The organism is Sulfidibacter corallicola (assembly GCF_017498545.1).
GTDB classification, from domain to species: Bacteria; Acidobacteriota; Holophagae; order Acanthopleuribacterales; family Acanthopleuribacteraceae; genus Sulfidibacter; species Sulfidibacter corallicola.
Window position 1 is genome coordinate 5,554,456 of the sequence record NZ_CP071793.1, and the last position, 57,671, is coordinate 5,612,126.

Here is a 57,671-nt window from a genome sequence, read left to right on the forward strand (position 1 = left end):
CCCATTTCGTCCATATCGGCGGCAACGGCAACGCACCCGGCGCCGTTTCCACCCGTGACCTCGTGGATTTCTGTCGCGATCGCCAAGGCAACCTGTTGCTGGTCTACAAGAACCAGATTCTCGATGCACAACGTCAGGTGAAATACGCCAGCTTGAGCGGAAACGGCACCACCCTGCGCGACATTCGCGGCGTGGCCGTGGATGCCTACGGCCGCCTGCTCGTGGTCGACGACGACGTCAAGGACGTTTGGGCCTTCAGTCGCGACGGGCAGTACCTGAAGTCCTTCGGGCTCAACCGGCCGCGCAAGGTACGCGTCTTCGAGGACGATATCTGGGTCCTCAACGGCGACGACGACACCTTCAGCCGCTTCGACGCGAACTTCGCCCGCCGAGCCCTGCCGGGTCTCGGCCAGATGCGGGACATCGAAGATTTCGATTTCGATCCGTTCGGCAACCTCTACATTCTTTCCGACAAGGGAAACCAACTGAATATCTTGACGCGGAACGGCCGTGCCGTCTCCACCGTCAATCTGAAGAACGGAACCTACCCGCTGAAACAGGCCGAGGCGATCGCCGTCGACGCATCCGGTGCCGTGTATCTGGCCGACCGCCGTGGCGGCGCCGTATATCGTTTTCAATAGATCCGACCCAAACGACCCGAAATGGGATGACCGGTTCAATCTCACGCCTTTGCCATCTCCCGTTCAGCTTCCCGCCATGAGGTGATTCGTGCCTATCTTGATGTTGTTTTTCATGCTGGCTTTTCAAGAAGAAATCACGTCCGAGACGCTCGAGACCAACACCGTACAGGACCGTTTTCAACAGGCCGTCAAGATCTACAATTCGGTCCAGCGCGACCAATCGCGCGAGCTGTTCGAGGGATTGGCCAACGAGTTGGAGTCGCGGGAAGAGCTCAGCGAAGACGAGCGGGTGATCCTGACCGAGAGCTTCAAGTTCCTCGGGGTGCTCTCCTTCCCGGACGGGACGCGCGACTATTTCGAACGCCTGATTCGCTTCGATTCGGCCTACGAGGTCAGCCCCAACGATCTGCCGCCGAAAATCGTCACGGTGTTCGACGCCCTGAAGAAGAGCATGGTGGCCACGCTCGAAATCAAGGCCACCGATGCGGCGACCTTCGCGCCGCTGACCGACGTCACCCTGTGGGTCGACGGCAATTACGTGGGCAAGCTGTCGGGCGAGGGCGTGTTCGACATCCTGGCGGGCACCCATCAGGTGGAACTGCGCAAGATCAACTACAGCACCTATGAATCTCCGGTCGAGGTCTCGCCAGGCGACAAGATTCAACTGGAGGGCTCGCTGGCGCGAACCGCGGCCGAGCTGGTGTTCACGACGTCGCCGCCCGAAGTGGATGTCTTCATCAACGATCAGCCGGTGGGCTCCACCAACCAACCGCTGCGTTTCGACTACCGGGCCGAGATCCGCAAGCTCGGCGTCGCCGAGGAAGATGCGGGCTCGACCCAAATCCACGGTCTCGAACTGGGTACCTACACCGTGCGCTTCGAGAAACCCTGCTACAAGTCCGCGGTGTTTTCGATTCCGGTGGAGGAACTCAAGGAAACCCTGATCAAGCCCATTCGACTGGAACCCTCGGAGGCCTACCTCAACGTGACCACGCCCAAGCAGGCGACCGGCATCGTGTTCCTCGATCAAACCCGCATCGGGATTTTGCCCGTGAGTTCCTACAAGGTCTGCCCCGGCGACTACACGCTGCGCGTCAAGTTCAGCGACGGCGAGTTCGTCAAGCGCCTCACCATCGGCGACGGCGAGACCCGCGACATCTCGGCCGAGCCGCTGCCCTCGATCGCCTGGTTCGGCCTGATGAGTCGCGACGAGGGCGATCCGCCCCAAGATCCCGACGAAATGATCAAGAGCCTCAAGTCGTGGAACGTCATCGACGTGGACCCCTACGACGCCAACCGGGTTCCCGTCAATCCGTTCGCCATTTTGTTCAATGCCGAGAACGACACCATCAGCGACGAGGGCCGGGCCGCCTTGACGCGACACCTGCGCATGGATCTCTACGCGGCGGCCCGCGTCGTGCGCAAGAAGGTGGTGATTCGCCACCTCGAGGTCGCGTTCTGGACGCCGCTGAGCGACAAGATCCGGGTCGTCTCGTTCGATTTTCGGGCCTTTGACCGCATTCGCCAGTTGCTGGCGAACATGGACGGCATGCCTCCCCTGACCCAACCCTGGCTCGGCATTCAAGCAGGCAAGATGGAGGGCGTGCCCGGTTGCCGGGTGCTGGCGGTCAGCCCGGCCAGTCCCTTTGCCGACAAGGTCGGCCGCGGCGACATCATCACCCGAATCAACGGCGTGCCCCTGCGCAATCCCGGTGAGCTGGAGCGCCCCTCCAGTCCCGACCGCGTGACCCTGGAAGTCAACGGAACCACCCTCAGTGCCGCCGCCATCGGCACCATCGCCGAGGTGCCGTTCGATCCGGAGACCTACTGCCCGCAGGCCCTGCTGGCCATGTTCGAAAAATTGAGCAAATACAACCCGGACCCCTTGGTGCGACAGAGCGCGCTCTTCAACCAGGCTCGCTACCAACTGTTCCTGGGCGACTACAAGGAAGCGTTCGATATTTTTTCGACCATGACGCTCAGCATGAACTACGGCGTCAATCAAGGCACCCTGTTCTACTACCAAGGGCTTTGTTTTCAGCGGCTCAAGTTGGCGACGGAGGCTACCTCGGCGTTTACCCAGGTCTTGTCGTTCAAAAACGCCACCCTCTTCAACGCCTATGGACCGCAGGCGGCGTTCTGGGCCGAAAACGAATTGAAGAACACCAATTTTTGATCTTGTCCACGCGCGCGGCCCGGTCTTTTCGGGTTCCGCGCGAATCCTGAAAATACCGCTGGCGGACTCGTCGAGGCGGTACTAGAATCACGAAACCGATCTCGAGTCGGTCGAACGGCCGCATTGTATAATGACTTCCATCGTTCCCTACGCGCGGTTCGCGTCGATCGCGGACATTTATCTTCGAGGTGTGCATGATTTCCGAAGCGTTTATCAAGGATCTCCCGAAAACCGACCTACATATCCATCTCGACGGCTCTTTGCGGATTCCCAGCCTGATTGAAATGGCCCGCGAGCGCAAGGTGGAGCTTCCCTCCTACGACGAGGAAGGGTTGCGGGAGCTGGTGTTCAAGGACGGCTACAACGATCTCAACGAATACCTGCACGGCTTCAAATACACCTGTGGCATTCTGCACGATCCCGAATCGCTGGAACGATGCGCCTACGAGTTGGCCTGGGACAACATCCAGGAAGGGGTGCGCTACATGGAGGTTCGCTTTGCGCCCATGTTGCACGTCAACGCCAACCTCACCCTGGAAGAAGTCCTGGTGGCCGTCGACAAGGGCATGCGGCGCGCCAAACGCGAGTTCAACGACAAGTTGCTGCACAACAACAGTTCCGAACCGCCCTTCGAGTACGGTCTGATCACTTGCGCCATGCGCTTTTTCACCGGTGGCTTCAGTCCTTATTACCAAAAGATTTCCGAAGCCCACCAGTACATGCCGCAGCGGGCCCTGTACGGACTGGCCAGCCTCGAGTTGGCACGCGCGGTGGTGTCCATTCGCGACAAGACCGATCTGCCCATCGTCGGCTTCGACCTGGCCGGTGCCGAGTACGGTTATCCGGCCGAAGATCACGAGGAAGCCTTCGATTTCGTGCACAAGCATTTCATGAAGAAGACGGTTCACGCCGGCGAGGCCTATGGACCGGAATCCATTTTCCAGGCGATCACCAAATTGCACGCCGATCGCATCGGCCACGGATACCACCTTCTCAACGAAGAGTACATCAAGGATCCGAGCATCGAGGACCGCGCCGCCTACATCCGCAGCCTGTGCCAGTACATCGCCGAGTCGCGTTTGACCATTGAAGTGTGCCTCTCCTCCAACATGGATACCGACCCCAACCTGACCTCCGTGGCCGATCATCCCTTCCGTCAGATGAAGGAACTGAAATTGTCCACGACCATCTGCACGGACAACCGTCTCATCTCCCACACCACGGTCACCCGTGAACTCAAACTGGCCGTCGACCACTTCGGTCTGTCCAACCGCGACCTGAAAAGCATCATCATCTACGGATTCAAGCGCAGTTTCTTCCCGCGCGACTATCGTCAGAAGCGCATTTATGTCCGGCGTATCATCGATTATTACAAAGAGATAGAGAAGAAACACGAAGTCGACGTAGCGCCCGTCAACGACTATTGACGGTCGCGGGTATCCCCCCTGTCCCGGGATCCCACACCGGATGCCCCATCGGATAACCGCCCATTCGGGTGGCCCGGTTCGGACATCCAAAACCATCTTTTTTGCCTGATCCTCGCTCGTAACTGAAGTCACGCCTCTTCACATTAACCCGAACTTGAGGGCCGTTTTGAAGTATGTTTAACTCCTTCAAGACGTCCCCCATCGGCAGGGCCACACGGAAGGGAACATGCAGCCAATTTGCAGCGATCAGATCCAGGCACGTTTGCAGGTCCTCACCGACCACGAGCACGAGGAACGGCCGGCCCTCGAGGGTCAACGCAGTTCGGCGGTGTTGATCCCCATTTTGCGCCGCGAGGGCAACCCCATTCTCTATACGCTGCGCAGCCGGCACCTCAAGCACCACGCCAATCAGTTCAGTTTTCCCGGCGGCGTGGTGGAGGACGGCGAATCTCCTTGGCAGGCCGCCTTGCGCGAGGCGGAAGAGGAGATCGGTCTGGAGCCTGGACGCGTGACCCGTATGGGGCGCATTTCGGACGTGTATTCACCTCGCGGGTTCCACATTCAGTGTTTCGTGGGCTTGGTGGATCCCTTCGAACCGCGCCTGAACGAGCAGGAAGTCGAGCGCGTGATCGAAGTACATATGAGCCAATTGTTTGAATCCCAACGCCACTCCCTGCGGCCGTTCATGAACCGCTACAAGGTCCATTATTTCGATTTTTCCGAAGGCCTGGTTTGGGGTGTGACCGGTCAGATTACCTACAATTTACGTGAAGCACTCCTTTAGCTCGGTGGCGTCGGGGCCGGGAATTCAGTACAATTTCAATGCTGTGTAACAGCGGACGGGACGCGGGCGTCACCCCTTCGGCGGGTTCGCGTTCGGCAGGGTTTCGACCAGGGAGATGGCCATGGATTTGATCAACTTCGAGCGCATCATCAGCAATCGCGCGGCCAGTGATCGCACCGGCGAACCGTTCACCAGATGCAGCACCTGTGAGGGTCATCTGGGGCCCAGCGATCTCTTCATCATCGCCAAGGCCTACCACAAGGGGAAATGTGCCATCGAAACGGTGCAATGCGTGACCTGCCAGATGGAGTCGCGCGGGTACGCCTCCGAGCAGTCGACCGAGAACATCATGTTGTACAGTGGTCGTCGCTTCAATCAGTTCATGAACGACCCCATTCAGCGCAAGATGTACCACATCGAGGATCCCAGTTGTTTGATTTCCGGTGAGGAACTGGCCTTGAGCGATACCTTCGAGATGTACTGTTTCAACGTGCCGGGATCCAACCTGGACGACACCAACTTTTTATTCGTGGGGCCCACCGCGATCGAGCAGATGAGCGAATTGTTGTCGGAAGAGACACGGCGGAGCTGGGGACGGCGCGTCGAGGAAATGTCGCCGGACGCACCGGAAATCATCATTTCCCCGGTATTCATGTAGGTCCCCGGCCAAGCGGTCACCGGGACAGGGTCACGCTGGTCCATTTTTCGTGGATCGGGAAATCGAAACCCCGCGGTGCCACGCCCAATTGGAACTCCAACTGGGGGTAGTCGGCGCGCTGGACCCAGAAGGTGCCCGACTCGTCGGCCCTCGGGTACGCGTATTCCTGTGGGTCGGTACGCGCGTTCTGCCTGACGCGACAGTGGATGTCGTAGTCGCCGTCGTGATCGGTGGTGACGTCGATGCCCACCCAGTCGCCGTCCTCGCGGATCGAACCGTAGAGGCGGGGCAGATTGGCCAATTCCGGAACGAGCCCCTCGGCTTCCTCTTGCAGGGCGCGATACCAGGCGTTGATGGTTTCGTCGAAGTTGTAGCCCGCGTGTTGGAAGGTGTCGCGCCACAAGGTGATGCCCTGCAAATCGCTCGGTGCGTCCGCGCGACCCATTGCGGCCAGGATGCGGCCCGGCGCCTCGTCGCCGTGTTGTTCGATCAGAGCCTTGATGAACATGAAGCCGAGGGGGTATACCAAATTGCCGTCGAAGTCGGCGACCAAGGCCCCGTTGTTCATCAGGGTGTCGAAATCGGGTTCCTTGCGGTCGTGGGCCACCGCTGCGATCAACCGGTAGTTGGGTTCGTCAGCCCAGTCGCTGAAAAAGCGTTGCTCCACGTACTCGGCCAGTCCTTCGTTGAAGAACCGCGTGGACTCGAACTCTTCGGACAGCACGTGGTCACTCAACTTGTTCGCGTAGACGTGGGTGGTCTCGTGGGCCAGGGTCGCGATGGCGCGTTGGCGATCCAACAGGGTGCCCGTGCTGATGCGGATGCTCTTCCAGAACGCGAGCCCGGCGATGTGCTGTCCGGCGGGGCTGGAACCGTCGACCGGAATCACGCCCATCGGTTCCGCGGCCAGGAAGGAGACCACCCGATCGTGTGCGGCATCCGCGTCGACCAGGTTGGGTTTGATGGTGTTGGCCAGGTTCTCGGGAAAGCTGAACGTGAAGCGCTCGGTTCGAAATCGGGCCACTTCCCAACTCGCGAACACGGCCGATTGGTCCGAAATCCCGTTTTCCTCGTCACCGTCGGCGATCGTGATCATCAGCAACAGGACCCAGGCCACCACCGAAAGCACGCCGCTGCAGCCCAGCAGGAACCGACCGCCGCTGCGATCGCGCAGGTGTTGTACCGCATTGGCGAGCACCAGGCCGCCGCCGCAGAAGAGCCACCAGGCGAGACCCAGCAGAATCGTGGCCACGGGCAATTGGAGCGCCAACATCCGCCAGGGGATGGGCCAGTGGTGGCCTTCCAACAGCGGTTGGGTCAGGTTGCAGGGGTTCCAGACCGTGATGGCCGGATAGACGCGGTGGATCGCCACGTAGGCCGCGAAGACGAGGGCGGCCAGGATCCATCCGAAGCGCCGCAGGAAGGAAAAGAGAAGACCTGCCGAGAGGAAAATGTAGAGCTGGCAACCTACCAACAGCAGCGAGGTGCCGGCGAGGTTCCAGTGAAATCCGGGATCGATGCTGGTTCGCGAAAAGAACTGCTGGACCAGGCAACGCGCGGTTTCCACGAGCGGTCCCGCGAACAGGACCGCGAAACCGGCCCAGAACTTGGCCCAAAACACCTGTGAGCGACTCGTCGGCAGCCCGTCCAGGAAGTGAATGGTGCGCAGGTCCACCTCGCGAACCAACAAACTGCTGGCCAGCGAAAACGACAGGAAGAAGGCGAACAGGTTGGCCGTATCCCAGCTACCCTCCTGGATGAAGGTCAGGTGGTTCAACAGGGGAGACTGGTCGGGGAAATCGGTCAGCAATTCGAAGATCGCCTCCGTGCAGTAGACCAGTAGAACGAGCACCAGAAACGGTTGTAGCGCCTTGATTTCTTTGAGCAGGAGTTTCCCCATCAGGGCACCTCCATGCGTCGCCACCCGGAAATGATCGGGCAACCCAGGGCTTCGACGTAGAGGGAGACGGTCCAGGCGAAGCGGGTGCGGACCGAGTAGGTCTCGGGAAGGTCGACCCACTCCAGTGCCGTGGGTGCGGGGAGTTCCTCCACCCTGACGTCGCGGGGCGGGATCAGCCATTCGTAGCGAGGCAATCGCAAGTAGCGCAACTGCACCCGTGTTTCGGGCGACAGATCGTCGGGGGATCGCAGCCGAATGGCCAGGCGCCGGGTTTTTTCGGAAAGGGTGCGTGCATTCAGCTCGGCCTCGAGACGGGGGATGGTGGCAAGCGCCTCGGCCCGTTCCGTTCGAGAACGCGCCAGTCGCTCCGACCAACGGGCGACGAGATCCCCGTAGTCGACGTCGGTGTGTTCGAAGATCACCTCGCCGATCGGATTGGCCAACTCGTGGAAAAACGCGCGAAAGTCGCGCTCCGGAGGGCGGCCCAGCTTTTCGCGGAACACGGCCTGCAGGGCGCCCGGATCGCTGTGGTCCAGAAGTTCCTGGACGCCTACCCAGGCCACCGCCCGGGCCATGTCGGTCCCGAGTTGCTCGCGAAAGGAAATCCAGCGAGCCAGGGTCTCCTCACCCCGGAAGGCATGCGACGCATAGGCAGCCCGCAGGTGAACCCGCGCCAGGTGATCCGGTTCCGTTTCATCGCGAAGCAGCCACCATTGCGTGAAACCGTCGATCAACCAGAAATTTCGTTCCAGGTAGACCCGCGTCTGGGAATAGGTGTCCAAAAGCTCGGGAATCAACCATGCGAAAAAGGGCTCGGAATCCCAGGTCTCGGGTTGGTAGCGCATGCGAACCACAAACCCCTCGGCATGGCTCAAATAGCCGAGCTCGAACTTGTCCGGGTCCAGATCCTGGCGCAGGGTGATGAAAATGTCCGGGAGCGGTCCCAGCGAAAGGTAGTCGCGCAACGCGACCAGTTCGGCGTGGGTTTCGTCAGCCAGGGCCTGGCGCGCCGATTCCGTCAAATGGGGATCCTGGCCCACCCGAATCGTGACGCCGTCGCCCTGGACCACCATCGATTCGGACATTTCGTAGGGCGCCTTGGGCCGCTTGTTGTCGTAAAGCGCGATCAGGAGAATGGTGGACAGAAGAATGCCGGACATGAAAATCTTTTCGCGATGGGACATCTTGATGGCGAGCATCGTCGCCACGGAGCCTTCGCGAGCCAGGGACATGACCAGCGCCAGGACCTGGAACAGCAGGCCCAAACCCAAGGCCAGCTTCAAATCGTCGACGGGATAGACCTCCGCTTCGAAGGCGAACCGCGAATCCATGGCCAACGCGATCGGGCCTTTTTCGGACAGGTCCAGATCCAAGGTACTGCTGATGAACAGCGTGCTCAGGGCGATCATGAAAAAGCCGGGAATGCGGTAGCGGCCCATGAAGGCGAAGGCGTAGAGCAGGCTGTAGGCGAAGTATAGAAACACCAGGCTGCGCACCGCGATGATCGAAAGGAGGCCTTCCTGCATCGCCTCGCCGTAGATCCAGGTGGCCCACAGGTACATCAGGAAGGTGGGTGCCACGGTCGCCAGCAGGGCGGTGAAGCCCAGCAGCCACTTCACCCAGAAAATGGAGAGACGGTGAACCGGCAGCGACTCCAGGAACAGTTGGGTCTTGGCGGTGAACTCGCTGTTGACGAGGCGGTGGCCCAACAGCAGGGTGACCGTCAAGGGCGTCACCACGAGGAACACCTGAAATGGCTGCCAGTGGGATCCGCGAGCTCGGTTGGATATGGACATCCACAGCAGCAGGCCGGCCAGGATTTGGACGAGAACCAGCACCAGCAGCATCGTCGTTCCGTGTTGGCGAAACTCCTTTCGAATCAATCCCTGCAGTGCGTTCCCAGTCATACGATCAGGTCCCGTTCCACCGTCAGGCCCAGAAAGATGTCTTCCAGGCTGAGGCGGGATTCCACGGTCTGGTGGTCGCGTTGCCAGGAGTGCCAGGATCTCGGTTCCGCACGCATGACCAGCGAACCGTGTTTGACGTCCTTCTGCAATACCTCGAAGCCGCGAAGCCTCGCCTCGCGTTGCAGGGCTTCCAACCGATTCGGGGCCTGGGGTGCGAAGGGTTCCGGTAACTGGATCTGGCGCACCAGGTCGCCCAGTCGCGTGAGCGATCCCTGGTAACACAGGCGCCCTTCCCGCAGGATGCCGACCCGATCCGAGATGCGCTCCACCTCCTCCACGATATGGGACGAGAACAGGGTGGTTCGCCCCTCGTGGTCGGCCTGGTAACTGACGATGTCCAGGAACTCGCGGCGCGCGGCCGGGTCCAGGCCGGCGGTGGGTTCGTCCAGAATCAGGATTTTCGGGCGGTGGGCCAGGGCCAAGGCCAGGGCCAGCTTGACCCGCATGCCCTGTGACAGGTTCACCACCTTGCGCTTGGCCGGAAGCGAAAAGGTACCCAGCAATTGGCTGTAGTACGTCATGTCCCAACTGGGATAGAACCGGCTGACGAAGCGTCCCAGGTAACGACAGGTCATCCAGGGGTAGAAGAACTGCTCCTGGGAAACGTAGCCGATTTGCTGTTTCTCGACGACGCCGGGTCGCTGGCGAAACTCACCGAACCAGGACAGGCGCCCGCGATCGGCCTTTTGGATGCCCATCAATATCTGAATCGAAGTCGTCTTTCCGGCGCCGTTCCGACCTAGAAAGCCGTAGACTTGACCCTCGCGAACCGATAGGTTCAGGCCTTTGAGAACCTGAAAGCTGCCAAAAGACTTGGTCAGGTCACTCGTTCGCAGTAAAACACGACCCGGCCGTTTGGGGGCTTTGGACGAAGCGGGCGCTTCCTGCATCAATGAGGGCCTCCGCGGGGAACGTATGTGAATCTAGAAGGTTAACGCGAAAAAAAGCGAAGGTGTTCCAGCTTAACAGCTTTGTCGGCAGGCGTCCACGCATGTTTTCCACGGGGCGGGCGTCCCGCGGCATGCCGGGCGGTCTCCGCGACCGGGAAGTCGATACCGGACCGCTTTTCATCCGCGATGGACCATGGTTCCGATAACTTGCAGAAATTCGGCCATGCGAGGTGTCTTCTCCTACACGGGGGAGAGGTGCCCGCGTTTGGGCGCGGCATCCTCGGTGATGACTGGGCGACGGGTCTTTCATTATCTCAAACAAGCCCGCATCCAGAAACAGCGGTTTTGCGGCAGGGGTCGATTGGATTCCATTCGACACGCCTTCTTTTTTGGCACACTCCGGTCACCGATCCCGCTCTTTAGGAACAGCGGCGTCCACGAACGGTGTCGCGTTCGATCGGGCGTGCCCGCGAGCCGAATATGCGTTTCACGGATGTGGCGCCGCATCGTCATGATGGAGAAATCACTGGAAAGATCGAACGCCGCAGATCGTCGCCATCTCAGGGTTTTGACGTGGAACTCAAAGTGCCCTCATCTTTTTTGTGTTAGATTGAAGGACAATACAATGCAGTGACCGGAGCTGAACGGGCGGAATCAGGATCCCTTCGGAATCGTAACCATATAAAGCGTGTGAGCTTTCGATCCCCATCCCCCAGCACCAGGGAAACTCCCGGCGTCGGATTATTCGGATCGGCACAGCTCAGGAAGGAGCCTAGATTGGGAAAGAAAACTATCGATACGCGTCTCAAGAGCTTGTTGAATGCAGACTTCGAACGAGAAGGCGGGGACATTGGCCAGCCGTATCTCGAAAATCGCATCTTTACCAACCGCACCATCAAGATGAGTCGCATCAAGGCCGTGGGCTTCGATATGGATTACACCCTGGCCGAATACAAGCAGGACGCGCTCGATCAATTGACCATGAAGCTGGCGCTCAATCTCCTGGTCGACCGAAATGGGTATTCCGAAGAAATTCTGAAAATTCCCTACAAGCCCGGATTCACCATTCGCGGTCTCGTGATCGATACCTTGACTGGTAATGTTCTGAAAATGGACAAGTTCCGCTATGTCAGCCTGGCCTATCACGGCCTGCGGCCCCTGGATTCCGACAGGCGGGCCGCCATGTACAACGCCACCCGTATCGATTTCCACTCGGGGCGCTATCGCTCCGTCGACACCCTGTTCGAATTGTTGGAAACCTATCTGTTTGCCGCCATCATCGATCACGTGGATCAGGCGGAAGGGCCGCGGGACGACTACACCGAGCTGTACCGCGATATCCGCAACGCCATCGATACCTGCCACAGCGACGGCTCCCTGAAAAAACAGATCATGAGCGATCCCGACCACTACATCAAAAGCGATCCCATGTTGATTCCGGCACTTCACAAGTTTCGCGAGGCCGGCAAGCGCCTGTTCGTGGTCACCAACTCCGAGCCCGACTATACCGATTTCATGCTGACCTACCTGTTCCGCAACGCCAGTCCCTTTTTCAAGGGTTGGCGGCACTGCTTCGACCTGGTGGGCTCTGCGGCACGCAAGCCGACTTTTTTCAACGAAGGCCAGCCGCTCGAAATCATCGAGGACGGCGACAACCTGTTCTTCTCCGGCGGGAACCTGGACTTTCTGGAAGAGCGGCTGCGAATCAAGGGCGATCAGGTGCTGTACGTGGGCGACCACATTTACGGCGACATTCTCAAAAGCAAACACAGCACGCACTGGCGCACCTGCATCATCGTGCCCGAGCTCGAGTTCCAGGTTCGGGCCGAGGAAGAAGCCAAACCGTTTTTGATGGAACTCCTAGCCAACGAAACGCGGCGCAAACAGCTCACCATGGAACTCACTTGGCGGCGCGGCCAGGTCTACGACCTGCACCAGTTCAAGGAATCCGAGGCGGACGAACTGGAGCGCAACCACCTGGAACGCATCGACGAGCGCATCGAAGAACTGGACCGACAGTTGGAGCACCACAACCGCGAGCTTTCGGACCTGCTCTTTCAATCGCGGGACCTGCGTCGCCGCATCAGCAATACCTTCAATTCCTATTGGGGGCGTTTGTTCAAGACCGGCGGCCAACTGAGCAACTTTGCCGAGCAGATTCGCGATTACGCCTGCATCTACACCTCGGCGGTCAGCAACTTCAATTTCTACAACGGGCAGGTGTACCTCGAGAGCATGGTGTCTCCGATGCCTCACGAGAAAAACCTCTACCCCGTCGGCGATGTGAACTTCGATGCGAGTTTGGACGGGGGACGCCATCCGAACGAGCTTCCGTTGGCGGAGGCGGTCGACCTCGACCCCTCGTCGGAAGAAGGGATCGAGGAGGTTGAGGATCGACAGGAGGACCTTTCCACCGAGGAGTCGATTACCTCGCCAGCACCCGGTTGATTCGAAGTTCAGCCCTTGAAAACCAGTCGTCGCGTGTTCAGGTGACCGAGACGACTTCGCCCCCGGTCATCGACTGAAGGTCCTGGGGCGACAGGCCGAACACGGCGAAGGGCGTGCCCGCGGCGGCCCAGAGTTCGGTGTGGACCATCAGGTCCTGGTCGATATAGGCTTTGATGTCGCGCGCAAAGCCGACCGGCGGGATGCCGCCGATGGCGAAGCCGGTCACGGTGCGCGTGAATTCGGCGTCGGCTTTGCGAATCTTCTCGCCGATCAGGCGGCCCAGGCGCTTTTCGTGCACGCGATTGGCGCCGCTGACGGCTACGTAATAGGGCTCGCCGCTTTCTTTTCCCTGAAAAATCAAGGACTTGACGATCTGGGCCACGTCACAGCCGATGGCCGCGGCGGCTTCCTCGGCGGTACGAGTGCTGTCCGGCAGCTCCACGACCTGGGCTTCGATGCCCCGTTCGGCGAGCGCGGTCTGGACTTTCAGGGCCGATGAGGCGAGGGCTTTTTGCGTAGTGGTATCTTCCACGGGTTTCTCCTCGGTCGATGGAAGTGATCGAAAGGAAAGGTCAATTGCCGCCCGCCGGACCGGATGCCGGGTTGCGGGGATCCAGGCGCCAGCGGTGAATTTGGGGGTTGGCCGGGCGTTCTTCCTCGTCCAACTCCTCTTCGTAACTGCCCAAGGCCAGCTCCTGGCCGCAAACCGGGCAGAAGGGATAGGGCGTGTGCACTTCGTAATGGCCCAGCCGGCAATGCCGCATCTGGCTGCCGCTGATGAAATGGAGCCGGGCCGTATGGTACAGGGCCAGGTATTTCGACTCATCGCCGCCGATCGTGCGATCCGCCTGAAAGACGATGTTCTTGATCGTCACCACCTGGCGTTCGCCGGTATCGAACCAGAGTTCGAACTTGCGGCCGTCTTTCTGGCGCTGGATGCGAAGAATGCGGTAGAGGCTGACGAACGAGGAGCCGCCTTGCCCCTGAACCTCGAATTCGTATGGGTTGAGGCCACGTAACCGGACGTTCACCATGTCCAGCTTTTCACCGTTCGGCAGGTAAACCTGGGCGTTGATGGGGCGAATGCCCGAATCTTCGCCGGTTGCCGAGCCGTCCTGCCATAAAAACAGGCACAAGATCAACCACATCGCGCTTCTCCTACTTGCGATTCCCCGGCCACGACTTCGGTTGCGGGCCAAGTCCCCGAAAATACGTGACGGGTGCTGCCGGTGATCGCCAGGCCATCGCCTTCCAACCACGCTTCCACCGTACCGCGCCCCTCCGGGAAGAATGTCACCCGACGCGTGCCCCGCTCGCCGAAGAGCACCAGGGCCGCCGCGTACATACCCGTGCCGCAGGCCTTGGTGAACGTCTCCACGCCGCGCTCGAAAGTTTGCACGTGCCACCCGGCCTCGGCCCGTCGTAGGAAGGTGACGTTGGTGCCCTGGGGAAAGGCTGCCAAATCGGCGCGAATGCGCGGCGCCAATTCCCGGAAACGGTTGGGGTCCATGCCTTCCAGGATGACGAACTGGGGATTGCCCACTTCCACCCGGTAACCGGAAACCAGATGATCGCCACCGCGCCAGTTGAGCGGTCGGTAGTCGCGGACGGGCAAGAAGAGAATCGGGTCGGGGTCCAGCCGATAGGCGAATTCCTGGCCTTCGGTGCGGACCCGACCGGCGGGCGCGATACGGCCGCGCCGGGCCAGCAGGGCCAGGGCGGCGCGGGTGCCGTTCAGGCAGAAGCTGTGGCTGCCGTCCGGGTCCAGGTGACCCAGGTCGGTCAACTCCGGCCGCACCGACCGTAACACCATGATGCCGTCGGCACCGATGCCGTGGTGTCGGTCGCACAGTTCCGCGACGCTTTTCGGATCGGGCTCGTGGGCCAACAGAACGAAATCGTTGCCGCACGCTTCGATTTTGTCGAATGCATCGTCGCGTTCGATACGGTCGGAAGGGGAGGATGTCATGGGGATGCCGGTCACCAGCCTATAAGTCTTGCCGCATTATAGCGCCGATGACCGGGGCAACGGGTGATGTCGGTTAATGAGGGAACGTTTGTACCACCTGAACCCCTCCCATTTCGGGGTCGTGTTGGATGGCCGCGACCGATTCCAGGAACGAGGATTTCTGGGCGTCCAACCTTTGGACGAGCGCCAGATACTCACCGCGAACCTTCATGATCTCTTCCTTGTTGCGGGCCAGCAGCTTCTTCTTTTCCGCTTTGCTCAAACGTTTGCCCGTTTTTTTCTTTTCCAGGGACTTGCGGGCCTTGCGCAGGTCGTTCCATTCCGAACCGATTCGCCAGAGGTCCTGATAGTTCTTGGTGTATCGCTCGGCCTGTTCGTTGAACAGCGCCACCAGTTCCATGTCGACCGAATCCTGCCACCATCGCGAGATGCGGCCCTGGACGACGCCGCCGTGAACCAGGGTGATCTTGTCCGTTTCCGGATCGTACCGGTAGATGCCGTCGCGGTGCACCGTGTACACCAGCAATCCGTTTTCGCGTGCGAACTGAATGTCGCTGCCGCGCCGCGTGTTGCCCTGTTCGCCGCTGGGTCGCGGAATGGCATTGGTGGGATGGACGTGCATGTTGGCCCAGGTTCCGTGAGGAATGGCGCCGCGCCACGTCTCCTGAAAAGCTTTGTGGGAATGGGGCCAACGGTGGAAGAAGTGACGGCCGTGATCCGCGATGATCCAGGAGCTCAATTCTTCCTTCCAGGTGCCTTTCCCGGTCGCGCACCAAAGGTAGTAGGCCCATGCCAGAAAGGCAGGGTCCTGCTCGAAGGCGTACCGCGATTGCGTACCGTCGTCCGCATGGGCCCGATGGATTTCGAGCGCCATTTTTTCGAGATCGGCCGCCCGATTCGGCTTCTCGAATTCGTGACATACGACGGCTAACCAAATGCCGACAAGACATAGTGACATAAGAATCCTTTCAGGGGTCTGGACATGACCAGACGAATCCGCGCACACGACGACCAGGGCAGTCACGTGGCTGCGAGAAGAAACACAACAGCGAAAGTTTTGATTGGGCGGCTTGTTACATGAAAACGTGGTGCATCATCTGATGGGTGAGTGGGTTACGGGAGCCGTAAACGACACTAGCTTTGCTGTTTCGTATGTTCGGATTACGTTTATCTTTACTCGTCGGTTTCAGGAATGCTTTCACTTTAATATGATATTTCGCTTTCTTTTATTCCCTGCCCAACGGATTGGCTTGCTTTGGGCTTGTGTTATTGGGAATTGCCCCGATACGAGGACCGAAATTCCGGCGTTCATTCGAAAGGCGAAGCACCCACCACTGCCTGACACGGCGACAGCCGGCCTTCTCGGGGGCCACTCGGGCAACCGTTTGTGAAAGACGCCGGCTCGATCCCGATGGGCGATTCTTTTTTTGCCGTCGACAAGCGTCGCGAAAAAAGCCCCGACGCTTTGGTGAAACGCCGGGGCTCGGTAATTCAAATCGTGGTGATCAAACGTGGGGGAAGGGTCGCGAACCCTGTCGGTCGCGATACCTCGATTGGCTCAATAACGGGCGATGGAGGGATCCACCGTTTGGGACCATGCGTCGATACCGCCTTCGACGTTGTACACCTTCTGGAAGCCGTTATCGGCGAAAAACTGGCAAGCCTGGGCGGATCTACCGCCGAAATGGCACATGAACACCATCGGGGTCTCTTTGTTCCAGCTATCGAGGATTTCTTGAGCGAGTTCCTGGTCGAGCATGGCGAAACCATCGACAACCGCGATCTCGCGTTCCTGTTGGGTACGGACGTCCAAGAGTTTGACGCCTTCCTGGTTCACCATGGCGCTGGCCTGTTCGGGGGTGATGTTCTGCGGTTTGGCGGGAGGCGAGGGAGCCGCGATGTCGCGACCGGGGAAGGCCTCGCGCAACCAATCGGTGAGTTCGCCCGATTCCCAAGATTCGCGCACGATGTCACAGCCGCCTACGAATTCGCCTTGGATGTAGAGTTGGGGAATGGTGGGCCAGTCCGAAAATTCCTTGATACCTTGGCGTATATCCATATCTTCCAATACATTGCAGTGATCGAACGGGATGTCGTAGGCTTTCAGGATTTGGACCACCTGATTGGAAAAACCGCATTGTGGGAAAGTAGGGTTACCCTTCATGAATAGGAATACGGGTGCACTTTCTACCATTTTCTGAATGCTTTCGCGTAGGTTTGTATCCACGAGAAACCTCCATGTCGTTGACTCGCGGCAGCGGTGAGTCGTGGAACGGTGCCGCCTTTTTGGTGACTGCCAATATAACCCGAATGTGAACGGGCCGTCCACCGATGTCCAGTGCGCCGGATCCGGGCTTTCCCGCCCCGAATGAGGAGGCCGAAACGGGTTGCGGCGTGCCGTCGTGCGGCCCGATTCGGGGGGACGCGGCGGTGGCGTCTTGGTGGTGCGGCCTTATTGCTCGAGCGTTTTTCGAGCCAGCAGGTTGCAGGTGCGGCCGAGTCCCATTTCGGCCAGACGCCGGTACAGGTTCACCAACAGCTCCCGGTTTCCGGCCAACAGGTGTCGCTCGAGCTGCATGCGGTAGCCGTGCGCCTGACCGCCCACGTTGTCGTTGCCGATGTAGTCCAGACCCATCAACACGAACAGCTCCATCGGGAAACTGGCCAGGCGGTCGCATTCCTCGGCGCCCAGTTGGGTGAGGAGTCGGCTCAGGCTGTCGAAATCGAAGTAGTTGAGATGGTGCTTGGGAACCACCCACCAGCGCGGCTTGTCCAGTTGCGTGGTGATGATTTGCTGGAGCTGGTTGAAGTCGTTGGGCACCTCCACCCAGATCGCGCCGCCGGGGCGCAGCATGGACAACGCTTTGGCCAGAAAGGCGCGCGGATCGCGGACGTGTTCCAGGACGAGCGAGAGGTGGATCGCGTCGAAGCGGGCCGTTTCGGGGTCGAAATCCTCCAGGTAGCCCTCGAACAGCGAGAGCTGGAAGCGCTCGGCCGCGAAGGCACAGGACTGCCGCGAGGGCTCGATGCCCTCGACCTGCCAACCTCGATCACGGGCATGGGCGAGCAGAAAGCCGCCACTGGCGCCGATGTCCAGAAAACGACCGGGACTTCCGGTCAAGCCGGCCATCAAATCCAGCCGAATCGACCAGATGGCGTGCCAGTACGCGAGCTCCGAATCGGTCTTTTCCAGGTAACGCGGCTTATCCACCGCGTAAAACTCGTGGCGATACAGGTCCCGCAGCGTCTCCAACGAGGGCGTCGGCGTCACGCGCCAGAAGTGGGCCTCGGGATCGCGGGTCAGGTGGAAACCTTCGCCGAGTATGTCGTCTGGTCGCAATTAGATTTCGCCCTCTTCGTCGAGCAGTTGATCGTGCTTGCAAAGGTGTTCCATGGGTTGGAAATCCTCGCGCATCTTGATCGCGATCTTGAAGCGATCCTTGATCAACTGCTTGGGATCCAAACCGGGATTGACGTATTGCAGGCGGCGCATTTCTTCGGGAACCACCACTTCCAGGGTCTTGAGAATCCACTCGACCGCCACCAGGTCGGCGATCGCCCAGAACCGCTTGATGAAGTTGCTGTCCCACTCGCGCTGCTTCACGAACGCGTCCAGCACGGCCAGCTTGTCCTTGATATCCAACGTCTGTTCGGTGTTGTAGAAGAAATCGGCCAGGAGCTTGGCCGGGTCGTCCCATCCGGATTCCTCGAAATCGAGGAAATACAAGGTGTTGTCGCCATTCTTGAGCGTGTTGTGAAAACCGAAGTCGGAGGGGCTGAAGATCAGGTCCTTTTCCGCGAGTTCCGCTTCCTTGTCCCATTTCTCGCGCTTGATCCACAGGTAGAAATGGTTGAGATTGTCCTGGCGCAACTGTTCGAGATCGGTCAGCATGAACAGCATGATGTCCTTGGGGCCGTCCGGGCGTTGGCAGGCCGATAGGACCGCGTTCCACCTGCCGTTCAGTTCGTCGGCGAACTGGCTGAGCCGGGTGCGGGCGCCTGCCGCGGTCTTCACTTTCTGTTCGCCCAGCTCTTCGTGTTTGCGGTCCAATTGGGTCAACATGTCGATGAATTGGGCCAGCTCGTTTTCCCCCACCTGGGTGACCGAACTTCCTTCCAGGTAGCTGAAGAGCGCCCAACATCCGCGGTGCCAATAGGGTTTCGGCACGTTGTGGATGCCCACCGCGTGGAGGCTGTTCAAATGATTGATCTCGGTCTCCAGACGCTCGGGGGCGTTCTCGGTGGACTCGAGGAAATGTTTGAGGATGTAGGAACGGTCGTTCTCGGTATCGACCTTATAAATAAAGTTATCACCGTGTTCCTTGAGGGGCGTCACCGCCAGAATGCGGGCGCCGCTCTGGCTGCTGACGCCTTCTTCCCAATAGAAGTAGTTGGTGAGCTCGCTCCATTCCGAGAAACCGGGGAAGGAAGCGCCCTCTTGGCGCGGTCCGAAAACCAAGGGTTGGGTTTCCTTGGGGAAGCTGGCGTGGGCGAAGGTGGCGGACTGATCGTCGATGAAATGGGTCAGACCCAGTTCGGCGATCTTGGCGACCTTTTCGTCCTCGCTGGCCACGAAGATCAAGTTGCCCTTTTCGAATCCCAATCCCCCGGAACCGGTATCTTTGAAAAATCCCTTGTTTTCCAGGTGGGCCTCGACCTCGGCGGCTTGATCCACCTCGTGGGCCACGATGAAGAGCGGCTGTTTCTGCTCCCGCTGTTCCATCACGAACGCCTTGAACCCAAACAAAATTTCCGATCCTTCGATGCCTTCGGCGACGTTCAGGATCGTGTGGTCCAAGTCGATACCGATTTTTCTCGTGCGGGTCTGAACCTGTTGGTTTGCAGCTTGATTCGCCATAGCCGTCCCATCCCTCAATGCGACATTTGGTTTTGTCGGGTGATTCTCTATCAACTTTCCCTATCGAATTCTTGACGGAAATCTTTACTTAAAAACCTGAAAGACAACGAGCAAGAGCCTTGGCCCCTTCACATCACGGATCGAGTGTTCGGTAATTCGGCGTTCGCTTTCGGGGGCGCCCCATCGGATCCATGTCCCCAGGGGCCGAGGCGTGCATCGCCGTCACGCCTCGGCGGGTATCTGCTCGCCGAGGTCCGGCCTATCGCCGAATCGATCTGGGCCTCGGCTTTGGGACGGTTTACCGTCGGTCGACGATCACCCCTATTCCTTGGGCGCCTCTTCGGCTGTCGCCGCATCCTGCTCGGCGGAACCCTTGCGGGTGATCGCACCGCAGTGCAACATTTCCGCGCCGTAGTAGGGGTTGTAGAGTGTGCTTCCCTTCTGGAGCCAATAGGCGCCGGTATTTTTGAACGCCATCGGGCAATAGGCGGTCACGAAACCGGCGGGTAACTTCTGGTCCTTGACGCTCTCGGAAAGGGGCCGGAATTCGGTGCGCAGGGCGGCGATATCTGCCGCTTTGCTCATGGGTGCCGCGAGTGTCTTGAGTTCGCCTTCGCAGCTCTCCACCAACGCCAGGGCCGCCTTTTGAGCCTCGGCGAAATTGTCGGCGGCCAGCTTTTCCTGGAGGGCGACATAGTGATTCAACTGGGCTTCGTCCAATTGCAGCTTCTTGGGTTTGGGCGCCTGGGTGTCCGAAGGCTCGTCGGTATTGGGTTGGGATTGTTTCTGCTGTTGGTCCGCCTGCTGCACCTCGGGCTTGGCGGCCTGATTGCCGCAACCGATGAGGCTCAGCACCAGCATCGTGCCCACGACGATCCGAGTCGCCATCTGGCTGGAAAAGACCTGGTTTTTGGATTGGATTTCGTTCATGGTGACCTCTCGTTCAATAATCCCGGGGGAGCCGGGCGGGCTTCGACGATTCGCGTTCGACGGTTCGCGTTTGGCGTTTCCGTGAAATCATAGCCCATTACCCTGGATCGTGGTGGTTTTGTGGTGTGTTTCCAGGGGAATCGGGCTCGACGGTGCTGCACGGGAGAGAGAATCGGCTTGGGTCGCTGCCCGTTCGAAATCAGCTTCCGTTTTTCGCCTGGTATTCCCGAATCGCCACCAGCATGGGTTCGCCGAATTTTTCCAACTTGGCTTGGCCCACACCGAATACGCGAAGGAACTCCTCGCGGCTGGTGGGTTTGACCCGGGCCATGTCCTGAAGGCTGCGGTCGCCGAACACGATAAAGGCCGGCACACCGAGCCGTGTCGCGATCTCCATTCGTTTCTCGCGCAGGACGTCGAAGAGGGCGTGGTCGAAGGAGGTATCCGTGATCGCGGGCCGCTTGGCCTTGGCCTGGCGACGCGTTTCGATCAGAAAGACCGGGACGTCCTTCTCGGATTTTTCGTATTTCTCGGGACGCAACAGCCAGAAGCCGGGCCCGGCGACCTTGATGACCGGATATTCCCCGGTGCTGCGGGCCAGGTAGCCCTGACTTTCCAATTGGTTGATCCAGTCGTGGACCTGGTGTTGGCTGAAGTCCTTGAGCAGGCCGTGGACCGACAGTTGGTCGTGGCCGTTGCGCATGACCTTCTGGTCCTTGGAGCCGGTGAGCACCTGGGAAATGTAGGCGCCGCCGAATGTCTGCCGTAACTTGAGGACCGCGGAAAGGATCATGCGGCTGTAGGTGCGGGCTTCACCGATGCTTTCGACCTCGCCCAGGCAAATGTCGCAGGATCCGCAGTTGGCCTTTTCGAAGGCTTGGCCGAAGTACTCGATCAGGACGCGATGGCGGCATTTGAGCTGGGTGGCGTAGTTGATGATGTCCTGGAGTTGGGCCGTTCGCGGACCCACCAGCACGCCTTCTTCCTCGATCATGCGTTTCCAGAATTGAATGTCCTTGGCCGAGAAAACGAGAATGCAGTGGGCCGGCAATCCGTCACGACCGGCGCGTCCCGCCTCCTGCTGGTAATGGGACAGGGTGCGCGGCATGCCGTTGTGGATGACGAACCGCACGTTGGATTGATCGATACCCATGCCGAAGGCGACGGTCGCCACGATGATCTGGACCTGTTCCTGGGAGAAGAGATCCTGATTGCGCTTGCGCTGTTCCTGGCTGAGCCCGGCGTGGTAGGGCAGGGCCTTGTAGCCTTGCTCGCGCAGCACCGCGGCGATGCTCTCCGTTTCGCGACGGGTCAGGCAATACACGATGCCCATGTCGCCGCGGTGGAACTGTTTCAGGATGTCCAGCAGTTGCTTGTTGAATTTATTGCGGCGCACGGCTCGGTAGAACAGGTTGGGGCGGTGGTAGCTGCCGACGAACAGTTGCGCGTCCCTCAGCGCCAGTTGCCCCATGATTTCGCGCTGGACCTCGGGCGGCGCGGTCGCGGTGAAACCGTGAATGCCCACGTCGGGGAAGGTCTCCCGCAAGGTGCGCAATTTGGTGTACTCGGGCCGGAAGTCGTGCCCCCACTGGCTGATGCAGTGGGCTTCGTCCACCGCGAAAAAGCTGATGTGGACCTGTTTCAGTTCTTCGAGAAAGTGGTCCAACAGGAGGCGTTCGGGAGAAACGTAGAGCAGTTTCAGCCGGCTGTTGAAAAAATCGGACTTGATGCGGCGAACCTGGTCGCCGTTCAGCGAACTGTTGAGAAACGCCGCGGGCACGCCCAGCAGTTGCAGGCTCTTGACCTGGTCTTCCATTAGCGAGATGAGCGGCGAGATGATGATGGCGGTACCCTGCATGACCGCGGCCGGAATTTGATAACACAGCGATTTACCGCCGCCCGTGGGAAGCACGGTCAGGGTATCGGTGCCGGCTTGAATGGCCTCGATGGTCTCCTGCTGAAGGGGGCGGAACTCGGAATAACCCCAAACCTGGTGCAGGGCTTCGACGGCGAGATTATGTTGGGTGTTCGTAGTCATTCAGGACATACCCCGAAGCTCGGGTTCACGCGTGTGTCCACCCGATGGCTCTCATCATGAATCCGCATCTTAGCAAAGATTGCCGGGATGGCCAGGGGAGATCCGCGCCCACGAAGGGACGAGCGACCCGGCGCCGCGAACGGAACCGGGTGGGTCTCTTCGACATGGGCCCGATCGCGGTCAATTCTGGACGGATTCGAAGAAGTCCATCACGTAGCGGGGATAGATGGCGGGGTCGGGCGCGAAATTGGGAAGAAGCCGGCGAACTTCGCCCATTTCGGTTCGGGCCAGATCCAACAACGCCTCGTCGGGATCGGCCGAATGGCGGTGTTTCCCCAAAAGGTATAGGCTCTTGAGCCAATGGTAGCTGCCCGATTCGGTCGTACCCTCCAGACGAATCGCTTGCAATTCGCGCAGGGCCTTCTCGGGATCGCCGCGCCGGTAGGGTTTCAGGGTGTTCAACAGCGCCTTGCGCAAATCGGCCCGCTGCTTGGCGACTTCCTGTTCGCGGACCCGGTTGGGGTCGCGATCCCGGTCGGCCGCATTGGTTTGATTGGAGGCCGTGGTCTGCCCCGTGTTGCCGGCGGTCTGGTTGGCCGCTTCGCGCTGTTTGCGCTCCCGTTCGATTCTGGCCAGCTCCGCTTCCGCCGCTTCTCTTCGCTTGCGTTCCAACTCGGCCTGGGCCGCTGCCGCCGCGGTCTCTATGGCTTTCCGTCCCGCCGAGAGTCGCTGTTTGAGATCGGGAATCTCGGCGAACGAGGCGTCGGCGGCCTCGATTTGGGAAATGATGCCGGCGGCCTGGTCGAACTTGCGGTCGACGATCGCCGTCTTGGCGTCGAGGGCCAGCGAGCGGAGATAGGTCTGGCGGGCGTTGTCCACCTTGCCCAGCCCCACCTGGCCGTCGGGACGGTTGGGATCCAGTTGCACCAACGCTTCGTAGGCCTGGCGGGCCTGGTCGAACTTGCGCTGGCTCAACAGACTCTCGGCCTTTTGGAGTTGCAGCGTGTACCGGGTGTTGAGCTTTTCGCGCTGATCCTCGGCGGCCTTCAGGATGCGGTCCTTGTCGGCGTGGTACTTGGCGGCTTCGCGTCGTTGCCGCCGAATGACCTCTTCCTCCAGCGCCTCTTCGGATTTTTTAATCCAAGACTCGGCCTCGATGATATCGATGGGCTCGTAGGCCAAGGCGATTTTGTAGCGCGGTAGGTAGTTCGCGAAGATGGCGCCTTCCAGACGATAGCGCTGGGCCTTGTTTTCCAGGCGAAACGCCTCGCGGAACTTTTCGAGCGCTTCCTTGTGTTTCCCGGCTTCCAGCAGTTCCTCGCCCTCGCGGAAGAAGGTCTTGAATTCGCGCGATTGATAGGCAAAGGTCCAGGTCGGGACACAGCCAAGGACCAGCCACAGCGCGAGCAACCGGACGGTGAGGGGCAGGATTCCAGGCATGGGATTTCGGCTATGGCTCATCGCAGATCCTCCAACAGAAGACTTTCCGGCTCCAGTTCGAACTCCGCGTGTGTTTTGGAAAGCGGCATGTCCGGGGAAACGAATCCCTCGATTTCCTGGGTGCGGCCCTGGTAACTGATGATGAGGCGGTAGCGTCCCTCGGGCAGGGAAAGCACCTGGGGCAGGGCGTCGTCACTGGTGGCGATGGATTCGCCCTGCTCGTTGGTGATCTGGACGATCGACCCCTTGGGGAAAGCCGAGACCAGGAGTTGCCCGTTGCGCACCGGTACGGGGTCGGGCACCACCGGTGGTTTGGGTCGGAACACCCAGCCCAGGACGGCCAGGATGCCCAAGATCACCACCCCGGCCACAATTTTGGGAACGGGGCTGGACGGCGCTTCGGGCGTCACCTCGGCGACGGCTTCCCTTTCCTGGGTTTGTTTTTCGCGAACTTCGGTGCGGCGCGGTGGCTCCGCGACCTTGGGCGCGGGCAGTTCGGTATGGGCGGTGCGGTCTTCCAACTGCTTCAGGTCCGGACGGGTCTTGATGTCGTCCATCACCTGGGTATGGCGATTGACCCCGCCCAAATGACCCTGTATGGATTTGAGGGTGTCCATCACGTCGGCGGCCGACTGGAAGCGGTTTTCCGGCTTCTTTTCCAGCATCTTCAGGATCACGGCGCGCAGGTCTCGATCGATCTCGCCGAAAAAGGCCTCCGGCGAGGGGGGCGGCTCGTTGATGTGCTGGTAGAGTACCGTCATCCACTGATCCGAATCGAAGGGCACACGGCCGGTGACCAGCTCGTAGAGTGTGATGCCCAGTGAATAGATATCCGAGCGGCCGTCGATTTCGCGCCCCATGGCCTGCTCCGGCGAAACGTAGCGGGCGGTGCCCATGAAGGTGCCGGCGGCAGTCTGGCGCGTCTGGTCGGCGGCCTTGGCGATTCCGAAATCCATGACGATGCCGCGACCGCGACGATCGACCAGAATGTTGTCGGGTTTGATGTCGCGGTGGACGACGCCGCGCCCATGGGCGTAGTCCAAAGCCGCGCAGGCGTCGATCACGATGCTGATCGCCTCGCGCTGGGGCAGACGGCCGCGGCGAACCAGCGAGGCGGCCGTGTCGCCCTCCACGAAAGACATGGTGAAAAACACGAAGGGTTCGCGATGTCGCTCGCGGATCTTCAGCGGTGCCTGGAAGTCTTGCCAGGTGCCTCGTTTGTGGACCTCGTAGATGGTGACGATGTTCTGGTGCAGAAACTTGGCGGCGATGCGTGCTTCCTTGACGAAGCGATTGACCACGTCGGGGTCTTCGGTGAGGTCCACGTTCAGAATCTTGATGGCTTCCTTGCGATCCAAATCGACGTTGCGGACCAGGTACACCCAGGCGAAACCGCCCTTACCCAGCGGCTTCAGCACCTCGTACTTGTGTTCTTCCACATCCTCGTCCGCGGGGGTCTCATCTTCCGTGGCCAGCGGCGGCATTTTCTCGGTGCCCGGGTTTTGGCGGGTCACCTGCGTGACCTGGGTGCCGTCGTCCACCGGAGAACTCAGCGAAGCGCTGATTTGGGTTTCCTTGGTCTGGTCGTCCGTGTTGTGCTCGTCTGGGTGGTCAGCCACGCGTTCCTCGCTTGTCCGGGAGTGAGATGAGACGGCCTCGCCACCTACCCTGTCGGAGATCCACATCTCCCCTGAAAACCCTTGGGTCCGTAGGGTACCGAGGTGGGGCGCGCAGCCCGGCCCGAAAGTCGGGCCATTCGAGCTGGTTCGAACCGTCTTCCCCGCGTTCGGCGCGCCGCAAACGGGCATCCTACGGAAAGCCGGCATGAGGTCCGCCACGCGCAGGCCGATGAACATGGGGTCGATGCCCCACATTGTAACATCGATTGATGTTTCGGTTCACATGGGTAAAGTGTGGATTTCCAGCGGCCTTCCGGCGCTTCTGGCGGGATGGGCGCCGGTCCCGGTTTCGGCCTCGGTTTCGGTTCGCTTCCGGCTCAGGCGTGATAGCCCCATTTCAGGTACTCTCCGAACAGCTCTTCCATTTTTCGGGACCAACCGCCATCGGTGGGGATTTGGTCGATCTGGCCGGTGTCGCCCTCGAGGGCGAAGATGAAGGTCATGGCGGGGGTCTGGTTCACGCGAAACGGGCGAATCTCGATGGTCAGAACGTCGTCGGCGAGGTTCAGGTCCTGACAGCGGTGCAGCCAACGCTCCCAGAAATCCTGTTGCGGCCGGGTCATGTGACAATTGCCCAGCCGGTTTTGGAACAAACGCCGCCGAAATGTCCAGATCCGTCCTGTTTCCAGGTCGTTGTAGAAGGGAATCCGCTTCGGATCCGGGGGGCCGAACCGCGTGTAGGTGCCTTCCAGAATCTCGGGGGGCCAGTGTTCTTCGGGGTAGATGTTGAGGTAGTGGATGACCTTCTGGCGGTCACCGGCACTCAGGTACAGATTCACGAGGCGTGAGGCCATGCGTGGGCGCATTTGGGCCAGATGGTCGCTGCCGGTTCTGAAGAGCCTTGCCGCGACGAGGTCCATCAGTGGCGTGCGCCGCTCGAGAGATTGGAACAGCGACTCCAGCGACAGGCGTGAGGTCTCGATTTCGGTCCAGACGAAATCGGCAGGTTCGGGCTGGGGCTCCGCCTGCAACAGGCGCAACAGCCAGGGATAGCTGCCGAGCAGCATGTCGTCAACGCCCAGCGGCGCGATCTGGGTGCGCACCAGGTTCATGTCGCTTCGATTCGGAACGCGGTGGATCAGGGCGAACAGCGTTTCGCGCAGGCGTACGTCGCCGCGATGGGCCAGGATCGCGACCACGACGGCCAGTACTCGCGTGTTGGGGGATGTGGCGTAGTGGTCGCACAGCAGTTGGAGCTCGGAATCCATCAAGGTTTTGGCGAACGGTCCGATTTCGAACGGCTTCATCTGGGCCAGCCTCTTGAACAACGCCGTCAAGCCCAGCGGCGCTTTTTCCGCGCCCGTGGGAAAGTCCGCCCCGATGCCGGCGAGTGCGTCCCGCATGCGTTGTGGGGCGAAGGGAAACAGTGGCGCGGACATGGTGAAACCTCTCCATCCCGAAGCGCGCGCGAACCCGAGGTCGGATTGCGTCAGCGCTGGGTTTCTTCGTTCAAATCGCGGTAGATCTGGCGAAACAGTTCCGCCTCCTTGAGGCGGCAGCGAATCTCGATGCGGCGCGAACGCACCGCGTCTTCCTTGCCCGATTCGTCGTGGATCAGATGGGCGTAGGAACGGCCGCTGGCCACGACCATTTCCTGCAGTCGCTTCTCCTGATCGCCGGCGTGGATCAGAAACTCCTGCATCACCGCCAGCGCGCGCCGTTGCGACAGCTCCAGGTTGTAGAGGTAGGTGCCGTGGGAGTTGGTGTGACCTTCGATCTCGATTTGCTTGATGAAAGGATGGAAACGATCCGAGAGAACCACTTCGATGTAGGCTCGGAAGATATTGGCGAGCTGCCGCTTGCCCTGATCGCTCAGCTCCGCCTGGCCCTCACCGAACAGAATGCCCGACCCGATCTGCAGAACGCCCGTTTGGGGATCGATCCGTACCTGTTCCGTCAAGAGCGCCCTTTCCAATTCCATGGTCAGGTCCATTTGAACCGTGTGGAAGGAACTCAGGCGTTTGCGTTGCACGTCGATCCGCCGTTCCTTTTCTCTCACGAACTGCCCGTACTGAAACAGCATGACGATGACCAACAAAATGAAGACGAAGAGTACGCCGGCCATCAAATCACTGTAGGCCGCCCAAAAGTTGGGTTGATCCTCTTCGCCGAGGGCTTCGGTTCGTCGCCGGATCATTTGCGTTTACCCAGCCACGAACTCTTGGGGGCGTCCGACCCGGCCGCCGCCGGCTGCTCGTCGGTTTTCTTCAGCAGGGCCAGGGCTTCCAGCGAGCCGTTCATGTCTTTCAGGCCGGCTTGGAAATGCGTCATGCTCTGGGCGAGGATCCCGTCCATTTCCTCGTGAACCTGGAGCAGCGATTGCCGCAGGCGTTCGTGGAATTGTTGGATCCCGTCCTTCAAATTGTCCTGCAGGGTTTTCAACTGGTCGCCGTAGTCGTCCCAGTGTTTTTCCAGGCGATTCATGTGGTGCAGCATCATTTGCTGGTTCTTGAGCAGCTCGTTGCTGGCGGATTGGCTGGACGTGATGAGCTTCCGCAGGGTGACCGCGGCCTCGTTCATCGCCTTGATCGTCGCTTCCTGGGTCTGGTGTACCCGCGCCACGTTGGCGATCGCCTCTTGGGTGCCCGTCGCCATGCGGACCTGATCCTGAACCCCGACCTGTTGTTGGTCTACCAGTGTTTGGCGTTCCTTCATCAAGCGGTCGAAGACCCCGGCCATGTCCTTGCTCAATTGCGTCACTTGCTGGTAGCTGCCGCCGATGTGGGAGAGCTCCCGTTGAATCGCTTCCAGCGTGGGACCCAGCCGTTGGTCGGGGTCGCCGGATTGGGACAGGAGTGCCGGCAATTGCGCGAGACCCACCTGCTCGAACGCGCTCACGAAGGCGCGTTGGACCCGCGACTCCAGGTCTTCGCCCGCCTCGGCCTCCTGGGCCTGATAGGCGAGCATCTGGGCGTTCAGCTCTTCGGGGAGAAACAGAAAGGGTTTGACGTGCAGGGTTTGATAGAGCGCGTAAAAGGCCGACTCGAAGTGGCCCATCAGCGACTTTTGCGCCCAGGTCCACCACAGCGAACCGGCGATTCCGGTAATCGAGGTCAGGAAGGCGATGCTCATGCCGCCGAGCAGGGTTTTCACCCCTTCGGTCAATTGCTCGGCATCGCTGGGGTCGAGCCCCGAAATACCCAGGGCCAGGCCCAGGAACGTGAACAGAATCCCGGCCCCGGTCAACAGGCTCGCCATGGCCTGGGTCCGCTCGTACGAGGGGTGGATGCGAAAGTAACGCTTGCCGTCGCACATGTAGTCGAGGTCGATCATCCAACCGTAGGAATCGAAGGCCCGAACCGGTTCGCGCGTACAGGTCCGCAACAGGCTCTGGGCGATATCGCGGGTGACGGCATCCTCGTCCTGGGTCAATCGGTTGGCCACCGCCACGATGGATTTGCCGTCTTGACAACCCCGCAAACTCTGGTCCAGGGTTTCGATCCGTTGGATCGTGTGGCGGTACGGGCGGAAGAGCCTGATACTTTGAAGTGCACAAAAGAGCGTAATTCCGATGCTGAGCAGGATCGAAAAGAGCAACAGCATGCGTTGGGTACTCCTGCAGTGGAAGGTAGTGAAAAGGGCAGAGCTTGTCGGTTAGGATCCAACTCTTGATTCGGCAGTTTGACCGAGCTTCTTGAGGTACCGGCGCATGGCCTGCGTGCTTTGGGTCAGGAAAACGGACGGGCCCGTTTTCGGGTGGATCGACCGTCATCATCATGGAGAAATGGACGGCAAGCGTCAACCTTACGCGAAATATTGAATTTAAAAATGTTATCCCGGTTACCAGCGGGCGGGAACGATCTGGTTTCGCGGGTTTGGCCGGCTTCTCGGCTCAAGCGAGCGTGCCCTCGTCGAAGGCCCGTTCCAATTCGGCCAGTTCGGCCGCGAAGGAGCCGGAAAGGATCGGGTAGCGCGCCCAGGTTTTGGGGTCGAGATTGCTGTCGTCCAGGTGAAATGCCGGGGCGTAGCGTTCCCGCTTCCATTGGGTCGTGGCGAACATCCGGCAGAACTTGGCGGTCCAGTGCAGCAAGGTTCTGGCGGGGTACCCGTCGAACCTTTGGCGGAGGTCGGCGAACGCCTGGGCAGGCGGTCTCCGCCGCCCGATGAGCGCATCTTCCAGGGCGTCCAGAACCTCGTAGGGCATCAGGTCTTTTTCGTCTTGCTGCACCTGATCCGGTGGGCGCAATTCCGCGGTCGGTTCCTGTTCGTTCACTCGCGACAGAATCGGGAGTGGGGGAATGGTGGCCAGGCCTTCGCGTTCCATGTGACGCAGCCAGGTGCGGAGAAACGTCTTCTCAACGCCGGCGATCGGTGCCAGGCCGCCGCAGGTATCACCGTCCATGGTGGCGTACCCGACCGCCACTTCCGAGCGGTTGCTGGTGGAGAGCAACAGGCTGCCCGACAGGTTGGCCAACATCCAGACACTGGGTCCGCGTACGCGCGCCTGGATGTTTTGCAGGGCGATGTCGTCCCGGGACCAGGTCAGCTCCCGGTCGATCGCCTGGCTGATGACCTGGGTATAACCGGCCACCAGGGGATCCACGTCCAGCTCCAGGTGAACGGCGCCCACCGCTTCGGCCAGTCCCGAGGCGGCGAGCCGTGTCACGCTCCCCGAATTGCGGGTGGCCTGATAGACGGTTGTCAGTAACTGGTGCGCCAGGGTACCCGCGTCGTCGACATCGAGCTCGAGTCCCGAAAAGTAACTCAATTTTTCCTTGCGATCCTCGAGGGACAGCTCGTTCAGAACGCGATTCGCCATCACCCACACCAGGACCGCAACGGTACTGCTGTCGACGCCGCCCGAGAGCGAAAGCGTAAATCCCCGCGATCTGCTCTTGCGCATGTAGTCGAACAGCGCCAGCGAAGCCGCCTTGGCAAATTCTTCTTCGCGAGAAGGATAAATTCGTTCCGTGTGAACGGGGAGCGGCGGGGTCGGTCGCGTCTCGCGCGGGGCCGGCAGGGTGACTTCGACCTCGGATTCGCTGGGGTTGTAGCGAAAGTCGTGGGCCATGACCAGGCAATCGTCCAAATACAGGCGCTTGCTGCGGTTGACGATGGCGCCGCCGTCCGCGACGAGCAGCTCGCCGTCGTAGATGGCGCGACCCGATTCGCAGCCGACCAGGTTGGCGTAACCGTAGCCGACCCCGAACCGGGAGGAGCTATCCGCGACGATGCGCTCGCGAATGTCGGCTTTACCCATGCTGAAATGGCTGGCGCTGGCGTTGAAAATGAAATGAGTGCCCTGCAGGAGACGACAAGGGCGGGCATCCGGATCGACCCAGGCGTCTTCGCATATCTCCATCGCGAATTGGAAGGAGCCGCGGCGAAAGCGCAGGCTTCCGACCGGGACCGGCCGGCCGTCCAGGTCTACCTCGCCTCGGGTTCCGGGCGGCCAAGGCTGAAACCAGCGGGGTTCGTAGTGAATGCCTTCCCGGGCCAGGTGACTTTTCAGGACGAATCCCCGAATCTGTCCCTGGTTCATGACGGCCACCGCGTTGTAAAGCCGGCCCTCGACCCACAGGGGCAGCCCGGCGAGGATCACTTCGTTCTCGACTTCCGCCGCCAGCGTTTGCGCTGCCGCCAGGGCTCTCGCCGCCGTGTCCGGATGGAGAAACGCGTCTTCGCAACCATAACCGGACAGGGCCAGCTCGGGAAAGCAGAGGATTTCGGCGCCCAGATCCCGGGCCATGCAAAACGCCTTGCGGATGCGGCTCAGGTTACCGTGCCAGTCCATCGGGATCTGATTGAGGCCGGCGAGGGCGATGCGAATGGCGTGGTGATGGAGCATGAGACCACCTCCTGGCGGAAACGAAATGAATCGTGAACAAGCATAGCATCTTAGTGTTATTTTTACACTAAAAAGTTGAGCCGGTGGCCGCTGTGGCACCAAACCCTTCTGCCCTCGACGTGGTCCCGGCTATTTGGAGAATTGGTTCATGATGCGATCGATGGCCCGAAAGTGGGTCAGGACGTTGCGTTCGCTCACATCGATGAAGCCCTTGTTGGGAATGTTGCCCATCAAGGTTTTCTGGCGGGCCTCCTGGGATTCCTCGCCGTAGAACACGATTGCGAATCGGCCCTGGACCGTCGCGCAGAACTTGCGCATGAACGAAGCGTGATCGGGCTTTTTGGGGTCGAGATAAATCATCAACAGCACCGGACTCGTGGCGAGCGCCGTGCGGATATTGGCGATGTTCGCGTCGGAGGTCAACACCTCGTACTTGCGGCATAGGCACCCATACCAAAAATCCAAATCTTCCTGTTTGTTGCCGATTACCAGGATGGAATTGGGATTTTTATCGCGGGGGCGGACCAGAATCGACTTGGCCGTGGCGATGGCGCCGGCTCGTTCCGCCTCCATCTGCGCCGTCGACTGGCGGAACACCCACTGGTTCAGTTCTTCCTGGGCTTCGTTGCTCAGGTTCTTGATGCGCACGCCCACCTGGTACACCATGGGATAGGTGGTTTCCGTGACGGTACCGATATGGCGGATCTCGGCGTCGAAGCTGAGCTTCAGATCCTCGCCCAGTTTGGCCTCCGCCTGAATGAGCCCGCCCTTTCGGAAGACATCTCCCGAGTTGCGGGAATCCTCTCGAAACGAAAAGCCCATTCCCTTCGGAGAGACGTTGAGGATGGTGCCCTCGTAGATGTTCAGGTCCGGCGTATTGAAAATCAGTTTGGAGCCCGGCGGGATTTTTTTGGTGCGCTTCACGCTGCGTTTCTCGTCCACGTAGATGTACTCGGGTCGGGTGAACTTGAGACCGCGCATGTTCTTGACGGTGGTCAGGCCCACGAGCCGAAAGTGTCCCTTGAGTAGGGTGCTGCGGAAGGGAAAATAGAGGACCAGCTCCTGGTGTCTCAGTTGGCGCACGTCGTCCAGATGGCTGAGGTTGTTGTCGAGAATGAGATGGCCGCCGTCCATGTCGAGGAAATGGGCCGAAAAGCTCATGAGATTCGATACGACCCGCGCCGGGATACGGCGCTTACAAGCCACGCGCAAGACCTGATCCAGAGCCTGACCTTCGATTCGTTTGGATTTCTTTTTGAACATCGAATCAGTGTCTCACAACCAAAAAATTTCGGGGACAGGGGAACTGGCGTTACGGAAAGCGAGTTTATCTCTGGGTTTTCCTGCGGTGGCGATCGGTACATCGGGACCGGCAAGGCGATGAAACCTGGCGAGAGCGGGGGGGATTCCGTTCAGTGAGGCCACCGAAGGGCAGGCTTGAGCCGAAGGCGGCTTTCGGCCTACCCTGCGCCGCCTCGGCATGTTCGTCGTGAACGACGTGACAAGGCGCGCACGGTTGGAAAAATCGAGAAATTCATTCAGATCCATCGGCAGGTAGTAGCGCAAAATTAACCGAATCCCACGGCATCATCCATCGCGAATGGAAACATCCATGAATATGGGGTCACGATGTGGCGTGCCGAACCTTTTTCCGAGGAGGAAAGCTGAAACGGGTTTTTTCGGTTATGCAAAAACCCTGTCCGATGGTGTTTGCCAAAAAAACGGCAACCGGACTGGATTTTAACCCGAATAGGTGTGAACTAGCGAGCCAAGGAAAGGAAAGAATGAAGACAAAGGCGTTTTTTGGCAGGGTTTGCGTCCGGTGAGCGGTGCTCGATCGGCAATGACTCCCGGTTCCACCCTCTGTGGGTTTCTGAGCGGGGACTGAAAAAAACCTGCAACCCCCAAACAGAAAATGACGGTCGGCCAGGCCGAACCGTCATTCTTTCGATCGGGAGATTTGTGGCGGTGCCGTCAAACTCGGAATTGGTTGACGAGGCTCTTGAGGTCCGTGGCGAGCCGCGACAGTTCACCGGCCTTTTCCGAAACCGCCGTCGATCCTTCGTACACCTTGGAAACCGAATGGCTGAGGACCTGGGTGTTCGAGGAGACGTTGCCCGCGCCCTTGGCCGTGACCTTGGCGCTGTCGCTGATATCGTGGATCAAATTGGCCATGGACGAAGAGTTCCCCGAGATGTCCTGGGCCGCCTGGCTCACGTCGGTCACGTTGCGCGAAACTTCCTCCAGCGAGGAGGCTGCTTCCGCCGTGGTTTGCGAAACCTCGTTGGTGGTGACCGACTGCTCTTCGACCGCACCCGCGATGGTCAGGTTCACCGAGTTCAATTCGTTGATGATATTCGTGATTTCCTCGATCGCGGAAATGGAGGTTTGGGTGTTTTGCTGCATCTTGTTGATCTGTTCGACGATGTTCTGAATGGCTTCCGCAGTCTGTTTGGAAAGGTCCTTGACCTCGTTGGCGACCACGTTGAAACCCTTGCCCGCATCGCCGGCCCGCGCCGCTTCGATGGAAGCGTTCAGCGCCAGCAGGTTGGTCTTTTCCGCGATTTCGTCGATCACCTGAACGACGCGGCCCACCGATTCGGCGCTTTCGCCCAACTGGTTCATCAGGTTTTGGGTGACCTTGGCCTTGTCGGCCGCCGTTTTCGAAACGTTGGCGGCGTGCTCGGTATTTTTGGTGACCTCGTTGATCGTGGCGGACATTTCCTCGAGCGCGACCGCGATCGTGTTCGTATTCTCGGAAACCTGGGTGGCCGTTTCGGATACCTGGTTGAGGGTCGCACTCATTTCTTCGACTGCCGAAGAAACCGAGTTGACGTTCAGGGTGGCGTTTTCCGCGGAGCTGGCGACGGAGTTGATGTTGGTGGACATTTCCCCCGTGGCCTTGGCCACCGTGATGGTCTTCTGGTTCATTTCCTGGCTGTTGGTCGCCATGCCCTGGGCCACCGTCGCGAGGGATTGGGAAGCCTCGCTGAGATCCATCGCGCTTTCGTTGATGTCCCGCACGGTTTTCTGGAGCTTGTCCAGAAAGAGGTTGAACCAGTTGGCCAGCTCGGAGAGTTCGTCCTTGGTGGTAATCTGGATGCGTTTGGTCAGGTCGCCCTCACCCTCCGCGATGTCTTTCATGATGGTGTTCATGTTGCCGATGTTCTTGGTGATGCGGCGCACGATGATCAGGCCGACGGCCAGACCGAGCAACAATCCCCCGATTCCGATGACCATGCTGGCGCGCCGGTTTTCGGAAACGGCCTGTAGCAGAAACTCTTTGGAAAAATACATTTTGACGAAGCCGGAAGAATCGGCCAGCGGGGCGACGACCTCGAAATGGTTGTCGAACTCGATCGTTTGCTGTTTCTGGGATTTCGAGACCACCTCGTCGAAAATTTGCGCCAGCAGCTTGTTGCGCGCCTGACCGTTTGGCATGCCCTCCATTTCGGAGCGTTTGGAACTCGCCGTTTCCGCACTGAGCACGACGCCGTTGTTCAGGCCGCAAATCAGGTAACCCTCGGCGTCGTAGACGTTGAGCAGGGTGACCGTGCGTTCGTTCTGGCGTTTCTGCAATTCGTTGATACTGTTGACGACGGTTTCCACCCCGGAAGCATCCTGCAGCAGGCTGTAGGCGGCCATTGCGGTGGAGAGGTTGTCCACCATCAGATTGGAGATGTAGGCCGTGTCTTTTTCCGAGATGGCCTGTCCCAATTCTTTTGCTTTAAACGGAAAGTAAACGATCATGAACACCAGCAGGAATCCCATGATGCCGATCAAACAAAGAATCTGGTATCTGATGGTCGAAGGAATGATCTTCATAATCCAACCCTTTTCCACAATAAAATCGTGAAGAGGACCCGGCAGGAGGTCCTCGTCCGAAAGATCCTCACCCTGAAACGATGTTTAGTCCTGGTGGACATTGCCCGCGCCCAACCAAAATTCACCGTATCAATTGATGGTTGCCGCAACTTTCAAAATGGCGGGGTTCCAGTTGATTTCCTCGGCTTTGCTCGACGAAAGATTCAGAATGATTTTGGGTTTCTTGTTTTCGATTCCGATCCCCAGGGTCACGCCGTCGTTGACGAAGGCGGGAATACCGGTCACGCTCAGGATTTTGTTGGATTGCGTAAAGCCGATGACGTCGCCGGGAGATTTACCCACGTAGACCACCTGCGGTGAACCGCTGGGAGCGTCTCCTTCCACCACGTCGTTCAACGTGGCCTTGCCCGCGGACTTGCCCACCAGTGCTTTGAGTTCCTTGGCGATGTCCGGTGCACCCACGACCTGAATCGTGAAGGGTTTGTCGCCGAGATTGGTATAAAAGGCCAGCAGCTTCATGATCAATGCGGCCTGGAGCTTGGCGGGTGCCTGATCCTGGGCCTGAACGGGGGACGCGATGCCCGTGAAAGAAATGAAGCACACCAAAATGAGAAGTCGGGCGAGTCCTTTCTTTTTCAACATAAGGCACACTCCTGAATTCAAATTCGAGTCGTTCATGCCCTCGCTCGGAAGCTGCGAGCGGCATGAAAAATCGTCACTTGTGCAATGAGATGATGAGATAGGCATGATTTTACATCCATTTAAAGTTCGGAGCCACCCTTAGTTGGCGTGACGCCAGGGATTTAGACCGTCCCGACCATGAACTTCCCGAACCACGGGAGTTCCACACTTTGCTCTGGGGTCGATCGATGTTTCGCGGAGTTGAAGGAGCTTGCCGCCAATTCGGCTCTCTTAGGTCGTTTCGGTTTCTTTCGTTGATGCTTAACACCGTCATCCGGGTGTCGTCCGGATTTTCGGTCGAGAAGGAGGGGTGACATCGCGGGCGCGGGCTGGCGCGGATGGAAAAGGTTTGAGAGGTGCGAGAAGCTGGTCGATTCGCGTACGCCGAATGCATCACCTCCGGAGAGGATTTCGATGCGTACGAAAGTCGAAGTTTTCTAAATTTTCGGAAGAGGCCGTGCGACCGGAGAGGCGTCGCGGGTGAATTGGGAAAAACAACGACATGAACGAAGGATACGAATACCATAATACCTGTATGTCACTTGAGAGAAATGCTAAAAAAACCGAACGAACTGAATTGTTGGAAAGAAACTTCGTTCTGTTTTTTGAGGTAGATCGTGATATTTCACTAAAAAAGCCTTATCGGAAACAAGTTGCTGAATCATGAATACGGGATACAGGCCCTCCGGGGATCGCTTTGGTTTCGGATTTCCCAAGTGTGATCTCGATCCTCCATTTCTCGCTGGGTCCTGGTAAACTCTCCGCAGTATATCTCTCCATTCGAGCCTTCGGGGATCCGCCTTACCAATATCGTCCTGGAAGGACCGGACCGGGAAAGGTCCCGTCGATCGAGATGGAGCCGCCGAGGCTCGAACACGGAAACCTGTCCATCGATCGCTCGGAGTGCTCGATCCAGGAGAGGGCGCCGCTCCTTTTCCGATCCTCGAGTGTCGTTTTTTTCGGTTACTTCGCTGGAGTTTTCGAAGATGACCCCATGCCAACGATTCGTCCCATCCCTGCTGGGCTTGCTCCTCGCGTTTTCCGGAACGCTCCTGGCCAGGATACCCGAGACCATCTCCTCCGGCCCCCTGCGAGCCGAGGCCTCGGCTTGCATTGCTCCCAGTGCGCACGCCGCATTGCTGGAGCGGGTCCGCCGCCTCCAGCGCCGCCACGAGGATGACGATCGCGGCACGCCGACCGACAAGGCGCCGCCCCTCTTCGTGTCACCCATGGCGAGACTGGGTCATGCGCCCGGATTCGCCAATTGGGCCATCAGCAACTACGTGGATCACGATGCCGAATTTCCGCGGCACATTCTCGATTTCGAGGGCGGCGAACGCAGCTACGATTTGGAGAGCGGCTACAACCACCGGGGAACCGATTTCGTGCTCTGGCCTTTTTGGTGGCAGCAGATGGCGGACGAAGTGGTGGCGGTGGTTGCCGCCGCACCGGGCCGGATCGTGTTGAAGCAGGACGGTTTCGCCGACCAGAACTGCGAAACCGGGGGCAGCGGCCTCGATTGGAACTTGATCGTCGTGGAACACGCCGACGGGTCGGTCGCCTGGTACGGTCACCTGAAGCGTGGAACCCTGACCGAAAAGGACATCAATGCCTGGGTTCGCCAGGGGGAGTTTCTGGCCTATCCCGGCTCTTCCGGTAACTCTTCCGCACCTCATTTGCATTTCGAGGTTTACGACCATCAATCCAATCTGATCGATCCCTTCGCCGGCCCGTTCAACCCCACCAGCCCGACCAGTTGGTGGCAGGATCAGGAACCCTACCTGAGGCCCAGCGTGTTGCGGTTGATGACCCACCACCGTGCACCGAAGCTGGGTTGTGTGGATCGCGAAGAAGTCAATGCTCACGAATACTTTCAGCCAGGCATGGCCGTGTTCGCCGGTGCCTACCTACGCGACCAACTGGGTACCTTGCCCGTAGATTTCAGCTTGAAGGATCCGTCCGGTGACGTCTACGAGTCCTGGGACAACCTGCTCACGACCGACCATGTGTCGACATCCTTTTGGTATTGGAACCGGGTCTTGGAGCCCGATGCGGCACCCGGTATCTACACTTTCGAAGCACGGCTCGACGATCTTCTTTATCGTGACTATTTTTCGGTGGGCGATCTGCCCGTTCCGGAAATCACCTTTTCCTCCGGAAGTGGCGGCGCCGTTCCGCCCGGCACCCCCGTCGACCTTGCCTGGGATACCAAATATGCGACGCGGGTCGTCATCGAGCCCGATGTGGGCGAGGTGGACATTCGTGGAAGCCTGACCCTTCAGGCCTGGGAAACCGTGGAGCGAACCCTGGTCGCCACGGGGCCGGGCGGCGAGATGCGCCAAGCCTTCTCGGTGAGGGTCGACACCGGCGATCCCGTGCGTCTGGTGGGTCACGTCACCAGAGAGCGCTCCGGGTTTATCACCAAATTCATTGTTTCCAATCGTTCCGACGAGACCCAAACCTACCGGATTTTGGCGTACGACACCGAGGGTCAGGCCTTTCCGCCCTTCCAGGCCACCATTGGTGGTGGGCTCACCTTGACGCTGGAGAAGGAAGCCCTATTGACCGAGGACCCGGTCTCCCACTTCGTGATTCAAGCACCGGACTCGGTTTCTTTTGTCGCCGCCTACCAATCGACGGAGGCCGGCAGCCCCGCCCATGTGCGTGAAAAAAGCGACTTCGCCAGCTCCTGGCGGTTGTACCCTGGCGACTGGGAACGGGTGTGGGACGGTTTGGCCATCGTGAACGTGGGTGCCCAGCCGGCGAACATGACCGTCGAGCTGAAGGACCAGGGCGGCAATCTCCGGGCGACTTTCGGCCCCGAGCGCCTGCAGGGCCTGGCGCCCATGGCGAAAGCGTTGATCGTGCTGGGCGATTTGGAAGTCCGCCCCAATCCCGGCGACTATTTCACGCTCACTTCCGACGGGCTCGTCGCCGTAACCGCCCTTCGCGGCGATGCCAAGGACCATCGTTTTCTCTGGGAAAATCTGGCCATCCGGGAATGAGAAATGTCGCGAACATCGGTGTCTCGTACGGTCGCCGATGGTCGTGCCCGGTAGGTTCAGCAGGGGCGGTAAGCCCGCCGGCTGAACATTTCGAAGTAATCCAGGCGAGGAGTTCCCGCATGCTTTGAGGATCGGCGCGGCTGTAGGTTGGCCGGCTCGGCCGACACTTCGAAGCGATCATGGCTGCGAAAGTTCAGAACGCCAAAGAGCGAAGCTCCAATAGAAACAGGAGCTTCGGAATGTGCGACCAGCGATCGCACCTACCTGACCAAACCGGCCGTGCCATACCGGCCGTGTCATACCGGCCGTGTCATACCGGCCGTGCCATACCGGCCCTGCACGACGACTCTCTCAGGTAGCCGGGATCACCATGCTGGCTCGCTTCGCGTAGTTTTTTTCTTCAAATCAAGCTGGGCGCCCGCCCGGTTTGTTCGCGGCTCTTATGTAACAAACTCTGTAAAGCTCAAAGATAAAGATAAAAACCTAACAAGGCGGATATACGGGGAGTTCGTCAATAAATGTCGGCCCAGCGGGCATACCGCCCGTGACCAACCTACCGGGCACGACGCCCCTCTCACAAATGCGGGAACTCCCAAGCGATTCGCTTCGATTAGTTACCCACCTGAAACCCGGTGGCCTGTGTGCCGGACCACCGGCAATTCGGTCCACGGCCTGGCCAGCGACTCCGTGGTGTGTAGGCTCGCGGGCGGGAAAATCAAGATGCCTGAAAGCAAGAAATCCTGGATAAATGTGGCCTCTTTTTGTGTGAGAAAGTTCGCTCGCCGATTTTTTTGTTCGGGCGCATGCTGGTATTCCGGGACCAGATCGCCTCGCGTCCGATTCAGGTCCCTGTTCCGGTCGAGCACCTCTGGATCGGCTTCCCACCGAGGCTGAACGCAGCCCTTTCCTAGCGATGCGCCGACTCCTCTTCTCCAATGCCTAGGCGGTGAAACGAGCTGTCTTCGAGCCCGGGTCGGAACGGGCACCCGCCTTCGAATCCAGGGGAGATCGGCTACATTATTTATATATGCCGAGAATATGGTCCGTTTTTATTCAGGGCCGGAAAAGTGGGGCTCGGTCACCCCGGCCGCGCATCCGAGCGGCTCCCGGTTCGATGCCTGCCAGCCGGTGGGCCGAGGAAAAACGACCCGAACCGATAGAAAGGCGCGTTACCATGAATGGTGCGGGCGGTACTGGGATTCTCACCCGGATAACACCTATCACCTTTGTCTGGAAATTGATGAAACGATGGGACGGAACGGATTTTGTGAGGTTAAGTGTTGCGAGAAGGAAGCAGTGAATTAGCACATTAGCATGTATTTTGAGGAACACCAGGGCGTTATCGCAAAAAGCGAGGCGATTAGTGAACATTTGTTCTCTTTTTTTTGAGTAAAATTATTGGCGTGTCACAACCTCTCTGTTGTAAACTTATAAAAACAAGGGTTTTGTGTTGAAAAATCGACTGATGCCGGTCAATCAATCCCTGAATTGCATGTTTTTTGACCTGATTGGTGCTTATTTGCATGAGGCTTTTCTTGTCTCGGTCTGACTTGCGGCAATCGGATCCGAAGATGGCCTGTCGTGGATTTTTATTGGTAAATGCTTCTTGCATGGAAACTTGAAGGATTAGCAAACTTGGAGTTCATTGAACCTCGAGGAGTTTACTCACGGAAACAAAGGGTAATCAGATAAAAAACACTCTTTTCGTGCTGAATAGTCGCTTTCCTTTGTGAAAAAAAATGGCATAATATGGTGAAGATTATTCGTATGAGGTTTATTCACAAATGTCCAATGTTCAAAATGAAGAACGCATTTTTGCTGCTGACGAAATGCAGATCAGGAAAGTCGAAGATGAGTGGGATGAAGCTACTCTTCTTTCTCAAGAGGGTATCTTTTTCCTGAAGGATGTGGTCAAAGCGTTGGAGCTGAGCCCTGTCAAATTAAAGAAGGAAGCCAAAGATTGCAAAGATTCGTGGGAAGAGATGGGTATTCGGAAAACTTGGACCCATTGGATTGTACGTATGAAGGTTTTCTCCAAGTGGTATGAAGCTCGGCGCCCAAATCGCATCAAACGCGTGAATCCGGAATGGGACGGTAACGAATTACTCCAGCAGAAAGGTAAATTCTTTCTTACGGAAGTCTGTGAAAAAATCCCGTTTAGTTCTCACCAAATCCGTTACCAAGCGAAAAAGAATGTCAATGCCCGCACCGAATACGGCATCTGGAAAGAGCCGGAATACAGCGCTTTCGTGGTCCAGATGGAGATTTTCTCCAAATGGGTCCGCAAGCTCTGGGCAGGAGATTTCTCCTGATCTCGATCCAGCCGTCAACACAAGTGATGGGGCTTGATTTCGTGGGTCTTGCCCCGACATTCAAACAGCCGCACGGTTAAGCGCTTTGTTGCCCATTTTGAAGCGCTTACCTGTGCGGCTTTTTTATCGCCAGAGATACGAAAACTTCATGAAGACCTGATGCGAGTCGTTGTGCAGGTCTTCGGTCAGCAGCAACTGGTTCCGATCCGCGCCGTGTTCCAGCAACACGTTGATGTAGTTGCTGTTGTAGCCCAGGTAAAAAGCGGTCCAGGGATTGACGAGGTAGGTGAGCAGCAGGTCGCCGTTGAGATCGCGGCCGCGCGGAATCCGGGTTTCCTGCTCGTTGACCCGAAGGGACTCGTATTGCGCGATCAGGCGTGCGCTGAGATGGCGATTGAACTGCCAGTTCAGCTTGGTGCGGTAGATGAGGTTGGAAAAAACGAAGGCGTCGTTGTCCTTGTTGTCCAGCTTGAAGTACAAAAGGTCTTGGTCCAACCGGAAGCGGGTGATCGGCCGCCAGATGAACGACAGGTTGAAGTCTTCGTAGGTGCCCAGGTTCGGCGCGAACTCACGGTGGCGCACGAAATTCGGTGTCTCGCCCTGCTCGTAGTAGGTGTCCAGCGAAAATTTCTTGAAAATCGAGGTGGTGATGCTGGCTCCCGCGTGCCAGAACTCGAGCTTCGTTCTTTCGGTCAGCGCTGGAAAGTCAACGGGGCGAAGGGTTTCCCTGGCGATGGAGCCGTAGAGAAAGGCGGTCGTCTGGCCTTCGAATTGCCAGACGAGGTTTGGCGAGAAATTCTCTTCCTGCGGGGTGCCGTCCTGGTCCCAAAAGTTCTCGGTCGAGAGGTTCAGGCCCCAGGCGTCCAGTTTGCCGTTTTCCGGTCGGCTGCGCAGGGTGGTGAAGGTGTGGACGTTTCGGTTGTCGGGGCGATAGACGCGCCCGAGGAAACCCGTCGGCGCGCGGAAGTCCTCTCCCACGTCCACATAACGAATGAAGGTCGTGACATTGCGCCCGTCGCGTACGAATAACGCGTAGTAGGCTTCGTCCTCCAGCTCCATGATCGCGCCTTCGTCCGCGTCCAGTTCGTCGTTGCGGCTGTGTACCGCCTGCACCTGAGCCGTCCAGTTGGCGTTCAGGGTAAAACGACCGTCCACGCTGGCCACGTCGTTGCGGCGACCGTTGAGTTCGCGATGGGTATACAGCATGCCGATTCGCGACTGAGAGAATACGTCCCGTGTCAGTCGCGCGATTCCGTAATTCGCGTCGTGCCCGTAATCTATGTGGTTCGGGTGAATTTGTCCGGGAGCCTTGTCGTTGGCGATCAGGGCGCCAATGGCGTAGGGTCCGGATTTGCCGGTCAGACGAATGCCGCCCTCGGGTTCGATGATGCGACGTGTAAATACCAGGCGGATCGGCAACTTGAAAATGTCCGAGTTTTCGATGAAGAAGGGCCGGCGTTCCGGAAAAAAGGTCTCGAACCGATTGTTGGTCACGATTTGCGGTTGATCCGACTCCACCTGGCTGAAATCGGGATTGGCGGTCAGATCCAGAACCATACTTTCTTTGAACACGAACTTGGCATCCAGCCCGATTTTGGCGTCGTTGTCGTCCGAAATGAAACGCGGCCCTTCTTGAGGGTCGTTCTCGAGCAGTTCGAACGAGCGCGCCGTCACGAACGGAATGAACTGGTGGTTCTTGCCGCTGGTGATCTTGGTGTCGATACGCAGCCGGCCGGCCTGGTTCAACTTGCCCTGAATGGCGCGCAAATAGCGTGGCCAGTGGGAATCCTCACTGAGGCGAATGATGCTGCGGCTGAACATCACACCCCAGACCTGCTCTCGCTCCGGAGGAAAGCGCAGGCTCTTGAAGGGCACCACCATGCGGACGATGAAGCCGCCCTCGGTCAGGCGACCTTCCGAGCGCCAGACGGTATTGAACGAACTGTCTTCGCCGCTGCCCTCGGTGAAAATGCTGTCCCGCTGAACGCCGCGGGGATTACAGGTAAAGGTATAGGCGCGGCGTTGATCGTTGAAGGTGTCGATGACCAGGCTGACCGTATCGTCGTCGCCAATGGATTCTCGTGGGGCTAAGCTGTGTCGGACCTTGTGGGGCTCCTGGTCGAAAGCCAAAAATACTGCATATAGGTTTTTTTCATCGTGAGACAAGTATACTTCGGTCCGTTGGCTCGCGTTCCTGCCGTCGTGAGGATGGCGTTGGGAAAAGCCTGTCGCGGTTACCATGTGACCGCTGACCCTGGGGCTGGCGGTCATCCCCGAGAAATCGTCGAGCGTTGGGATCTCGCTAAAATAGGGGACCGAGAGCTGCGGAGTCGTGACTTCGGGGGAGAGGTCCCGGTAAGTGGGGCCGATCCACAACGATGTCAAGAACACGATGAAAACGACCAAAAATGCCTCCAATCCGGTCGTCGGTATTTGCCTGATTACCATTGATTTCAGAGGGTGCTGGATTCGCGCAAGCGCAAGTATACCCAATTCGCCTAAAAACACCTAGAACATCAAGGGCAATATTCATTTTTGTGATTTATCGCGTCTTGTTCTGTCTGTCCAGAAGTTGATTGACGGCATCTTCCAAAGTTGTTTCCGGTTGTGGAAGCGCTGAAAACAACCAGTCCGAGTAAATTTGACTATCTTGATAAACAAGTAAACCCTCTTCGTCCGATTTGGAACGGATGCCCGTGATCTGCTGATTTTGGATCCGGAACACCGATTGAAAGGGTTGGTCCTCGCTTTCTTCCTTGGGTTCGTCGAGTTCCTTGGTGCCCACTTCCATCAGGCGAACCGCGGCCCGGTTCAGGTTCTTGACCGAACTCATGTCACTCGAGGTCAAGTACACCAGCTCCCATTCTCCATCTTCGGTCATGGGGTCGGTGTATACCTTGCGCACGAAGCGCGGCTCCTGTTCCACCATCTCTTCCAGCGAAAAGGGAAAGCGACCGAACTTGAGGTAGAAGCGGCGAATGCCGTCGGCCATGTGTTGACCGCGATACATCAACTCCTGCTCCTTGAGCCGCTGGCCGGCGGTGGCCAGCGGCTGCATGGCCATGGCCATCATCAGGCTGAGCGTCGTCACCAGGATGATGGCCACCAGCAACATGTGCCCGCTGGATCGGGCTCCGAAGGCGTTGGCCATCGATGTGTCGCGGAGTTTGTGGCGCGCGTCGCGCTCGGGTTTGCTGGGTGGGGGGTGGATCTGTGTCACGGCTTCACCACTCCGAATAGAAGGTGCCGTCCAACGCCCGATCGGGGCTGCCGCTCTTGATATCGAACAGGCCGGGTTCGTAACTGCTGTCTTCGTCGGCGAAATCGCTTTCGTAGATCAGGGTCCAGGTCTCGCTCGAGTTGGTGAGGGGGTCGCGCGGGATCTCGCGCAGGTAACCCTCGTCGACCAGTGTTTCCAGGCCTTCGGGATAGTGGCCTTTGTCGTGATTGTACTCGTCCAGGGTCATGCGAATCTGGGCGAGGTTGTGGCGCAGTACCGTTTCGCGCGACTTCTGGGCCGTATTGCGGTGGGTGGAGGTGGCGATGCCGGCCAAAAGGCCGAGGATGGTGAGCACGACCATCAGCTCGAGCAGGGAAAACCCGGACCGCACCGGTTTCCGGTAAGCATGGAATTGCATGGACCTGCCTCCTTTCGTCAAGTTCGCGTGCATCGAGGGGTGGCCGACTACCATTCGGCGTACTCCGTGCCGTCGAGCGCGACCCCGTCGCTCAACGAGTAGATATCGAACAAGTTTTCGCGACCCCAATGACGCGAATCCGGTTCGTCCTGGGCCGATCGCAATCCCCACTCGGCCTCACCGGTCATGGGGTCGAGCGGGATGCGCCGCAGAAAGCGCATGGTCTGACCTGGCTGTTTCTTGAGCGGGACACCCAGGATCATTTGCTCGAAATCGGCCGGATAGCCGAGCTGCTGGATGTCGTCCAGCGCGATCAGCCCCTCGTCGTGGGCCTTCTTGAAGCGGTCGATCGCGGTGCGGACCTCCAGCAGGCTTCGTTTGAGTTCGACCTCCTTGCGGCGTTTGACCAACTTGCGGGTGGTGGGTACCACCGCGGCGGCCAAAATGCCCAGCACCGTCATGGCGATGATCAACTCGAGCAGGGTGAATCCCCGCACGAGTCGATGACGGCGGAGGACCGCGGTCATCATGGAGAGACCTCGAAGCTGGCGTTCAGGCCTTCGGCCGGCAGCGGGTTGCCCTCGGGATCGACCAGCGAGACCTTGACGAACTCGAGGTTGCCGTTGCCGGGTGCCTTGGCGCGGAAGGACATTTCGGCCAGGATGCCCGAGCCGCTGAACGGTTGACCGGACTCGCGTTGGCTCAGGACCATGCTGAGTCGACCGCGCGCGTTATTCCACGCGGGACGCAGCAGCGGACGCTGGCCGCGCGCATCGAAAAACTGACCGATTTGCACCGATTCGGCCTGAAGAACCTCGGGATCGTAGGTCACCACGATTTCACCGGAGCGAAGATTCTCCACATTGGTGATGAAAAGCTGAACCTGAACCGTGTCGTCCTGGCGCGCCTCCAGGTTGGGCGGCATGAACGACATCATCGCCGGCGTGGGTTCCGGCTCTTCGGGGTCGATTTCGGCATCGGTGCCTTCCGTGGCTTCCTCACCCTGGGTGATCTCCCTTTCCTCGGATTCGGCGAAGGGGTCGAAGGCGGGTTTGCCGCGCGAACCGTGCTCGTCGGCGTTGTCTTCCTCGGCCTCTGCATTTTCGGGCGAGGTGCGCGGAATCAGAGGTTGGTCCGCTTCTTCGGCATCCTTGGTGTCGGCCTCGCGCTTGGCCTTGGCGTACAGCGAGGAGAGGCGCAGGCTGCTGACCTCGTAGGGCGCGCGATCGGTCTCGTTGATGTCGGAGCCGCGGATCACGACGGGTCGAATGGTCATGATGATGTCGGTTTTGGAAACGGTTTTCTCGTCGTTGGAGAACAGCCTGCCGAGAATGGGAATGTCGGACAGGCCGGGAATGCCGCTGAGCGATTTGCGCTCGTCGTTGGTCAACAGACCCGCCAGCACGTTGGTCTCGCCGTTGCGCAATCGGATCGACGTGCTCACCTGGCGTTTGCCCAGGATCGGCTGCAGGCCGGCGGACAGGACCGAGGTGATTTCCAGAGTCAGGGCGAGCGTGACTTCCTGGTTGAAATGCACGCGTGGCTCGATTTCGATGCTGATGCCCACGTCGTTGTAATTGAAGGAGGTCAGCGCCTGGTCGCCCACGTTCGAAAAGCCTTGGCTACCCGCGAGTTGGGCGCTGGTGAAGGACGTACTGGCGATCGGGATGCTCTGGCCGATCTTGATGTTGGCCTTCTCTCCGCTGGTGACGCGCAACTGCGGATTGGAGACCTGGGTCGTGTCGCCGTGTTCCTTGAGGAAGTCGATGGCGATGGCGGGCACGATGGTCAGGTAGTCGTTGGAGCCGAGACTGGGGAACACGCCGCGCAGGCCGTTGACGTCCGAGTCGTCATCGCTGCGGTTCACCGGATCGGCGGCGACCGCGGCGCGATAGAGCGGTGTGGGGCTGCTCAGATCGGGGTTGATCGGCAGGATGCCCAGCTTGTGCGAGCGGCTCTTGGAGACTTCCAGCAGCTCCACCTCGATGATCACCTCGGGCTTGGCCTTGTCGTTGGCCGTGATGATTTTCTCGGCCAGGGCGATCTGCTCCTCCGTGCCCTTGATGGTGATCGCGTTGAGGGCTTCGTTCTCCGCGTACTCCTTGATGCCGCCCAGCCGTTGCAGGTGCTGCTTCAGGTCGTTGGGCTCGATGTTGGAGAGATAGAAGGTGCGAATGATCTGGTTGTCGTAGCGGTCGCGATTGTTCTTGTTGTCTTCCAGAATCACGATCGTGTTGTCGTCGATGACCTTGAAAAAGTGGCGGTTCAGGACCATCAGCGTGTCGAGCGCCTTCAGGAAGTCCAGGTTGCGCAGATCGAGCGTGATCTTGTCGTCGCGGATCTTGGTATCGATGACGATGTTGACGTCGTAGCCGCGGCCGAGCGCCTGGTAGATGTCGCGAACCGAGGTGGGCTTGGTGAAGATCAGGTCCAGGGCGCCCCACGTCTTCGGCTGTAACTGCGGCAGGTTGCCCGAACCGATCGTTTCGGCTTCGGCCTCCGCCTCCTCGATGCTCTTTTCCAACGCCGCTTCGCGTTCCGTAATTCGTTTGGCGAGAAAGCGGGCCTCGCCGTTGTTGGGATCGTAGGTCAGCACCAGGTTGTTCTCGAACTTCGCTTCGCCGAGCTTGTTGCGTTCGAAGTAATGAACGGCGCGACGAAGGTGGCTCAGGGCCGCCTGAATGCGCGCGCGCTCCATTTCCAGTTTCGCCTTGGTGCTGGCGGGGTCCTGCTCCAGGATTTTTTCCCAGAGGGTGAACGCCTCGTCCCAATTCTCGGTTTCCGTGGCTTTGTTCGCCTTGCGGATTTCGGGCTTGTACAAGCAAGCCGTGGTCAGGGTCACGCACAAACTCAAGGCGCATATCCACACGATTCTCTGGCGCATGCCGGCTCCTGTTCTGTTTTCCGATGCCATGCTCATTCGGATTCCAAGTTGATGTCGATTTGCTTCTGATTCTCCAGAAACATCAGGCGAACCACGGGATAGCGAAAGTCCACCAATTGATAACGGTTGGCGAAGGTTTCGCCCAGAGGCACCACGAACAATTCCTCTTCCAGTGCGACGGCGAACTGGAACTGCCGATCCTCGTGACTGGCCATGACGCCGAGGACCTTGCCCGGAAAGGTGGGATCCGGCGGTACCTCCGGTTCTTCCGGTTGCGACAGTTCGGCGGCCTTCAGCGCTTCCTCGCGAGCCTTTTCCAGCTCTTCCTGCAATTGCTGGTGTTTTTCCTCGACTCGGCGATCGGGAGCGCCGAAAAGGAACGGATTGCGGATCGCGGTCGCGTCTTCCAGGGTTTTGCTCTTGCGGTTGGCGAACGAGAGTTCGGGAAGGCGTCGCACTTCCTCGATCGCCTTTTGGGCGCGGGCCTGGTCGGCGCCTTCCAGCACGCCGAAATCGCCGCCGAACACGCCGATCTCTCCGGCGCCGTCACCTAAATAGATGTAGGCGTTGACCAGGATCAGGGCGGCGACCAGTCCCAGCAGGATCATCAAGCGTTTCTTCTCGTTCATGAGCCACCGCCCTCGAAATAGGTTGCCAGGGAGAGTTGAACCTGTACCGCGTTGCGCTGGCTGGATTCGCCTTCCAGGTTCAGCTCGGTGATGATCAGGAACATCTCGGAGGTTTCGATGTCTTCGATGAAGCCGCGGATGTCGCGGTACCGCCCGAGCAGCGGGAGTTCGATCTCGTAGACTTCCAGGTTGTCCTGGCGGGTGTGGGTGGTGCGGTACTGCACCTGGTCCATCTTCAATCCGTGTTTGCCGGCCTTCTCCGCGAGGAAGGCCGAAATCGAAACGATGCGTTCTTCGCGCTGTTGGAGGAATTCGCGGCGAAAGCGGGCCATCTCGCGCAGGTTCTCGTGGTAGCGGTTCGCGTAGCGCTGCACGTTGGCGGCTTCCTGGTTGTCGCGCTCCAGTTCCAGCCGTTTCATTTCCAGGCGGGAGGCGCTGTCCTTCTGAATGGCGCGCTCTTCTTCGACCGCGAAGATCCAGAACGCGGCCAGGAAGAGGAGCAGCACGGCGGCGGTGACCCCCTGGCCGACCTTGTGATAGAGGTAGTCGTGAATCATGATTTCCCTCCACCGGGCAGATAGGTGAAGGCGATCTCGAAGTCGATGGCCGCCGCCGGATTGTCGCCGTAGGTTTCCGAAGAAAAGTGCACGTCCTTGAAGCGCGGCTGGGCCTGCAGGGCGCGGATGAAGCTCAATTGGGCTTCCTTGGATCGCGCCTGGCCGCTGAGTCGCAGGACCGTCTCCTTGACGCGGCCGCGGCTTCGCTGGCTGGACTGGGGGCGCAGGCTGATGATCCGCACGTCCTTCGGCAGCAGCAGGCCCAAATCGTCCAGCAGTTTGCCCCAATGGGTGTCGAAAGCGCTCTGGATCTCGTGAAATTGCACCACTTTCTTGCGGTAATCGCTCAAATCCACCTTGGCCAACTCGCTGAGGGCCAGACTGTGCCGCTGCATCAGGTTCTGTTCCTCGAGGTTCAACGCGTCCAGCTCCTCGTGGGCCAGCGCGTTGCTGTGGCGCAGCCGGTTCCAACTCACCAGCGCGATGCCCAGCCCCACCAGCAGGCTCAGGTTGACCGTCCACAGGATCAGCAGGGTTTTGGTGCGGTGCTTGAACGGTGACGGCGAAAAATTCAGTTGATCTGACATGGCGTTTCCTCGCGGATGGCGTATGCCGGGTGCGGATGGCGGCGGACAATGCGGTTTGGGCGGATCATTGGGTGCCCATCAGGGTGATGAATCGGTCGAGCGCGGGGCCGGCCAGTTGGGGGACGACCACGTCCTTCCGGAACTGGTTGAGCTCCCGTTGCAAGGCGGCCAGGTGGGGTTGTAGATCGGGCGAGAAATTCAACACCTGGACCTTTTTCCCGGTCTTGTCGGCGCGCAGGAAGGCTTCCAGATCGGAGTGGGCCAGGGTGGCCACGTCCAGCGAGCCGTCGTGCCCGAAGGGCAGGCGCCGGGTTCGAAATTGGAGCAGCTTGCCGTTCGGGGCGACCTCGGCGAACAGGTAGATCTGGTCGAAAAAGGCGATGGAGAAGCTGTTCCAGCACAGACGGGTCTTTTCCAACAGCGTCGAAAACAGGCCGCCGATGTAGCCGCAGTGAACGCCCTTGGTCTTCAGCGCCTGGAACAGGCCGTCGACCCAGGGGCGCGGCAGCGAAAAGGTGACGTAGTTGTGTTCCTCTTCCAGCGGCATGAAGCGGATTTCCGCCTTGTCGATCGGGTAGGAGAGGTAGCGTTTCAGCTTCCACGAGAGGAAGGGCTTCAATTCGGCCGGTTTGGCGGGCTGATCCAGTTTGAGCCGCAGCGGGTGGAGTAGGTCGTCCATGAGGAGGATGCCCACGCGGTGGGTTTCGAACACCTTGGCCGGCAGGTTGTCCATCACCAGACTGGTCGCGGGCAGATCGGTCGCCGGTTCCAGGGATTGTTTCCAGCCGCCGTCGTGGCTGCCGTGACATTCGGTCGGTGAGAGGTAGATCCAAGGATGGTCGGTCATGGGTTTCCTTTGCGTGGCGTTGTCGAAGGGGGGCGCGGCGCCGGGGGAGCCGTGCGCGCTTGGCGGGGTCGTCTCAGTCGATGAAGGTGACCTTGTTGATTTCGTGCAGGGTCGTGACCCCTTGTTTGAGCAGGTCGACGGCCGCTTCGCGCAGGAAGCGCATGCCGTTGCGGGTCGACAGTTCCTTCAGCTCGCGAATCGGTCGCCGGTCCAGAATCGCCTCGCGCACTTCGTCGTTGAGGCGCAGCGCCTCGGCGATGACCGTACGGCCGCGGTAGCCGGTACCGTGGCAGGAGAGACAGCCGTTGCCTTCGAAGAGCGTGATGTTGGCGAACTCTTTGGGGTCCAGCGCGGACAATTCGAATTCTTCGGGGGTGGGCGTCATCGGGTGTTTGCAGTGCTGGCAGGTCAAGCGGATCAGGCGTTGGGCCAGGACGCAGTTCAGCGCCGAGACGAAGTTGTAGAGGTCCACACCCATGTTCACGAAGCGACCGATCACGTCGATCACGTTGTTGGCGTGCACGGTGGTGAAGACCAGATGGCCGGTCAGGGCGGATTGGATGGCGATCTGGGCGGTCTCGGTGTCGCGGATCTCGCCGACCATGATCTTGTCTGGATCGTGGCGCAGGATCGAACGCAGGCCGCGGGCGAAGGTGAGTTGTTTCTTTTCGTTGATCGGGATCTGGGTCACGCCCTGGAGTTGGTACTCCACCGGATCTTCGATCGTGATGATCTTGTCTTCCGTGTTGCGGATCTCCGAGATGCAGGCGTAGAGCGTGGTGGTTTTCCCGCTGCCGGTCGGTCCCGTGACCAGCACCATGCCGTAGGGTTCGCGAATCGATTGGCGGAAGTCGCGCAGGAGTGGGCCGGAGAAGCCCAGGACCGGCAGGCTGAGGTTCTTGAAGCTGGCGTTGGACGATTCTTTGTCCAGAATCCGGATGACCGCGTTTTCACCGTGGATGGTGGGCATGATCGAGACGCGGAAGTCGATGCCGCGGCCCTTGATCGTCAGCTTGAAGCGGCCGTCCTGGGGGACCCGTTTTTCGGCGATGTCCAGCTCGCTCATGACCTTGATGCGCGAGATCAGGGTGGTGTGGTACTTCCTGTCGATCGGCTGCATGGCTTCGTAGAGCACGCCGTCGATGCGGTATTTGATGACGACCCGATCGGCCTCCGTTTCGATGTGGATGTCGGAGGCACGGCGTTCCAGCGCGTTGTAGATGGTCGTGTCGACCAGGCGGACGAGGGGCGAGCCGTCGCTGACCAGCTTGTCCACATCCAGGTCGTCCTGAATGTGTTCGCCGCTGAGCGTTTGCGCGTGGAAATCGCTGGTCGCGTCCTGCAGCACCCGTTGGGAGCTCTCCGATTCTTTCAGAATCTCTTCGATCCGGCTTTTGGGGGCGACGACCAGGGAGATTCGCTTTTTGGTGAGCAACTCCAATTCTTCGAGTTGGTTGACCATGTCGCGATCGGAGAAGGCCAGCTTGAGTTGATTGCCCTCCTGGCCGAGCGGCAGGCAGGCGTAGCGCATCATCCACTGAACGGGCATCATGGTGAGCATGTCGCGGTCGGTGCTGAAGTCGGCCAGGTCGGTGAAGGGCAGGTTGAGGTCGTCCGCGAGGGCCAGGGCCTCGTCGAAGGTTTGGGGTTCAGACATCGGACGCGCCTCCTCTTCGGCGTGGACCGGGGACCTGGCTGGGACCTGGCGTCTGCGGGCGTGCGGCGCCAGGGTATTTTCGCCATTCCCGAAGGATTGCGGTGCCGGCACGGTGTAACGGTGCGTCGCACGTTCCAGGGGTTCCCGACGGTCCGGGAGTGGTGGCCGGCACCCGCTTTAAATCGCCGAAATCACGCGGAAAACATCTCATAAAAAGGTCTCGTCTCATGGGTTTGGGTGTTGGGGGGTCGGTGGGTGCGGATCGCATCATCTCACACCAACTCGAAACTGCTGAACATCGGCAGGTACATCGAAAGCACCAGAAAGGCGATCAGCAGGCCCACGAACAACAGAACGATGGGGGCGACGAGCGAGGATACCATTTCCAGATAGTCTTCCGACTGTTCTTCGCCGTGTTCGGCCAGGTAATCGAGCATTTCTTCGATGGTGCCGGTGGCTTCGCCGACGCGGATCATTTCGCCGACCGAGTCGTGAAAGAAGGTGTGGGTGTCCAGCGCTTCCTGGAGGTTGCCGCCGTGGGACACCTCGTCGCGAACTTTCAGCAGGCTGATGCCCAGCAGGCGAGAGGGCACGCCGCCGGCCGTGGCGGTGAGGGCCTGGGTCAGCGGGACACCGCCGCTGAGCAGCAGGCGCAGGGTGCGGGCGAAGATGTTTTGGTTTTGGAGAACCCAGACCGTGCCCAGCAGGGGGATGCGGCGCAGGATGCCTTCCGTGAGCAGGGCGCCTTTCTCCGTTTGTGCGAACAGGAACAGGGTGATGGCCGCGACAAAGGTGATGCCGAACAGGTAGCCGTAATAGTCCGTGGTCCAGTTGGAGATGTTGACGACCACCTGGGTCATGGCGGGCAGTTCCTTGTCGCTGTGTTCGTACATGCTGGCGAAGTGGGGCATGGCCCGGGTCATCATGATGTAGATCGCGACCAGCGCCGCGGCGATCAGGAGTGCCGGATAGGTCAGCGATTGCAGAAATTTCTTGCGGGTTTTGCGCAGGCGTTCTTCCTGTTGAATGAAGCGTTCCAGGACCTCGACCAGGTTCCCGGATTGTTCGCCGGCATGGAGCAGGGCGGGATAGTAGCGCGGGATCATGTCGCCGAAGGAGGCGAAGGCTTCCGAGAGCGAGGCGCCCTTGGTGATTTGTTCGCGTACCTGTTCCAGGAGGTCGCGGAGCTTGCCGGCCTTCATGCGTTTGAGCAGGATGTCGAGGCTCTCCACGACGGGCAGTCCGGCCTTGATCAAGCCGCGGAATTCGCGGTTGAACATGATGAACTTGCGCATCGGGATCTTGCCTTTCAGGCCGAAGACCGCCGCGAAATCGATACTCGGCTTGACCGAGAAGACGAAGTAGCCCTCGTTGGTGTAGTGCCCGTGGACTTCCGATTGACTGGCCCCGTGGACGATGCGTTCGATGACCTCGCCGTCGCTTGATCCCAGTTTGACCTTATACTGCGCCATGAATGTTCCCAACCCATCGGTGACGGTGACAAAAAACGAAAGGGGCGACCCGGCTACCGGAAGAACCGGCGGAGTGCTCGATGAGGGCGCGGCATGTGGCACGCGCACGCTTGCTTGTGTCTTGACAACGCACCTTGGACGGTCCCCTCGTTTTAATAGTCGAAAATTGGCGCCAAAAAGGCGCGGCCGGAGCCCGTGGTGCGAAAAAAATGGACCTGTCGGCGGTGAGGGCCGATGTCTCCACCTGCATCCGGCGTGGCGGCCATCGCATTGTAACACTTACGAGCGGTCCTGTTCGTCGAGAAGGGAGACGGGGTTTCCGGCATGCCGGAACCGCATGCTCAAGCTGGGTCGTCATCGGAGCGCAGCAGTTCGTCGTAGAGTTCCAGTTCCAGCGAGACGACGCGATCGAGCGCATAGCGGCGAAGCACCTGTTCGCGAGCGGCGGCCCCCAAGCGGGCGGCCAAGTCCGGGTTGCCGAAGACCCTGTCCAGTGCCGCGCGGATCGAGGCGGTGTCGGGCTGGCACAGGTAGCCGTTTTCGCCGTGGGTGATTTCGGCCGAAATGCCGGAGACGTCGGTGGCCACGACGGGCCGGCCGCAGGCCATCGCTTCGAGCAGGGTTTTCGGATGGCCCTCGAACAGCGAGGGTTGCACGTAGACGGCGGCCCGGTTGAGCAGTTCGGGCAGGACCAGGTGGGGTTGGTTGCCCAGCATCGTGACCGGGAGCCGTTCCTTTTTGATGTGGCGGCGCAGGCGAATCTTGTGGCCGCCACCGCCGACCATGTGCAGCCGATAGGGGCTGTCGCGAAAGGCGTCCACCAGGTTGAAGGGATTCTTCTGATCCACGAAACGCCCGATCGAGAGGGCCAGATCCGGTTCGGGTGCGAGGTCGGGCATGGGTCGGAAGGCGTCGGTGAGTACGTAGTTGGGGATGACGCGGGCGCGGTCGACCCCGAGCGCGGCGGCGAGTGCCCCTTTCATGGCGGGCGTGGTCACCACGGCGCCGTCGGCGAGGCGGAAGAGTTTTTGTTCCAGTGCGTTGGCCTGTTGGGCTTGGAGCGAATCGGGGCCGTGTTCGCGGGCCATGAAATCCGAAAAAAGGTAGCCGCAGCGGGTGATCGCCTTGGCGCCGTGACGTCGGGCGGCTTGGAGGGCAACGTCCGCGCCCCAGACCTGGTTGCTCTTGAAGATGGCGGGTTGGCCAGGGGGGACGGGCGGCGTTTCGATCAGGGTGCGGACGTAGTCCGATTCAGGGAGGTCTCGGTCGTTGCAGATCAGGGCCAAGTCGCCCAGGTGATCGGCGTAGGCACGGTCGCGGCCGTCGCCGTAGGTGACCAGCGTGACGCCGGCCAGGTGGGGCGCGAGCCGTTGGTAGAGGGCGAGTTCCCGTTCCAGCAGGCCGGTGTCGGCCCAGGTCTTGAGCGAGACGCCTTTGGTAAAGAACAGAACCAGGTGGGTTTGCGACAAATCGGTCATCGAAGTCGTTCCGGAAGTGGGCGCGCGTGGCCGGCGCTGCACGTGATGGGGAGGGGGCGCGGTCGAGTGGCGGCATTATAGCATTCGGTACAGAGGGGTTCCCACGGCGCGTGATGGAGAAGGGTTCGTCGAAACGTCGATTCCGCTCGGCTTTGCTTCGTGCGGTTCAGTTCGGTTCGGCCATTATCCGCGCGGTTGGGTTCCGCGCCCCTGTACAGTGCGGTTTAGTTCAGCTCGGTATGCTCCGTGCGTGTCAGCTCGACCCCGGCCCTGTACGGTGTGGATCGGTTCAGCTCGGAACGCTCTCTTGAAACAAAGTTGCTCGGAGTACCCGAATGCCGAGAGATTCGTCGTGCCCGGTAGGTTCAGCAGGGGCGGTAAGCCCGCCGGCTGAACATATCGAAGCGATCCCCACTCCGCAAGGATGAGTGATAAAAGAGCGAAGCAGATAAGTCGGGCCTGTGGATCTCTCGATGGTCGGTTTTGATCTTTGCCCGGTCACTTCGATTGGTTGAGCAGGGCCGGTAAGGCAAGCTGCCATACCGGCCCTGCTCAAACTACAGGCTTTATGCCTCTTACGCGCGCGGGCTCTCCGAGTCGGCTCGCTTCGCGTTGTTTCTTTCTCGAAATCGAGCTGGGTATGCCCGCTGGTGCGGGGCTCTTATGTAACAAACCCTGTAAAGCTCGAAGGTAAGGTTTAAAGTTTATGAGGGGGCAAGTTCCGTTCGGAGCGCCCGAATGCCGAGAGATTTGTCGCGCCCGGTAGGGGCATCAGGGGCGGTAAGCCCGCCGGATGAACTTGTCGAAGTAATCCATGCGAGGAGTTCCAACCTAATTAATGAGCGGCGGGCACGGCCGTGCCATACCGGCCGTGCCATACCGGCCGTGCCATACCGGCCGTGCCATACCGGCCGTGCCATACCGGCCGTGCCATACCGGCCGTGCCATACCGGCCGTGCCATACCGGCCGTGCACTACGCCGCTCTCGTGAATGCGGGAACTCCCTAGCGATTCGCTTCGATTAGTTACCCACTTGAAACCCAGGCCCCGGCCTGGGCGGCGACTCCGTGCTTGTCGGCTCGACCCCGGACCTGTGCGGTGCGGATCGGTTCAGCGGTGCGGATCGGTTCAGCTCGTTATGCTCTGTGCGTGTCGGCTCGACATGGCTCTGTACGGTGCACATCGTTTCAGCTTGGCCCTGTACGGTGCATTTCAGCTTGGTCTTGTTCCGCGCGGTTGGGTTCCGCTCGGCCCTGTTTCGTGCGGTTCAGCTCGGGTCGGCCTGGCCCTGCTCGGTGGCGTCGGGTGGCGTTGGGTTCCGCTTGGCCCTGATTCGGGTGGTTTTGGTTTAGTCTGGGCCTGTGCAGGGGGTGCGGTTCAGCTCGGGTCAGATTGGCTCAGCGGCGCAAAACGCGCCGACGGGCAGCGAGGCCGGCGGCGCGGAGCGCGAAGCCGCCGATGATCGCGAAAATGGCGAGCACGATCAGCATGACACCGTAGAAGTGCGCCTTCGAGGTCGCTTCCTCCGGCGAGCCGTAGAACATGGTCAGTTGCCGATCCCCTGGCGAGGTGACCAGCCCTTCATTGGAGAGGTGACCCAGGAAGACGACGGGTGCGTCGTTGGGTAGGGTGCTTCGCTCCACCTTGACCGAGACGCTCTTGTAACCGAGTTCGACGAGAGAGTAACTGAGGTTGCCCAGATGGGCTCGGACCGGTTTGCTGTTGCGCGCGCTCGAGCCTTCGCGGTCAATTTTCGCACGGGCGCGATGATCCCGCTGAAGCGGCAGGTTTTGGGGGGGAACGGTCACCGGCAGGACCGAGCCTCCGCCGTGAAGCTCGGCGCGCTCGGCAAAGGCCGACCAGTCGAGCAGCACCGTTTCCTCCTGCTGTCCCGAGCCGAGCGATTTCGCCACGATGCGGAGGCGGCCACCGATCACGGCCTCGTCGGAATCGGGCATGGTGACGGGTGTGGCGGTGCGGAGTGTACCGGCCACCTGGACGGGCCCGGTGGGTGGGCCTTGATGTGCGGCGGCCTCGGCGAGGCTGATGAGGGGCGTTTCTTCGAGGCGTTCGGCGTGTTGGGTGACGAGGAAGCGGAAGAGCAGGATGACGATGCCGACCAGGATCGAGAAGGTGCCCAGCACGATCATGGTGCGGATGTTGTTCCACTGCCGGCGGCTCACGCCGACGGGTGGTCCGTACTTGTCGCTGAGAAAGCTGTCCCAGGCCATGGCTGCATCCCATTCGGTTGTCACGTCGATGGGCCCATCATACCAGACCCGGGCTCCGACCGCACGGATTGCAGAAACCGGCGATGACGGGGGTCCCAACATCGACGGGATTCGGATGCTCGAGCGAGCGAAAGGGAGGGGGCTCCGAGGCGGGGATCGCTGCCGGGATCGGGTCGAGAATCCGAGATGGAAGGGAACTTGGCGATGGAGGGCTAACGGGGGAGGCTGTCGAGGTAGAAGGGGGCTTGGCAGTGGTGGGTTATCGTAGGCGGCTG

At 59.6% G+C, this 57,671-nt stretch carries 42 protein-coding genes (1 of these 42 running past the window's edge); 8 read left to right on the top strand and 34 right to left on the bottom strand.

Going from position 1 to position 57,671, the window contains the following annotated elements; genetic code table 11:
* The 5 genes from J3U87_RS16805 to J3U87_RS16825 all read left to right on the top strand — a co-directional run.
* A protein-coding gene (locus J3U87_RS16805) for a tetratricopeptide repeat protein (protein ID WP_237384212.1) crosses the window boundary here: on the top strand, positions 1-641 show its end. It extends 760 nt beyond the left edge of the window; 641 of the gene's 1,401 nt are visible here — the last part of the coding sequence; its start codon lies off the left edge, out of view; its stop codon occupies positions 639-641.
* Between the two features lie 88 nt (positions 642-729).
* Positions 730-2,817, top strand: coding sequence for a hypothetical protein (locus J3U87_RS16810; protein WP_237384213.1), 2,088 nt, complete (start codon positions 730-732; stop codon positions 2,815-2,817).
* A gap of 194 nt (positions 2,818-3,011) precedes the next feature.
* Positions 3,012-4,244, top strand: coding sequence for an adenosine deaminase family protein (locus J3U87_RS16815; protein ID WP_237384214.1), 1,233 nt, complete (start codon positions 3,012-3,014; stop codon positions 4,242-4,244).
* A 226-nt stretch (positions 4,245-4,470) separates the two neighbouring features.
* Positions 4,471-5,028, top strand: coding sequence for an NUDIX hydrolase (locus J3U87_RS16820; protein WP_237384215.1), 558 nt, complete (start codon positions 4,471-4,473; stop codon positions 5,026-5,028).
* A gap of 121 nt (positions 5,029-5,149) precedes the next feature.
* Positions 5,150-5,686 (top strand): hypothetical protein, encoded by a 537-nt coding sequence (locus J3U87_RS16825; protein WP_237384216.1) that lies wholly within the window; start codon positions 5,150-5,152, stop codon positions 5,684-5,686.
* Positions 5,687-5,702: 16 nt separating this feature from the next.
* Here the strand turns inward: J3U87_RS16825 and J3U87_RS16830 are convergent, their stop codons facing one another.
* The 3 genes from J3U87_RS16830 to J3U87_RS16840 are packed head-to-tail and all read right to left on the bottom strand — an operon-like array spanning position 5,703 to position 10,443.
* Positions 5,703-7,586, bottom strand: coding sequence for a DUF308 domain-containing protein (locus J3U87_RS16830; protein WP_237384217.1), 1,884 nt, complete (start codon positions 7,584-7,586; stop codon positions 5,703-5,705).
* Positions 7,586-9,493, bottom strand: a complete 1,908-nt coding sequence (locus J3U87_RS16835; protein WP_237384218.1) for an ABC transporter permease — start codon at positions 9,491-9,493, stop codon at positions 7,586-7,588. Before J3U87_RS16835 ends, J3U87_RS16830 begins: the two co-directional genes overlap by 1 nt.
* A complete protein-coding gene (locus tag J3U87_RS16840; RefSeq protein WP_237384219.1) occupies positions 9,490-10,443 on the bottom strand; it encodes an ABC transporter ATP-binding protein in 954 nt (317 codons plus the stop codon). Before J3U87_RS16840 ends, J3U87_RS16835 begins: the two co-directional genes overlap by 4 nt.
* A 777-nt stretch (positions 10,444-11,220) precedes the next feature.
* Between J3U87_RS16840 and J3U87_RS16845 the strand changes: the two genes are divergently transcribed.
* The gene (locus tag J3U87_RS16845; RefSeq protein ID WP_237384220.1) at positions 11,221-12,891 is read left to right on the top strand and encodes an HAD-IG family 5'-nucleotidase; all 1,671 of its coding nucleotides are present in this window, start codon (positions 11,221-11,223) and stop codon (positions 12,889-12,891) included.
* Between the two features lie 37 nt (positions 12,892-12,928).
* On the opposite strand, the gene J3U87_RS16850 is transcribed toward J3U87_RS16845, so the two are convergent.
* The 18 genes from J3U87_RS16850 to J3U87_RS16935 all read right to left on the bottom strand — a co-directional run bounded on the left by J3U87_RS16850 (position 12,929) and on the right by J3U87_RS16935 (position 36,060).
* Positions 12,929-13,423: a YbaK/EbsC family protein gene (locus J3U87_RS16850; RefSeq protein ID WP_237384221.1), complete on the bottom strand. Its 495-nt coding sequence runs from the start codon at positions 13,421-13,423 to the stop codon at positions 12,929-12,931.
* A 40-nt stretch (positions 13,424-13,463) separates the two neighbouring features.
* The gene (locus tag J3U87_RS16855; RefSeq protein ID WP_237384222.1) at positions 13,464-14,039 is read right to left on the bottom strand and encodes a hypothetical protein; all 576 of its coding nucleotides are present in this window, start codon (positions 14,037-14,039) and stop codon (positions 13,464-13,466) included.
* Positions 14,030-14,860, bottom strand: a complete 831-nt coding sequence (locus J3U87_RS16860) for a diaminopimelate epimerase (RefSeq protein ID WP_237384223.1) — start codon at positions 14,858-14,860, stop codon at positions 14,030-14,032. The genes J3U87_RS16855 and J3U87_RS16860 overlap by 10 nt, the downstream gene beginning before the upstream one ends.
* A 73-nt stretch (positions 14,861-14,933) precedes the next feature.
* The gene (locus tag J3U87_RS16865) at positions 14,934-15,818 is read right to left on the bottom strand and encodes a hypothetical protein (RefSeq protein ID WP_237384224.1); all 885 of its coding nucleotides are present in this window, start codon (positions 15,816-15,818) and stop codon (positions 14,934-14,936) included.
* 600 nt (positions 15,819-16,418) lie between these two features.
* Complete coding sequence (gene grxD / locus J3U87_RS16870) at positions 16,419-17,087, bottom strand: Grx4 family monothiol glutaredoxin (RefSeq protein ID WP_237384225.1); 669 nt, start codon at positions 17,085-17,087, stop codon at positions 16,419-16,421.
* Positions 17,088-17,312: 225 nt separating this feature from the next.
* Positions 17,313-18,200, bottom strand: coding sequence for a class I SAM-dependent methyltransferase (locus tag J3U87_RS16875; RefSeq protein ID WP_237384226.1), 888 nt, complete (start codon positions 18,198-18,200; stop codon positions 17,313-17,315).
* Positions 18,201-19,718, bottom strand: coding sequence for a phosphotransferase (locus J3U87_RS16880; protein WP_237384227.1), 1,518 nt, complete (start codon positions 19,716-19,718; stop codon positions 18,201-18,203).
* Between the two features lie 321 nt (positions 19,719-20,039).
* A complete protein-coding gene (locus J3U87_RS16885) occupies positions 20,040-20,648 on the bottom strand; it encodes a hypothetical protein (RefSeq protein WP_237384228.1) in 609 nt (202 codons plus the stop codon).
* Positions 20,649-20,847: 199 nt separating this feature from the next.
* Positions 20,848-22,686 carry a DNA helicase RecQ gene (recQ, locus tag J3U87_RS16890; RefSeq protein ID WP_237384229.1) on the bottom strand — a complete coding sequence of 613 codons (1,839 nt, stop codon included), beginning with the start codon at positions 22,684-22,686 and terminating at the stop codon, positions 20,848-20,850.
* A gap of 180 nt (positions 22,687-22,866) precedes the next feature.
* Positions 22,867-24,147 (bottom strand): hypothetical protein, encoded by a 1,281-nt coding sequence (locus J3U87_RS16895; protein WP_237384230.1) that lies wholly within the window; start codon positions 24,145-24,147, stop codon positions 22,867-22,869.
* Entirely contained in the window at positions 24,144-25,745 is a 1,602-nt protein-coding gene (locus tag J3U87_RS16900; protein WP_237384231.1) for a serine/threonine-protein kinase, read from the bottom strand. Before J3U87_RS16900 ends, J3U87_RS16895 begins: the two co-directional genes overlap by 4 nt.
* Positions 25,746-26,122: 377 nt before the next feature.
* Complete coding sequence (locus J3U87_RS16905; RefSeq protein WP_237384232.1) at positions 26,123-27,184, bottom strand: hypothetical protein; 1,062 nt, start codon at positions 27,182-27,184, stop codon at positions 26,123-26,125.
* 50 nt (positions 27,185-27,234) lie between these two features.
* Positions 27,235-27,942, bottom strand: coding sequence for an OmpA/MotB family protein (locus tag J3U87_RS16910; RefSeq protein ID WP_237384233.1), 708 nt, complete (start codon positions 27,940-27,942; stop codon positions 27,235-27,237).
* Complete coding sequence (locus tag J3U87_RS16915) at positions 27,939-29,348, bottom strand: hypothetical protein (RefSeq protein WP_237384234.1); 1,410 nt, start codon at positions 29,346-29,348, stop codon at positions 27,939-27,941. Before J3U87_RS16915 ends, J3U87_RS16910 begins: the two co-directional genes overlap by 4 nt.
* A gap of 289 nt (positions 29,349-29,637) precedes the next feature.
* Positions 29,638-31,593 (bottom strand): NAD(+) synthase, encoded by a 1,956-nt coding sequence (gene nadE / locus J3U87_RS16920; RefSeq protein WP_237384235.1) that lies wholly within the window; start codon positions 31,591-31,593, stop codon positions 29,638-29,640.
* Positions 31,594-31,722: 129 nt separating this feature from the next.
* Positions 31,723-32,856 (bottom strand): PilZ domain-containing protein, encoded by a 1,134-nt coding sequence (locus tag J3U87_RS16925; protein ID WP_237384236.1) that lies wholly within the window; start codon positions 32,854-32,856, stop codon positions 31,723-31,725.
* A 711-nt stretch (positions 32,857-33,567) separates the two neighbouring features.
* Positions 33,568-35,418, bottom strand: a complete 1,851-nt coding sequence (locus J3U87_RS16930) for a methyl-accepting chemotaxis protein (protein ID WP_237384237.1) — start codon at positions 35,416-35,418, stop codon at positions 33,568-33,570.
* 129 nt (positions 35,419-35,547) lie between these two features.
* On the bottom strand, positions 35,548-36,060 hold the full coding sequence (locus J3U87_RS16935; protein ID WP_237384238.1) for a YfiR family protein: 513 nt from the start codon (positions 36,058-36,060) through the stop codon (positions 35,548-35,550).
* Positions 36,061-37,085: 1,025 nt separating this feature from the next.
* On the opposite strand from J3U87_RS16935, the gene J3U87_RS16940 reads away from it, so the two are divergent.
* Positions 37,086-39,104, top strand: a complete 2,019-nt coding sequence (locus J3U87_RS16940; RefSeq protein ID WP_237384239.1) for a peptidoglycan DD-metalloendopeptidase family protein — start codon at positions 37,086-37,088, stop codon at positions 39,102-39,104.
* Positions 39,105-40,888: 1,784 nt separating this feature from the next.
* Entirely contained in the window at positions 40,889-41,416 is a 528-nt protein-coding gene (locus J3U87_RS16945) for a hypothetical protein (RefSeq protein WP_237384240.1), read from the top strand.
* Positions 41,417-41,539: 123 nt separating this feature from the next.
* On the opposite strand, the gene J3U87_RS16950 is transcribed toward J3U87_RS16945, so the two are convergent.
* From J3U87_RS16950 to J3U87_RS17010, 13 genes are all read right to left on the bottom strand, one after another.
* Positions 41,540-43,822, bottom strand: a complete 2,283-nt coding sequence (locus J3U87_RS16950) for a carbohydrate binding family 9 domain-containing protein (RefSeq protein ID WP_237384241.1) — start codon at positions 43,820-43,822, stop codon at positions 41,540-41,542.
* Between the two features lie 136 nt (positions 43,823-43,958).
* Complete coding sequence (locus J3U87_RS16955) at positions 43,959-44,636, bottom strand: hypothetical protein (RefSeq protein ID WP_237384242.1); 678 nt, start codon at positions 44,634-44,636, stop codon at positions 43,959-43,961.
* Positions 44,637-44,640: 4 nt separating this feature from the next.
* Positions 44,641-45,054 (bottom strand): type II secretion system protein, encoded by a 414-nt coding sequence (locus tag J3U87_RS16960; protein WP_237384243.1) that lies wholly within the window; start codon positions 45,052-45,054, stop codon positions 44,641-44,643.
* A 47-nt stretch (positions 45,055-45,101) separates the two neighbouring features.
* The gene (locus J3U87_RS16965) at positions 45,102-45,584 is read right to left on the bottom strand and encodes a type II secretion system protein (RefSeq protein WP_237384244.1); all 483 of its coding nucleotides are present in this window, start codon (positions 45,582-45,584) and stop codon (positions 45,102-45,104) included.
* A complete protein-coding gene (locus tag J3U87_RS16970; RefSeq protein WP_237384245.1) occupies positions 45,581-47,938 on the bottom strand; it encodes a cohesin domain-containing protein in 2,358 nt (785 codons plus the stop codon). The genes J3U87_RS16965 and J3U87_RS16970 overlap by 4 nt, the downstream gene beginning before the upstream one ends.
* 32 nt (positions 47,939-47,970) lie before the next feature.
* Entirely contained in the window at positions 47,971-48,567 is a 597-nt protein-coding gene (locus tag J3U87_RS16975) for a hypothetical protein (protein ID WP_237384246.1), read from the bottom strand.
* Positions 48,564-49,124, bottom strand: coding sequence for a type 4a pilus biogenesis protein PilO (pilO, locus tag J3U87_RS16980; RefSeq protein ID WP_237384247.1), 561 nt, complete (start codon positions 49,122-49,124; stop codon positions 48,564-48,566). The genes J3U87_RS16975 and pilO overlap by 4 nt, the downstream gene beginning before the upstream one ends.
* Positions 49,121-49,711, bottom strand: coding sequence for a PilN domain-containing protein (locus J3U87_RS16985; protein WP_237384248.1), 591 nt, complete (start codon positions 49,709-49,711; stop codon positions 49,121-49,123). The genes pilO and J3U87_RS16985 overlap by 4 nt, the downstream gene beginning before the upstream one ends.
* Before the next feature lie 64 nt (positions 49,712-49,775).
* Positions 49,776-50,558: a hypothetical protein gene (locus tag J3U87_RS16990; RefSeq protein ID WP_237384249.1), complete on the bottom strand. Its 783-nt coding sequence runs from the start codon at positions 50,556-50,558 to the stop codon at positions 49,776-49,778.
* A gap of 73 nt (positions 50,559-50,631) precedes the next feature.
* Positions 50,632-52,215 carry a GspE/PulE family protein gene (locus J3U87_RS16995; RefSeq protein ID WP_237384250.1) on the bottom strand — a complete coding sequence of 528 codons (1,584 nt, stop codon included), beginning with the start codon at positions 52,213-52,215 and terminating at the stop codon, positions 50,632-50,634.
* A gap of 272 nt (positions 52,216-52,487) precedes the next feature.
* The gene (locus J3U87_RS17000; RefSeq protein ID WP_237384251.1) at positions 52,488-53,687 is read right to left on the bottom strand and encodes a type II secretion system F family protein; all 1,200 of its coding nucleotides are present in this window, start codon (positions 53,685-53,687) and stop codon (positions 52,488-52,490) included.
* Between the two features lie 341 nt (positions 53,688-54,028).
* Entirely contained in the window at positions 54,029-55,165 is a 1,137-nt protein-coding gene (locus tag J3U87_RS17005) for a glycosyltransferase family 4 protein (protein ID WP_237384252.1), read from the bottom strand.
* Positions 55,166-56,562: 1,397 nt separating this feature from the next.
* Positions 56,563-57,396, bottom strand: a complete 834-nt coding sequence (locus J3U87_RS17010) for a hypothetical protein (RefSeq protein ID WP_237384253.1) — start codon at positions 57,394-57,396, stop codon at positions 56,563-56,565.
* Between the last annotated feature and the right edge of the window lie 275 nt (positions 57,397-57,671).

Bases quoted from the DNA above. Each gene is read 5' to 3' on its own strand.
- J3U87_RS16995 (WP_237384250.1), bottom strand. From the start codon at position 52,215: ATGTCTGAACCCCAAACCTTCGACGAGGCCCTGGCCCTCGCGGACGAC.
- J3U87_RS16970 (WP_237384245.1), bottom strand. From the start codon at position 47,938: ATGCGCCAGAGAATCGTGTGGATATGCGCCTTGAGTTTGTGCGTGACC.
- J3U87_RS16925 (WP_237384236.1), bottom strand. From the start codon at position 32,856: ATGTTCAAAAAGAAATCCAAACGAATCGAAGGTCAGGCTCTGGATCAG.
- J3U87_RS16985 (WP_237384248.1), bottom strand. From the start codon at position 49,711: ATGTCAGATCAACTGAATTTTTCGCCGTCACCGTTCAAGCACCGCACC.
- J3U87_RS16885 (WP_237384228.1), bottom strand. From the start codon at position 20,648: ATGAACGAAATCCAATCCAAAAACCAGGTCTTTTCCAGCCAGATGGCG.
- J3U87_RS16965 (WP_237384244.1), bottom strand. From the start codon at position 45,584: ATGATGACCGCGGTCCTCCGCCGTCATCGACTCGTGCGGGGATTCACC.
- pilO (WP_237384247.1), bottom strand. From the start codon at position 49,124: ATGATTCACGACTACCTCTATCACAAGGTCGGCCAGGGGGTCACCGCC.
- nadE (WP_237384235.1), bottom strand. From the start codon at position 31,593: ATGCTCCATCACCACGCCATTCGCATCGCCCTCGCCGGCCTCAATCAG.
- J3U87_RS16960 (WP_237384243.1), bottom strand. From the start codon at position 45,054: ATGCAATTCCATGCTTACCGGAAACCGGTGCGGTCCGGGTTTTCCCTG.
- J3U87_RS16830 (WP_237384217.1), bottom strand. From the start codon at position 7,586: ATGGGGAAACTCCTGCTCAAAGAAATCAAGGCGCTACAACCGTTTCTG.
- J3U87_RS16855 (WP_237384222.1), bottom strand. From the start codon at position 14,039: ATGTGGTTGATCTTGTGCCTGTTTTTATGGCAGGACGGCTCGGCAACC.
- J3U87_RS16815 (WP_237384214.1), top strand. From the start codon at position 3,012: ATGATTTCCGAAGCGTTTATCAAGGATCTCCCGAAAACCGACCTACAT.
- J3U87_RS16860 (WP_237384223.1), bottom strand. From the start codon at position 14,860: ATGACATCCTCCCCTTCCGACCGTATCGAACGCGACGATGCATTCGAC.
- J3U87_RS16825 (WP_237384216.1), top strand. From the start codon at position 5,150: ATGGATTTGATCAACTTCGAGCGCATCATCAGCAATCGCGCGGCCAGT.
- J3U87_RS17010 (WP_237384253.1), bottom strand. From the start codon at position 57,396: ATGGCCTGGGACAGCTTTCTCAGCGACAAGTACGGACCACCCGTCGGC.
- J3U87_RS16880 (WP_237384227.1), bottom strand. From the start codon at position 19,718: ATGGCGAATCAAGCTGCAAACCAACAGGTTCAGACCCGCACGAGAAAA.
- J3U87_RS16915 (WP_237384234.1), bottom strand. From the start codon at position 29,348: ATGCTGTTGCTCTTTTCGATCCTGCTCAGCATCGGAATTACGCTCTTT.
- J3U87_RS16905 (WP_237384232.1), bottom strand. From the start codon at position 27,184: ATGTCCGCGCCACTGTTTCCCTTCGCCCCACAACGCATGCGGGACGCA.
- J3U87_RS17005 (WP_237384252.1), bottom strand. From the start codon at position 55,165: ATGACCGATTTGTCGCAAACCCACCTGGTTCTGTTCTTTACCAAAGGC.
- J3U87_RS16895 (WP_237384230.1), bottom strand. From the start codon at position 24,147: ATGAGCCATAGCCGAAATCCCATGCCTGGAATCCTGCCCCTCACCGTC.
- J3U87_RS16935 (WP_237384238.1), bottom strand. From the start codon at position 36,060: ATGTTGAAAAAGAAAGGACTCGCCCGACTTCTCATTTTGGTGTGCTTC.
- J3U87_RS16990 (WP_237384249.1), bottom strand. From the start codon at position 50,558: ATGACCGACCATCCTTGGATCTACCTCTCACCGACCGAATGTCACGGC.
- J3U87_RS16865 (WP_237384224.1), bottom strand. From the start codon at position 15,818: ATGTCACTATGTCTTGTCGGCATTTGGTTAGCCGTCGTATGTCACGAA.
- J3U87_RS16945 (WP_237384240.1), top strand. From the start codon at position 40,889: ATGTCCAATGTTCAAAATGAAGAACGCATTTTTGCTGCTGACGAAATG.
- J3U87_RS16820 (WP_237384215.1), top strand. From the start codon at position 4,471: ATGCAGCCAATTTGCAGCGATCAGATCCAGGCACGTTTGCAGGTCCTC.
- J3U87_RS17000 (WP_237384251.1), bottom strand. From the start codon at position 53,687: ATGGCGCAGTATAAGGTCAAACTGGGATCAAGCGACGGCGAGGTCATC.
- J3U87_RS16940 (WP_237384239.1), top strand. From the start codon at position 37,086: ATGACCCCATGCCAACGATTCGTCCCATCCCTGCTGGGCTTGCTCCTC.
- J3U87_RS16910 (WP_237384233.1), bottom strand. From the start codon at position 27,942: ATGATCCGGCGACGAACCGAAGCCCTCGGCGAAGAGGATCAACCCAAC.
- J3U87_RS16930 (WP_237384237.1), bottom strand. From the start codon at position 35,418: ATGAAGATCATTCCTTCGACCATCAGATACCAGATTCTTTGTTTGATC.
- J3U87_RS16975 (WP_237384246.1), bottom strand. From the start codon at position 48,567: ATGAACGAGAAGAAACGCTTGATGATCCTGCTGGGACTGGTCGCCGCC.
- recQ (WP_237384229.1), bottom strand. From the start codon at position 22,686: ATGACTACGAACACCCAACATAATCTCGCCGTCGAAGCCCTGCACCAG.
- J3U87_RS16840 (WP_237384219.1), bottom strand. From the start codon at position 10,443: ATGCAGGAAGCGCCCGCTTCGTCCAAAGCCCCCAAACGGCCGGGTCGT.
- J3U87_RS16835 (WP_237384218.1), bottom strand. From the start codon at position 9,493: ATGACTGGGAACGCACTGCAGGGATTGATTCGAAAGGAGTTTCGCCAA.